The organism is Sphingobium fluminis, assembly GCF_037723805.1.
Lineage (GTDB): Bacteria > Pseudomonadota > Alphaproteobacteria > Sphingomonadales > Sphingomonadaceae > Sphingobium.
On record NZ_JBBJUK010000002.1, the window covers coordinates 1 to 56,373 of the forward strand.

56 protein-coding genes and 1 pseudogene (1 of these 57 only partly in view) are annotated in these 56,373 nt (G+C 63.1%); 25 read left to right on the plus strand and 32 right to left on the minus strand.

Translation table 11 applies throughout. The features are described from left to right. Positions 1–574: 574 nt before the first annotated feature. From WG907_RS06120 to WG907_RS06140, 5 genes are read right to left on the minus strand one after another with little or no spacing between them, the layout of a single operon-like run. Positions 575–823, minus strand: coding sequence for a pilus assembly protein HicB (locus WG907_RS06120; protein WP_340231855.1), 249 nt, complete (start codon positions 821–823; stop codon positions 575–577). Further along, positions 820–1,284, minus strand: a complete 465-nt coding sequence (locus WG907_RS06125; protein WP_340231856.1) for a putative toxin-antitoxin system toxin component, PIN family — start codon at positions 1,282–1,284, stop codon at positions 820–822. The genes WG907_RS06120 and WG907_RS06125 overlap by 4 nt, the downstream gene beginning before the upstream one ends. 57 nt (positions 1,285–1,341) lie before the next feature. Next, positions 1,342–2,232, minus strand: a complete 891-nt coding sequence (locus tag WG907_RS06130; RefSeq protein WP_340231857.1) for a plasmid partitioning protein RepB C-terminal domain-containing protein — start codon at positions 2,230–2,232, stop codon at positions 1,342–1,344. Between the two features lie 2 nt (positions 2,233–2,234). Further along, complete coding sequence (locus WG907_RS06135; RefSeq protein ID WP_340231858.1) at positions 2,235–3,113, minus strand: ParB/RepB/Spo0J family partition protein; 879 nt, start codon at positions 3,111–3,113, stop codon at positions 2,235–2,237. Then, positions 3,110–4,660: a recombinase family protein gene (locus tag WG907_RS06140; protein ID WP_340231859.1), complete on the minus strand. Its 1,551-nt coding sequence runs from the start codon at positions 4,658–4,660 to the stop codon at positions 3,110–3,112. Before WG907_RS06140 ends, WG907_RS06135 begins: the two co-directional genes overlap by 4 nt. A 65-nt stretch (positions 4,661–4,725) precedes the next feature. Between WG907_RS06140 and WG907_RS06145 the strand changes: the two genes are divergently transcribed. Together WG907_RS06145 and WG907_RS06150 are read left to right on the plus strand one after the other, a co-directional pair. Then, on the plus strand, positions 4,726–5,091 hold the full coding sequence (locus WG907_RS06145) for a hypothetical protein (protein ID WP_340231860.1): 366 nt from the start codon (positions 4,726–4,728) through the stop codon (positions 5,089–5,091). Positions 5,092–5,450: 359 nt separating this feature from the next. Further along, positions 5,451–5,801, plus strand: a complete 351-nt coding sequence (locus WG907_RS06150) for a hypothetical protein (RefSeq protein ID WP_340231862.1) — start codon at positions 5,451–5,453, stop codon at positions 5,799–5,801. A gap of 82 nt (positions 5,802–5,883) precedes the next feature. Here WG907_RS06150 and WG907_RS06155 read toward each other — a convergent pair whose 3' ends face one another. Further along, positions 5,884–6,864 carry a DUF2493 domain-containing protein gene (locus tag WG907_RS06155; protein WP_340231863.1) on the minus strand — a complete coding sequence of 327 codons (981 nt, stop codon included), beginning with the start codon at positions 6,862–6,864 and terminating at the stop codon, positions 5,884–5,886. Between the two features lie 449 nt (positions 6,865–7,313). Between WG907_RS06155 and WG907_RS06160 the strand changes: the two genes are divergently transcribed. After that, a complete protein-coding gene (locus WG907_RS06160; RefSeq protein WP_340231864.1) occupies positions 7,314–7,793 on the plus strand; it encodes an SRPBCC domain-containing protein in 480 nt (159 codons plus the stop codon). Positions 7,794–7,816: 23 nt separating this feature from the next. Here WG907_RS06160 and WG907_RS06165 read toward each other — a convergent pair whose 3' ends face one another. The 5 genes from WG907_RS06165 to WG907_RS06185 form a co-directional block, all read right to left on the minus strand. Further along, complete coding sequence (locus WG907_RS06165; protein ID WP_340231865.1) at positions 7,817–8,158, minus strand: DUF5983 family protein; 342 nt, start codon at positions 8,156–8,158, stop codon at positions 7,817–7,819. Further along, positions 8,142–8,357, minus strand: coding sequence for a DUF6117 family protein (locus tag WG907_RS06170; protein WP_340231866.1), 216 nt, complete (start codon positions 8,355–8,357; stop codon positions 8,142–8,144). Before WG907_RS06170 ends, WG907_RS06165 begins: the two co-directional genes overlap by 17 nt. Continuing rightward, the gene (locus WG907_RS06175; protein ID WP_340231867.1) at positions 8,357–9,361 is read right to left on the minus strand and encodes a DUF2493 domain-containing protein; all 1,005 of its coding nucleotides are present in this window, start codon (positions 9,359–9,361) and stop codon (positions 8,357–8,359) included. Before WG907_RS06175 ends, WG907_RS06170 begins: the two co-directional genes overlap by 1 nt. An 85-nt stretch (positions 9,362–9,446) precedes the next feature. Further along, positions 9,447–9,911: a DUF736 domain-containing protein gene (locus tag WG907_RS06180; protein WP_340231868.1), complete on the minus strand. Its 465-nt coding sequence runs from the start codon at positions 9,909–9,911 to the stop codon at positions 9,447–9,449. Positions 9,912–10,780: 869 nt separating this feature from the next. After that, entirely contained in the window at positions 10,781–11,224 is a 444-nt protein-coding gene (locus tag WG907_RS06185; protein ID WP_340231869.1) for a hypothetical protein, read from the minus strand. Here WG907_RS06185 and WG907_RS06190 point away from each other — a divergent pair. Next, the gene (locus WG907_RS06190; RefSeq protein ID WP_340231870.1) at positions 11,223–11,690 is read left to right on the plus strand and encodes a hypothetical protein; all 468 of its coding nucleotides are present in this window, start codon (positions 11,223–11,225) and stop codon (positions 11,688–11,690) included. The two genes, WG907_RS06185 and WG907_RS06190, sit on opposite strands and share 2 nt — an antisense overlap. A 73-nt stretch (positions 11,691–11,763) precedes the next feature. On the opposite strand, the gene WG907_RS06195 is transcribed toward WG907_RS06190, so the two are convergent. From WG907_RS06195 to WG907_RS06225, 7 genes are all read right to left on the minus strand, one after another. Next, positions 11,764–12,474, minus strand: coding sequence for an RES family NAD+ phosphorylase (locus WG907_RS06195; RefSeq protein WP_340231871.1), 711 nt, complete (start codon positions 12,472–12,474; stop codon positions 11,764–11,766). Further along, on the minus strand, positions 12,461–12,898 hold the full coding sequence (locus WG907_RS06200) for an antitoxin Xre-like helix-turn-helix domain-containing protein (RefSeq protein WP_340231873.1): 438 nt from the start codon (positions 12,896–12,898) through the stop codon (positions 12,461–12,463). The genes WG907_RS06195 and WG907_RS06200 overlap by 14 nt, the downstream gene beginning before the upstream one ends. A 75-nt stretch (positions 12,899–12,973) precedes the next feature. Continuing rightward, complete coding sequence (locus WG907_RS06205) at positions 12,974–13,207, minus strand: hypothetical protein (RefSeq protein ID WP_340231874.1); 234 nt, start codon at positions 13,205–13,207, stop codon at positions 12,974–12,976. Between the two features lie 59 nt (positions 13,208–13,266). Next, positions 13,267–14,457 carry a DUF932 domain-containing protein gene (locus WG907_RS06210; protein ID WP_340231875.1) on the minus strand — a complete coding sequence of 397 codons (1,191 nt, stop codon included), beginning with the start codon at positions 14,455–14,457 and terminating at the stop codon, positions 13,267–13,269. A 182-nt stretch (positions 14,458–14,639) separates the two neighbouring features. Beyond that, a complete protein-coding gene (locus WG907_RS06215; RefSeq protein WP_340231877.1) occupies positions 14,640–18,962 on the minus strand; it encodes a strawberry notch-like NTP hydrolase domain-containing protein in 4,323 nt (1,440 codons plus the stop codon). A 148-nt stretch (positions 18,963–19,110) separates the two neighbouring features. After that, positions 19,111–21,159, minus strand: a complete 2,049-nt coding sequence (locus WG907_RS06220) for a ParB/RepB/Spo0J family partition protein (protein WP_340231878.1) — start codon at positions 21,157–21,159, stop codon at positions 19,111–19,113. A 34-nt stretch (positions 21,160–21,193) separates the two neighbouring features. Beyond that, entirely contained in the window at positions 21,194–22,093 is a 900-nt protein-coding gene (locus tag WG907_RS06225) for a DUF7146 domain-containing protein (protein ID WP_340231879.1), read from the minus strand. A gap of 218 nt (positions 22,094–22,311) precedes the next feature. Between WG907_RS06225 and WG907_RS06230 the strand changes: the two genes are divergently transcribed. From WG907_RS06230 to WG907_RS06240, 3 genes are read left to right on the plus strand one after another with little or no spacing between them, the layout of a single operon-like run. Then, positions 22,312–22,455, plus strand: coding sequence for a hypothetical protein (locus WG907_RS06230; RefSeq protein WP_340231880.1), 144 nt, complete (start codon positions 22,312–22,314; stop codon positions 22,453–22,455). Positions 22,456–22,503: 48 nt separating this feature from the next. Then, positions 22,504–23,163, plus strand: a complete 660-nt coding sequence (locus tag WG907_RS06235) for a lasso peptide biosynthesis B2 protein (RefSeq protein ID WP_340231882.1) — start codon at positions 22,504–22,506, stop codon at positions 23,161–23,163. A gap of 1 nt (position 23,164) precedes the next feature. Next, positions 23,165–24,880, plus strand: a complete 1,716-nt coding sequence (locus tag WG907_RS06240) for an asparagine synthase-related protein (RefSeq protein WP_340231884.1) — start codon at positions 23,165–23,167, stop codon at positions 24,878–24,880. A gap of 17 nt (positions 24,881–24,897) precedes the next feature. Here the strand turns inward: WG907_RS06240 and WG907_RS06245 are convergent, their stop codons facing one another. The 8 genes from WG907_RS06245 to WG907_RS06280 form a co-directional block, all read right to left on the minus strand. Continuing rightward, positions 24,898–26,934, minus strand: coding sequence for an Atxe2 family lasso peptide isopeptidase (locus tag WG907_RS06245; RefSeq protein WP_340231885.1), 2,037 nt, complete (start codon positions 26,932–26,934; stop codon positions 24,898–24,900). Positions 26,935–26,936: 2 nt separating this feature from the next. After that, positions 26,937–29,489 carry a TonB-dependent receptor domain-containing protein gene (locus WG907_RS06250; protein ID WP_340231886.1) on the minus strand — a complete coding sequence of 851 codons (2,553 nt, stop codon included), beginning with the start codon at positions 29,487–29,489 and terminating at the stop codon, positions 26,937–26,939. Between the two features lie 94 nt (positions 29,490–29,583). Beyond that, the gene (locus WG907_RS06255; RefSeq protein WP_340231887.1) at positions 29,584–30,624 is read right to left on the minus strand and encodes a FecR family protein; all 1,041 of its coding nucleotides are present in this window, start codon (positions 30,622–30,624) and stop codon (positions 29,584–29,586) included. Continuing rightward, on the minus strand, positions 30,621–31,169 hold the full coding sequence (locus tag WG907_RS06260) for an RNA polymerase sigma factor (protein ID WP_340231888.1): 549 nt from the start codon (positions 31,167–31,169) through the stop codon (positions 30,621–30,623). Before WG907_RS06260 ends, WG907_RS06255 begins: the two co-directional genes overlap by 4 nt. Before the next feature lie 233 nt (positions 31,170–31,402). Beyond that, positions 31,403–33,175, minus strand: coding sequence for an ATP-binding cassette domain-containing protein (locus tag WG907_RS06265; protein ID WP_340231889.1), 1,773 nt, complete (start codon positions 33,173–33,175; stop codon positions 31,403–31,405). A 361-nt stretch (positions 33,176–33,536) separates the two neighbouring features. Beyond that, positions 33,537–34,148 (minus strand): TonB-dependent receptor plug domain-containing protein, encoded by a 612-nt coding sequence (locus tag WG907_RS06270; protein WP_340232462.1) that lies wholly within the window; start codon positions 34,146–34,148, stop codon positions 33,537–33,539. A 280-nt stretch (positions 34,149–34,428) separates the two neighbouring features. Then, positions 34,429–35,067: an alpha-ketoglutarate-dependent dioxygenase AlkB gene (locus WG907_RS06275; protein WP_340231890.1), complete on the minus strand. Its 639-nt coding sequence runs from the start codon at positions 35,065–35,067 to the stop codon at positions 34,429–34,431. Between the two features lie 6 nt (positions 35,068–35,073). Continuing rightward, positions 35,074–35,595 carry an SOS response-associated peptidase family protein gene (locus tag WG907_RS06280; RefSeq protein ID WP_340231891.1) on the minus strand — a complete coding sequence of 174 codons (522 nt, stop codon included), beginning with the start codon at positions 35,593–35,595 and terminating at the stop codon, positions 35,074–35,076. Positions 35,596–35,651: 56 nt separating this feature from the next. Here WG907_RS06280 and WG907_RS06285 point away from each other — a divergent pair, with 56 nt between their 5' ends. From WG907_RS06285 to WG907_RS06315, 7 genes are all read left to right on the plus strand, one after another. Then, positions 35,652–36,269, plus strand: a complete 618-nt coding sequence (locus WG907_RS06285; protein ID WP_340231892.1) for an SOS response-associated peptidase family protein — start codon at positions 35,652–35,654, stop codon at positions 36,267–36,269. Next, positions 36,266–36,697, plus strand: a complete 432-nt coding sequence (locus WG907_RS06290; RefSeq protein ID WP_340231893.1) for a DUF1810 domain-containing protein — start codon at positions 36,266–36,268, stop codon at positions 36,695–36,697. The genes WG907_RS06285 and WG907_RS06290 overlap by 4 nt, the downstream gene beginning before the upstream one ends. A 224-nt stretch (positions 36,698–36,921) precedes the next feature. Next, positions 36,922–37,698 (plus strand): ImuA family protein, encoded by a 777-nt coding sequence (locus WG907_RS06295; protein WP_340231894.1) that lies wholly within the window; start codon positions 36,922–36,924, stop codon positions 37,696–37,698. Further along, positions 37,616–39,427, plus strand: coding sequence for a DUF6504 family protein (locus WG907_RS06300; RefSeq protein WP_340231895.1), 1,812 nt, complete (start codon positions 37,616–37,618; stop codon positions 39,425–39,427). Before WG907_RS06295 ends, WG907_RS06300 begins: the two co-directional genes overlap by 83 nt. Then, on the plus strand, positions 39,427–42,711 hold the full coding sequence (locus tag WG907_RS06305) for an error-prone DNA polymerase (protein ID WP_340231896.1): 3,285 nt from the start codon (positions 39,427–39,429) through the stop codon (positions 42,709–42,711). Before WG907_RS06300 ends, WG907_RS06305 begins: the two co-directional genes overlap by 1 nt. Beyond that, a complete protein-coding gene (locus WG907_RS06310) occupies positions 42,698–42,994 on the plus strand; it encodes a hypothetical protein (protein ID WP_340231897.1) in 297 nt (98 codons plus the stop codon). The genes WG907_RS06305 and WG907_RS06310 overlap by 14 nt, the downstream gene beginning before the upstream one ends. Positions 42,995–43,055: 61 nt before the next feature. Continuing rightward, positions 43,056–43,319, plus strand: a complete 264-nt coding sequence (locus WG907_RS06315; RefSeq protein WP_340232463.1) for a DksA/TraR family C4-type zinc finger protein — start codon at positions 43,056–43,058, stop codon at positions 43,317–43,319. Between the two features lie 33 nt (positions 43,320–43,352). On the opposite strand, the gene WG907_RS06320 is transcribed toward WG907_RS06315, so the two are convergent. Further along, positions 43,353–43,814 carry a pyridoxamine 5'-phosphate oxidase family protein gene (locus WG907_RS06320; protein ID WP_340231898.1) on the minus strand — a complete coding sequence of 154 codons (462 nt, stop codon included), beginning with the start codon at positions 43,812–43,814 and terminating at the stop codon, positions 43,353–43,355. Positions 43,815–43,891: 77 nt separating this feature from the next. Beyond that, positions 43,892–44,098, minus strand: a complete 207-nt coding sequence (locus tag WG907_RS06325; protein WP_340231899.1) for a hypothetical protein — start codon at positions 44,096–44,098, stop codon at positions 43,892–43,894. Positions 44,099–44,315: 217 nt separating this feature from the next. Between WG907_RS06325 and WG907_RS06330 the strand changes: the two genes are divergently transcribed. Then, a complete protein-coding gene (locus WG907_RS06330; RefSeq protein WP_340231901.1) occupies positions 44,316–44,807 on the plus strand; it encodes a transcriptional regulator in 492 nt (163 codons plus the stop codon). Beyond that, positions 44,800–45,165, plus strand: coding sequence for a hypothetical protein (locus WG907_RS06335; RefSeq protein ID WP_340231902.1), 366 nt, complete (start codon positions 44,800–44,802; stop codon positions 45,163–45,165). Before WG907_RS06330 ends, WG907_RS06335 begins: the two co-directional genes overlap by 8 nt. A 54-nt stretch (positions 45,166–45,219) precedes the next feature. Here the strand turns inward: WG907_RS06335 and WG907_RS06340 are convergent, their stop codons facing one another. From WG907_RS06340 to WG907_RS06350, 3 genes are read right to left on the minus strand one after another with little or no spacing between them, the layout of a single operon-like run. Continuing rightward, positions 45,220–45,372 (minus strand): hypothetical protein, encoded by a 153-nt coding sequence (locus WG907_RS06340; protein ID WP_340231903.1) that lies wholly within the window; start codon positions 45,370–45,372, stop codon positions 45,220–45,222. A gap of 15 nt (positions 45,373–45,387) precedes the next feature. Then, the gene (locus WG907_RS06345; protein WP_340231904.1) at positions 45,388–45,720 is read right to left on the minus strand and encodes a hypothetical protein; all 333 of its coding nucleotides are present in this window, start codon (positions 45,718–45,720) and stop codon (positions 45,388–45,390) included. 18 nt (positions 45,721–45,738) lie between these two features. After that, complete coding sequence (locus WG907_RS06350) at positions 45,739–46,032, minus strand: exonuclease/endonuclease/phosphatase family protein (protein ID WP_340231905.1); 294 nt, start codon at positions 46,030–46,032, stop codon at positions 45,739–45,741. Between the two features lie 125 nt (positions 46,033–46,157). Between WG907_RS06350 and WG907_RS06355 the strand changes: the two are divergent. The 7 genes and pseudogenes from WG907_RS06355 to WG907_RS06385 form a co-directional block, all read left to right on the plus strand. Next, positions 46,158–46,806: pseudogene (locus WG907_RS06355) on the plus strand (transposase); the annotation flags it as partial. 333 nt (positions 46,807–47,139) lie between these two features. Continuing rightward, entirely contained in the window at positions 47,140–47,883 is a 744-nt protein-coding gene (locus tag WG907_RS06360) for a ferritin-like domain-containing protein (protein ID WP_340231906.1), read from the plus strand. Then, positions 47,880–48,344, plus strand: a complete 465-nt coding sequence (locus WG907_RS06365; RefSeq protein WP_340231907.1) for a GtrA family protein — start codon at positions 47,880–47,882, stop codon at positions 48,342–48,344. The genes WG907_RS06360 and WG907_RS06365 overlap by 4 nt, the downstream gene beginning before the upstream one ends. Before the next feature lie 3 nt (positions 48,345–48,347). Then, positions 48,348–49,475, plus strand: coding sequence for a glycosyltransferase family 4 protein (locus tag WG907_RS06370; protein WP_340231908.1), 1,128 nt, complete (start codon positions 48,348–48,350; stop codon positions 49,473–49,475). A gap of 174 nt (positions 49,476–49,649) precedes the next feature. After that, positions 49,650–50,177 carry an RNA polymerase sigma factor gene (locus WG907_RS06375; RefSeq protein ID WP_340231909.1) on the plus strand — a complete coding sequence of 176 codons (528 nt, stop codon included), beginning with the start codon at positions 49,650–49,652 and terminating at the stop codon, positions 50,175–50,177. A 58-nt stretch (positions 50,178–50,235) separates the two neighbouring features. Continuing rightward, positions 50,236–51,183, plus strand: coding sequence for a FecR family protein (locus WG907_RS06380; RefSeq protein WP_340231910.1), 948 nt, complete (start codon positions 50,236–50,238; stop codon positions 51,181–51,183). After that, positions 51,158–53,482 carry a TonB-dependent receptor gene (locus WG907_RS06385; RefSeq protein ID WP_340231911.1) on the plus strand — a complete coding sequence of 775 codons (2,325 nt, stop codon included), beginning with the start codon at positions 51,158–51,160 and terminating at the stop codon, positions 53,480–53,482. Before WG907_RS06380 ends, WG907_RS06385 begins: the two co-directional genes overlap by 26 nt. Here the strand turns inward: WG907_RS06385 and WG907_RS06390 are convergent. After that, positions 53,430–54,518, minus strand: coding sequence for an endonuclease/exonuclease/phosphatase family protein (locus WG907_RS06390; RefSeq protein WP_340231912.1), 1,089 nt, complete (start codon positions 54,516–54,518; stop codon positions 53,430–53,432). The two genes, WG907_RS06385 and WG907_RS06390, sit on opposite strands and share 53 nt — an antisense overlap. Before the next feature lie 303 nt (positions 54,519–54,821). Between WG907_RS06390 and WG907_RS06395 the strand changes: the two genes are divergently transcribed. Next, the gene (locus WG907_RS06395; protein WP_340231913.1) at positions 54,822–55,598 is read left to right on the plus strand and encodes a DUF2334 domain-containing protein; all 777 of its coding nucleotides are present in this window, start codon (positions 54,822–54,824) and stop codon (positions 55,596–55,598) included. After that, positions 55,522–56,373: the 5' portion of a glycosyltransferase gene (locus tag WG907_RS06400; RefSeq protein ID WP_340231914.1), read on the plus strand. Its footprint extends 363 nt past the window's final position; only the first 852 of its 1,215 coding nucleotides appear in the window; its start codon is at positions 55,522–55,524; the stop codon falls past the right edge of the window. Before WG907_RS06395 ends, WG907_RS06400 begins: the two co-directional genes overlap by 77 nt.

Consider the following 56,373-nt stretch of genomic DNA (forward strand, 5'->3'; position numbering starts at 1 on the left):
GTACGATAGACATCTCTCAGCGCATCAACAAACTTCACAGCGACGTCTGCGCCAGCCTCGCCCGCATAATAATCGACTGCGTTCTCAATGTCCCGCCGCGCGAGCGCGCGGGGGATAACAGGTTTGGCAGTCAATCCGCTTCACGCGATCGCGCGCGGTCCCGCAGCTTTGCGAAATACTCCTCGTCAGCGGCTTCTGTCGGCGCTGTCGCCGCGCCCTCCAACAAGAGCCGACGTAGATTTTGCCGATCCTGATCCTTTCGGATCAGTTCACGGACGTACTCGCTGCTAGTGCCAAAGCCCCTCCCCGACACTTGCTGATCGACGAAGGCTTTGAGTGTTTCGGGCAATGATATATTCATCGTGCTCATAGCTCGCCGTATATGAAGTTTGGCAAAATTTGGCAAGAATGACTTGACGAATAACTCCCCAGGGCTCAAAATGTGCCCTGGAACAACAGGGGAGACATTTGTAAGTTATTGATTTTACGCCATTTATTGGCAGCATTGATGCGTACGGTGAATTGCCTGTGCGCATAGTGCATTACCGCCCCCTTTTAGGGGGCGGCCACTCATTCAATGCATCTCGGGCAACTCGTCACCGGCCAGCGGAGTTCGATCTGGCACCTGCGCCAGGATTGCAAGCGCCGCATCTGGGTTAGCGCGCTCGGCACGAAGCCGAATGTCTGCCGTTGCCCTTAATTCCCCTACCCGCTCCGCGATCAGCGATGACAGGAATTGGTTGAGCGAGGTGCCGTTCAGCTCCGCGAGATGCCTGGCTTCTGCCATGACATGATCCGGCAACCGCAAAGGGTAATTGCTCATTCCATCTCTCCTCGCTCGAGGCGCAAAAACAACTCACCGGGCTTGATCACGTCTATTCGGTATAATTCCCGTGCCGGCAGAAAGTCGCGCACGTTCATGGTGACGATGGCATCCGCCCCGGCCTGAACCGCGCACTCCAGAACCATATCGTCCGCCGGATCGCTCAGCGTCGGACGAAGCTTGGTCCTGATCGGCATTATCCGCTGCGCCTGTCCGACGACGGCATCTAACACTTGGTCCAACTCCTCCTTCGATGCCCAACTCGCCTCGCGCATCGCCGCGCGATTGAGCACAGCCTCATATTCCAACACCAGTGCGACCGATACAGCGTATGGAAGTTCGCCTTTCAATGCGCCCTGAATGATCCGATACGATGCGCCTGACCGTGACCAGAGCGCAGCGACAAGGATGTTCGTATCGAGCACATACATGACGTCATATATAACGTCACTCGTGCCCACGTGCAATATACTGATGGCAAGGCCATGGCCGTTTGAAGCGCGTCAGCAAGGCCCGCGTTAATGGGACGACTGCTCCAGAGATGTGTTCGATATAATAGCCTGGAACTCAGCGCTGATCTCGGGATGGCGGCGTTCGAGATAAGCCGTGATGCGCTCATTCGCCAGTAATTTGCCAAGATAGCGGGATGCGACGACGAGATGCAGAACATCATCGCCAAGGCCATCTTCTACCGCCTTCATATCACGGCTTAGGTTCTCCATCTCCCGCTCCATCCGTGCCATTTGCTCAGGTGTCAAACCTCCGACGCGCCGCTTGCGATTGGGCTTCGTCAGATCGTCCTCGTTCGTCGCCGCCAGCAACGCCTTGGCATAGGAATGGGAGAAATTGTTGACCGAAACCATCAGCTCAGCGGCCTCGAACTGCCGGGGTGCGGTCATCTTTTTCAGCACCTCGAAAGTCTGGATGCTGATGTTCCTCTCCGCAAATAGGTTAGCGACCTCGGCCGTGATGCCCGTCAACAGGTTTCGCCGTCGTCGCACGACATTGACATCTACGCCAAAGGCGCGCGCAATCTTCTCTTCGGAAGCCCCACGCCTGACCGCGCGGTCAATCATGTAGTGCTCCTGCACGGTCGCCAGCCGGTTCACGCGCTTATTGTAGGTGAACGCCTCATCATCGTCTGCGACAATGCACTTCACCTTCTTATCCCCGCGCTTCAGAAGGGCATAATAGCGAAGGTGGCCGTCTACCAACAGGTAGGGATCGCCGCGCTTCTGCTTGGCAACGACAAGCGGCTCGGCAAGGCCCACGGTATTGATTGAGGCAATGATCCGCCCGAAGCGTTTCGACACCTCAATCTGAGGCGTCAGCTGCCGAAGTGGCAGGATGTCGGATAATTCCAGTTCAATCACTCGGGATTCGAAAGCGATTTTGACCTTTTCTGTCATTATCAGGCCTCCGAAATGCCGATGCGTTCCGCCAAAGGAAGCGGGATTGTGCCCATCGATTCCGCGCGAAGGAGGGTGACGAAATGTTCCTCCGTCAGCAGTTTCTTCAGCGCATTGACCACGAACAGTAGCCGACTTTGCGCGAGGCTGGCCTTCTTCACCAGCAGCTTTTGGCGTTGGACCTCCTTCTGATAGACGCGCACCAAAGATGCAGCAGTCGGCTTGAGACCGTTACGAGCGGCACCCTTGGACGACTTCATTGATTTGCCGATCTGCGAACGCTCATCCAGAACTCTGCGGATCGTCACTATCTGCGAAATTGAAACCAGGCCCTTTTCGTAGGCCTCCGTCAGCGCACCCTGCGTATTTGTATCCGTGGCCATTACAATCGCATATGCAACCGAATGCGGAATTACTCCGCGTTCGACCGCATTGAGAAGACGCTCCTCTCCTCGATCCAGCATAGTGCAGATTGTCGAGACATATTCGTTGCTGAAGCCTATCTTATCAGCCACTTGCTGGACGGTGTATCCACGGTCCCGAAGCGCACCGACTTCTCGGATAAGTTCAAGCGGGCTATGATTTCGCCGGGCCATATTCTCCACAAGGCTGAGAATGTAGCTATCTTCCTGAGATGCTTCGATCACGATGGCTGGAATCCGATCCTGTTCCAGTTCGATGAATGCCTCAAGCCGACCTTGACCGCACACTAGCGAGAACCTGCCCTCAGGCGCTGCGGTTACGGTTATCGGCTTTTTGAGGCCCACCTTCGAAATGCTATCGACCAGCTCGTCAAAGATGCGCTTGTTCCGTTTGCGGGGATTGAGAATGTCGATCCTGTCAGTGGGGATCATCTCGATTTTTTCCGGCGACTGGCTCATGCGACATCTCGGAGCTGAAATCGTCGGGACAGGTGATAGAGGGGTGAAAGATTATCCGCCCGATATGCGTCCATAGCGATGCCGTTATGCTCCGCGAGCCTGAGCGCCTCGCAGCCACCGACATCGATCCACGGCAGCAGGTAATAATCCTGAGGTCGCTCATTTCCCGGTGCCATCCGCACGGCAACGGTAATGTCCGGTTCCAGGCCGGTATCGAGACGGATTTTCCAGCGATGTGAGCCACCGGCGGACTCAGAGCATCGGGACAGGACGAGAGAAACCGTGAATTCGCCGTTCACCCGCAACAGATCAGTCGCCGGGTCGATCACGACGGCTCCCCCGACCCTTTCGATCTCGGACACGGTATCGGCGACAATCTGAGGATGCAAAAGCCGCAGCGTGCGATTGGTCTCCAGATATCGATAATCACGCCCGGAATCGTAGCCAATCAGGGAGTAAGCCTTCACCAGACTTCCAAATCGGTAACGGTATGCGGATGACGATGGCATGTCCTCGTCCTCATCGATCACAAAGCCAGAAAGCACACCCTTCCGAACCCGGAAATCCTGAAGCATCGCGAGCAACTGCTCATCGGTAAATCGGCGCGAACGCTCGGCAATGATATGCTGCGCGGCCTCAAAAAAGTCGGTCTCGACAATCGGCTGGAACGCGCCGTCACCTCGTACCCACATATCCGGCGGATTGGCGACCCGAACCTTCTTCAATTTGAATGAAACCCGATTGTAGACGTTGTTCCCGATATATTTTTCGTTGGTCAGTATCTGATGGATAATGCCGCGCGTCCAACCGCGATCCAGACCAGTGGCGACGCCCTCCTCGTTCAGAATCAGTGCAATCTCGCGTTCTGATCGCCTTTGCAGCACGAACATCCGGTAGATGCGCCGCACGGTCTCTTGTTCGTTCTCTGGCCCCGGCATCAAGATCACACGATCGGTCTGCAAGCTCTTGTGCTGTCCCTTTTCAAGTGGCGCTTTCAACGCGCCATGTTCGTCCACAAGGTGCCGTCGCAATCCGTATCCGGCAGGGCCACCTTGCCGGTAGCCAAGGGTGATGAGGCGACATTGCCCGGCAAAGACCTTGGTTGATAACTCCCGGCTATATTCGCCTGCCATGACGCGCTTCACGCTCTTGATCAGGGTAGCGCTAAGGCTGCCGTCATTTTCGAATTGCTCCGCGCAATAGTGGACGGTAATCCCGCCCTGGCGGCAAATGAACTCGTAGTACGCGCTTTCATCCGCATCCTGAAACCGGCCCCAGCGGCTGATGTCGTAGACGAGGATGACGTCAAAATCGGCGGCTCCGGATCGAACGTCGTCGATCATCCTTCGAAGCGAATCTCTCCCCGCGATGTTAAGGCCACTTCGACCTTCATCGGCATAGGTTCGGACGATATCCATATCTCGCCGTGCAGCATATGCCGCGATCACCTCGGCTTGATTTTCGGTCGAGTATTTTTGAAGATCGGTAGACATGCGCACATATTGCGCAGCCCGATATCGTTTCTTCGAACTATCTTCCGGTTTCATCTTACTGACCCCAATCCGCAATCAATCCGAGCTATCGCGCGCTGGATACGATGGAGGACTGCGGCATGTCGCTGTCAGGAATGGACCGAAAACTTCCACACCCAGCGTCGCCCACGGAGCGCGATCTTGCATCGGAAATTGCCGCTGCCCTGCGTCGCGAATATGGCGACCTTCCAGCGACTGTGAAGCAGATTGCCCGCCTCGCGAATGCCAAGGAGCGAACGGTCAAAAACTGGCTGGCAGCGAACAACGGCCCGAGTGGCGACAAACTTGTCGCGCTGATGCGGCACTCGGATCAGGTGCTGGAGGTCGTGCTCCGAATGAGTGGTCGCCAAGAGTTGCTCAGGTCATCAGCAGTGGGAGATGTGTTCGCCAAGATGCAGGCTTCGCTTCGCACGATGGAAGAGCTTTTCAACCAAAATGCGGGCTGAATTTGCATCAATGAATGGCAGAGAAATAGCGAATCACCTCTTGACGACTCGGTGAAAATGACTCAAAAATTAGTCCTGAGAGGCAAAACGATAAACTCACAACCTCTTGATTTTACGTCATTTATTGGCAGCTTGCAAGCGTACGGTGCATTACAAATACGCTCTTCGGAGCGTGCGTCGTTGCTTCGCAGCGCCCTTGCGCGCTGCGTCCTCTTACCCGGGCACGGGTGGCCCTTCCCCGGCAAGGGCTTTTCCTGTTCTTCGCCGGCGCCAGCTGGCCTTCAATCGGGATTGCGATCGGCGCACCGATGGGGAATAGTATCGAGCGGCGGGCAGGCCTCCTGTTAAAGGAGACATATATGCCCAAGATGAACGATCGCGAGCGACTGGCGAAGCTCGAAATCGATCAGCATAAGCTCGCGCAAGAGGCAGAAGCGGTGCGCCGTGCGCTTCGCGCGCACTATGGCGCGCTGACGGCCGATATCGCTGTGGAGCAACTCACCGAGCGCGAGTTTCGCGAGATTGTGACCCAAGCAATCCTGATCGGAGGAAGCCCCGCCATCTCAGCCCTCAAGGCGCATTTGCCCGCCCCTGCTTCATCGAAAGACGCGCCGGAACGGCGTCCCAGAGACGAGCACGGCGGAGCCGCGCGCAAGAGGCCGGCGCCCTCAGAGGGCGCCGCATCGCCGGGCGACGGGGCCAGCCAATAGGCTGGCTCCCTGAGCCCGGCGACCTTTTCCCTTTCAACAGAAAAAGCCGGCGGGGGAGACGCTCCCTCGCCGGCTTGCCCATTCAGCGCCTGATATTCTGCCCGGCCTTGACGAAGAAGTGCCGCGGCACGGCGGCGTCGCGGACGAGACGCGCCAGATGGGACTGTAGCCCGTTGCCCTCGCAGATGATTGCTTCGACCGGTTTCAGGCCGATCAACGCTTCGTTGCGCGCGAACCCGGCCCGTTTGCCGAGCTTGCGCCATTTGCCAAGATCGAAGGGCACCAGCGTCACCTTGCGTGAGGCGGCCCAGGATGCGGCGATGGCGTCGCATCCCTTTTCCTGCGCTGTCGTCGCCAGCACCATCGCTGGTATCCTTGCCCGCACCATGTCGAGCTGAGCCCAGAGCTGCGCATGGTCCTCCCATTCCTGTCCGCCAGAAAAGAGCACCACGGGTCCCGTCGGGGCTTGGGCCTCGATGCGTCGCTGCCGGCGGGCGGCAAGGAAGTCGGTCGCGGCCACCACCGAGGCGGTGCGCTTGCCCGACACCAGCGTCGACCGCGGCGCCGACCAGGGCCGACCGGTCTCGGTATGGAACATTGCGGCGGCATGATCGCGCATGCACGCCACGGCGTCGCGCGCCTCGTCGAGGCCATGGCATAGCGTCTGCGCCTCCTCCAGTTCACGCGCCGCGATCTCGCTCCCGTCCTGTTCGCGGATAAGGCGGCCCACCTGCTGCGCCGCCCGGTCGGCCTCGCCGTCGAGTTGATCGGCCACCTTATGGAAACTGTGGACGATCCCCCAGGCGAGACGCTCAGCCAAGGGTTCCAGCCGGCTGTTCCGCAGCATGTCGAAGAGCGTCGTCACCAGCAATTCGACGCCCAGCTCTGCCTGCAACGGATCGGGCATGTCTGCGCCCGACGCCTCGTCGGCCGGTGCGAGACGGACTTGGTCCGTGGTTTCGGCAAAGGCGACGGCGTAACTGTCGGTCGGCCTGCGCGTCTCGTCGAGGAAGAAGCCGGCAACGTCGGTGAAGCGGGTGGGCGTGTCGATATAGTCGGTCATCGGTAACCTCCTTGTTGAAAGAGGTTATCTCCCCTGCACGGGCTCCGAGCGGCGGGGTCAAGGATCGCGCAGCGACCGCGATGCGGCGGTGGGGGTCACGATTTTCTTTGGCGGCCGCCCGCGCTTCGAAGACGCACGGACGCCTGACCCGCCAAAGAAAATGGTGGGGCCCCGCCGTCCTTGAGGCCGACGCGGTCCCGTGCCACACTTAGAAGAGTTGAGAGAGAGGAAGAGCTGCCCTGCGGGGGCTCGATGCCCCTCGCAGGGCAAAGTGGGAGGCACGGCGTTTCCGTCAGACACCCACCCTGTCTCTCTTGTTTCGATATCGGGAGAAACGCTGATCCGGTCGGATTACCGTTGCGCCCGGATGCTTGGCTGGTGCAGGCAAGACTTATCGGGAACACAGGCCCGGCGCGGGCAACGGCAAGCAAAAATGGGATCGATCAGCATTGGGTGAAGAGCGGAATGAGCGGCGGATCGACCGGGCCTCGCGCGTCATCCTGGCGAGCGCCAGGACCTTGTATCGTGCGTTTCTAGACGCCGAGATCATGACCGGCTGGCGCGCGCCCGACGGCATGGACGCGCAGATACGGGACTTTTTGCCACAGGTCGGCGGTGGCTATCGCATGCGGCTTCGATACCGCGGCGACGATGCCGCGCGTCAAGGCAAGACCAGGCCCGGCGAAGACGAGGTGGAGGTCGTGTTCGCTGAACTGATCGCCGAGGAACGGGTCGTCGAGAAGGTCCGCTTCCTCAGCGACAATCCGATGCTGGGAGGCGTCATGACGCTCATCACGACCTTCGAAAAGGACCGGGACGGCACCAAGGTCATCGTCTGCGCCCATGACGTTCCGCATGGGATCGATCCGAATGATCATGCCAAAGGCATGGCGTCTAGCCTGCGCAATCTCGCCCGCCTGACGGAATAGACCGACCCGATCCGATTGCGTCCTTACCAACTAAATGTCGGAAGATCCGCGACTACGTCTCCGTCGCAGTCGAGAAGGATATACTGACAGCCAAGCGATCGAGCAAAGCTTTGGATCGCCACGATCTCGACCGGAACAGCCTGCGCCGCTTCCCCCTCGACCTCGAAGCTTGAGATGAACCAGCCATAACAGGTGGAGGCAATGATGATGGGTTGCAACTCGGGCGGCGAAGCCGCCCAACTGTTGAGGCGTTCCGAACTCTTGAGCGTTATATGGGCGGTGCTGAGCACCAGATATGTGCCGATCTCCAGGGGAGACCGGCGCGGCGGAACCGGCTCTGCCGGCGGTTCAGGCAGGCGGGACATAGGCCTCGAACGGATTGCCGTCGTGCAGATGCCCGAAGGGCGTCATCACATAGGCGTCCGCCTCGCGCCCGACCGCGCAGATGACGTAGCGCGGCTTCCCGGTCACGGCGTCCGCGCATTCGAGCAGGGCAAGATCGCCCTGGCCTGCAGCGCGCAGCAGTGTCTCGAAGTTACGCTTGAAAGGCTCGGGAATGGCCATCACGCCCTCCCTCTCGGCAAGCTATGCCGCAGCCCGACATCGGGCGCCTGATCGCCCTTGCGAAACGCATGGATCGGCACCCCCTCTTGCCGCAGCGCCTGGTAAAGGTTCGCCTGGATGCCCGAGCCTTCGCACAGCACCGCCTCGACGGGTCGAAGCTCCAACAGCTTGCGATTGCGGTCGAACGCCTTCTTTGCTCCCGATCCGTAGAGCCGGAAGGAGACCAGCGGCACCTTGATGCCGGGCCGGCTGGCCCATCCGGCGGCGATCGCATCGGCGCCCGTCCGCTGGCCCGTGGTGACCAATGTCATGTGCGGCACGCGGGCCCGGATCTCGTCGAGCTTGGCGAAGAGGATGTCGGTATCGTGCCACTGGGCGGGCCCTGAGAAGACCACGATGGGTCCCTGCGGCAGGTGCCGCTCACGCGCCGCCAACTGGCGTGCGCGCAGGAAGTCGAGGGCGTCGACCTGTGATGCCGCGCGGTTCGATGTCCGGCTCCCGCGCGCTGACGACCAGGGCATGCCCGACAAGGCGCGATACATGTCGGCAGCAAAGTCGCACATGACCTCCAGTGCCTCGCGCTGCTCGGCCATGCTCTGGCAGAGCAGCTGCTTCTCCTCCAGTTCGCGCATATAGACCTCGCTCACGTCGGGCACGCGCGCCATCTCGCCCAGTTCCTGAGCGAGCGCATCCTCTCGCCGGGCAAGCTTTCCTGCGACGAAATGGAAGGAATTCACAAATCCCCAGGCGATTTCGGGACCAAGCGCCTCGAGCCTGGTATCGTTGAGGAGGTCGAACAGGCAGGCTATCACGCCACCGCAATCGGCCTGGACGGCGAGAGGATCGGGCATGTCGAGTTCCGTGGGCACCTCGCCAGGGCTGGAGATGGTGAGCCCCGGGGGCTCGCCGAACACGGCCTGAAATTCCGGGGTGGCGGTCATCTCGGCATAGAGTTGGCTCAAGTCGGCAAAGCGGTGAACACTTTGGGAAAGGGTTCGGGTCATGGCCCTGGGTTCCTTCGATCGGAAGCAAAAAGCCCGGAGGAATAATGTGCTTCCCCCGGGCCCGGTTCAGTGACGGCTCAGCGCGTCAGTCGGGGAACTCGTCCTCGAACTGCCCGCCCGCGCCCACCAGCGCGCCATCGGCACCCGCGGTGCTGTCGCCGAAGCCGCCTTCGTTGCCCATGGTCTCGGTTCGCGAGTCGCCGCGGCTCACCGGCGCGAACATGTCGCGCGGCTGCTGACGCCGCCAGGCGACGCGGAAGCCTTGGCTATCATCGCCGAACAGGGCGATGGGCAGCGGCTCGGGCAGGCTCGGATCGTCGATCGACCCCTGGAGAAAGGCTTCGCCGGTGGTGTTCTTGGCGAAAGCTTCCCAGAGCGCACCGACCTGCACCCAGCGATTGCCGACATTGAGCGCGAGGATCTCGAAGACGGGAGCCCGTTCATTGCTGCTCTCGACCTTGCGCAGGCCGAGCCGCGGCAGATCCATATTGCGGGTTGCGATCCAGCCCAGCAGACGGCCGTTGACTTGCTTGAATTCACCGATGTTCATAAGACTTTCCTTTGACGAATATCGCTTTGGACCATTCCAAGTGGACACCCCCAAAGGTCCCTCTCTCCTCTGCTACGCGGCGCTCGGCGCGCGCGCGACCTGGCCTAAGATCAGAGCATCGCACCACCAGCAAAGGCCCCTGCGCACCGGACGGGAAGGCGACTCCACCCACCATGCCCGCGTCACACCTACCAGCTGCAACCAACAGATCGCGCTATCCCATGCCCGCGCCGTCCTCCGGCAGCGGATCGTTACCCGTCAAGGCCCAGATCCGGCGCAGCCGGAGCTCGGTCGGAGCGCAGCGGAGATAGAGCCGTGGTGCCCGCGCCAGCGGGCAGCCGCCGCCCAATTTCTGTCTTCCCCAACCCCAGCGCTTTGCCCTGGTGCCAGATGCCTTCGACACATTGACTGCAAGCAATGGCAATCCGCACTTCCAGATCAAAGCGGGAACATATAAGCTGGCCAATGTCCGTCATATCGCGAGAATTGCCAGCGCCCAGGAATTGGCAGGAATTTGAGAATCTGGCGTTCGATATCTAACGGAGGCTGTGGAGGACGACCGACGCAGAGCTGCATGGCCGCCAGGGACAGCCGCAGGCGGGCGTCGATATCTTCGGTACCGACCGGGTCGAGGAGAATATACTGGCGTCCAGTGCAAGGGGAAGGATGGCGACCTGCGCGCGGCGGTCAGCGAGACCGAGTCGCGGGACGAGGTCGCAAAGGCGCGGACATTCCAGCCGCCGCTCGACGTCTTCATCCTTGCGACCACCGCGCCAAACGATCAGGCGATCCAGGGGATCGCGCGGCAGATCAGCCTTGAGCATCACCGGCTCGGCTTGTTCGAAGTGCGCGTCACGGGCTGGACGACGTTACGCAGCTTCGTCGCCGACGATCCTGATGTCCTGCTCAAATATTATCGGGATCTCGCGCCCGTCGATGTGATCGGCCAGATCGCCGACGGCGCTGAGCAGAATGCCGCGGGCTTCGCCCAGATGCAGATGCTGATATGGAGCGCCACGCGGATACTCACGGAATCGCGCGATCCGACCGGCGCTGACGATCCCCTGGCCGCGCAGGTCGCGGAGATCGGCAAGCTCATCAGCGACGGATCGCCGCGCGCCGCCATCCGGGCGCTCGAACGGATACAGGCGGAGCAGGAAGCGACGGCCAGCCCGCTTGCGCGCTATCGTCTGCTCGCAAGCCTTGGTAACGCTTATTATGCGTTGGACGAGCAAGACCGCGCGATCCCGTTGTTCCATGCGGCCTTCGAGGCGCACCCGGATTTTCCGAACGCCCCGGGCGACCAAGGCCATGGCGCTCCTCTTGGAGGGAAAGCGCGAGGAGGCAGAACCGATAGCCAGCGCCGCCTTCCAGGACGACCGGACATCCGCCCGCAATGCGGGCATCTGGATCGACACGATGCCGCTCGATCGGCCCATGGCCGAAATCCAAGCGGCGCTGCCGCCCGCACTTCTCGAATCGCTCGACATTCAGCTGCACCTGGCGCTGCGGTCGGGCGGGATCGGCGATGCCGACCGCCACCTGGCTCATGCGCAGGCGGCTCTTGCAATCGCGCCGGAGGATTGGCGCGTCGTGGCGACACTGGCTGAAGCGCTGGTCCAACCACTCTCCCCGCTCGAAGGCCTGGAGATCACCCATGAAGTGCCTGCGCATCTCCAGGCAGATGTCGAGCGCGCGATCGGCCTCCTGAAGGCAGCGTGGAAGGCGTTCTGGACCAAGACTCCAGTATCCAGGGCCGGCATGTGTCGGCCAACTTGATCAGCCTTCTCGGCATCATCGGGCGCTTGAAAACAATTGCATGACGGCCGTGACCCGCGTGGCTTCGCATCGCTTAGGTGATGCGCTCTGCTACAAATTCCGCTGTGCCACTCCAGATCAGCCGATGAAGCTCGCCCTGAACCACAGACTGGACGACATTGGGCCATAACGCCGCGACGCAAAGCCCGCCGATGTGACGCACAGAAGGATAGATGATGCCGTTATAACCCATGACGCGCGCGCCCGCGGCAAGAGCGTTTCCTGCAGGATAACCGATGGCAGGGTCGGGATCGAGTCCAGGATGATTTGGCATGCCGCGCAGGTCGACGAAAACACCCGACATGCTTGCCAGCATCTCCCCATATTCGACCACGGCGTTGAAGTCTCCGGCATCGGCAAGAGCTTTGGTAAGGTGGTGACCGACCTCGGCAATGCAGGTCTCGACCGCCATCGCCGCATACCAGGCACCCCGGTCGGCCGGGTTGAAGCGGTTGGGCTCGCGCGGCTTGGCATAGGCGAAGCTTGCATTGATGAACCGAGCGTGCGGAACACCGTGCACGAGTTCCGCCGCGCTCAAAGCGGCGGTCCCTCGCTCCTGCGCAATCCGGCGGCTGCTCGTCGCGCCCTCGATTTCGGCTAGGGCGTCGAGCTCGTCGTCGCTGTCGGCAAGCGAGGCCATGACCGCGGTTCGCAATCGTGCGCTCGAGACGAGGCGTACCGTGCGCGGAAAGGCCTCCCGAACCAGTGGCACGCCATCAAGCGCGCCTTCCTCAGAGACCGCCACGCAGAGCGTCTACATAAAGCCGGGTTTCCAGCATGCGCGGTATGCCGCCTGCGATCATCGCCTGAACAGGGGTCAACCGGTCGAAAACAGGGCCGCGATTGGGAAGCTTGGGCCATCGGTCCGCCATGCTGTCGGCGAACAGGAGATGCAGACCCTTGAAGAGGCCGATAAGCGCCGACGCCCGCGTCAGCTGATCTTGACTGAGGATGCCCTCCCAGCGACCCGCCTTCATGCGATCCCAGGTGCTCTCCGACACGCCTAGAAGCGCTGCGCCCTCCGCATTACTGCCATCCCAGGCCTCGATGGCGCGCAGAACGGCCTTTATTGCCGGCCCTGTCAGCCTTGCACGATCCGCTTCTGCCGCAAATGTTTGAACCTGATTTGCGTCCGCTGGTGCTTCTCGGAACTGAGCAAGACTGGTCATATTGCGTCTCCTGATGCTACCTTATGCTTCACGTGACGCGATATGTCAAGATTACGGCCACCGGCGTTGGGTAGTTCATGCGTCTTCAGCGCCAAAATCCGCTGGATCGACAGCTATGGATGTAGCCAGGTCGGGAATACGCAGGTCGAAATAGACGCTGTCCTCCGCGCACATATGTGCCAGACGTTCCGCCCCACATTCATCGCTCGCCTCGACCTGGTAAACTTCCCGGGCGTAAGGCCATCCATCGCTCAGGAATTCGACACTGGCGCTGTAGCCACGCGGCTTCGGATGCAGTTGATCGGTCATCGTTCAGTTCCTTATTCTAAAGGGAAGCGGCGCCGGCCTGGGGCCGACGCTCGTTCTGATCAGCCGGACTTCTGGAGAAGGCGCCTGGCTTTGCCTTCAAGCTCGAGGCGGGCGTCCTGATTGGGGCGGCTCCGCGCGAGCGCGGTGACGCCCTGCACAAAGTCATAGATGGAAGCGGGCGGGTGCCCTTCCTCGGCAAGGACAGTGGCGATGATCCTGCTCGTATCGGCCTTCGAAAAGCCCTGACGTCGCAGGAAGTCCTCCCGGTCCTCGTCCTTGCGCGCCACGATCCGGTCCTTAGCCGCGGAAATGCCCCGCACGAAATCTTGTGGAGAGGAGTCTGCGAAATGCGTGAGCGCCGGCGCGGCTTGGGCGGCGAACCTGTTCGCCGCGAACTTCGAATGGCGGATATTGATCTCCTCGAAATTCTCGACGCCCCAGAGGTTGCGGTTCATGCAGACCGCACGCAGATAGAAGGTCGCGATGCCGAGCGCCTTCGAACCCACCTCGCTGTTCCAGCAATAGAAGCCCCTGAAATAGAGGTCCGGATCGCCATTGGGCAGCCGACCGGCCTCGATCGGATGGGTGTCGTCGACCAGGAAAAGGAAGACGTCCCGGTCCGACGCATAGAGCGTCGTCGTTTCGGCGCTGACCTCGACATAGGGGTTGTAAATCATTGAGCCCCAGTCGAGGATGCCGGGCACCTTCCAGCGCGTGTCGCCCACGCCATTGCCGGCAAAGCGCATGACCGCGTCGACCAGCTCGCAATCCCAGATGCGACCATAATCGGGACCGGTGACGGCGCGCAGCTCGGTGCGTCCGTCATGGGTCTCCAGCAGTTTCACATGTTCGGCGCGATGTTCGATGAGCCCATGCTGAAGGTTGATCCCGGCAAGGGCTGCGGGGAGGTCGCGCAGATAGCCCGCCGGCGCGCCGACCAGGCTGCAGAGCTGGCCAAAGGACCAGTGGGTGGGCGCGACGGGTCCCTCGGCTCCCGGCGCCAGCAGTCTCAGCGACGAGATGTCGTCGGTTCGCGCCTCGACGCGGATGGCCCGGCTCTCGACAACGCGCGTGTTCGCCACGTCCCTGCGCCGAAGGACATGGTCGTACAGCGTCTCGAGCGATAGGAAGCGCTCATCCTCGGGCCGACTGAACCATTCGGACGAGACGCGGCCGACATTCTGGCCGCGGCTGATATCGACCTTGAAACCTCCCGCTGCGGCGCGGGATGCTGGTGCGAGCATGTTCATCGGAAACACTCCTTGGGACCAAGAGGGCAAGATCGGCGGCCGGCGACCTCACGCCCCCCTTCCCCCACCCCTCCTGTCGCCGAATGCCGACGGTCTTCCAGGGCCGTGAAGCCGGAGAACCCTCAAGAGAGACAGCGACACAGTGGGACTGCGCCGAACCGGATTCCTGACGGCACGGCGCATCACGCTGCCAGTCCGCTCCCGTCGGAAAGGGCTTTCTCGATCGCTCCCAATATCTCGGCCGCCCTGTTCGTCGGCACGAAGAGGCGCGTGCGAAACCGGATGATCTCGGTGAAGCAGCCCAAAGCCTTGAGCCGCGCCAGCTTGGGCACGGGAAAGCTCTTGATCTCGAGCCGGGCCTCGTCGTTGACGTGAACGCGGTGCAACCTCGCCCCTTCCATGGCCGGTATGGCGACGCCGTCCGCGCCGCGGGCGGCAAGGACGAGCTCCGCGGGCGAGAGCGCCACCTTCATGTCGACGCCAAAGCCGTTTGCGATTTTTGCAAGGCCAGCGGGCGAGATGATGCGGCCGAGCACCGACTGCCCTTGGCCGTCCGCGATGCGCCAGACCCGCAGATCGTCTTGCGGAAGGCGATTCCACACGGGAAGAAGAAGCCCAGTCGCGATGCTGATGGTTTCGACGTCGATCCGCTCGGCAATCTCTTTCGCCTCGGCGGTCCAGGCGTCCCAAAACGCCTCTTGGGCGACGGGCTCCCATGCGCTTTCGGACAGGCGCGAGGCCCGCATGCGCTCCGAACCTGATGGGCGCGCGAGCTCCCAGACCTCGATCTCTTCGCCGTCATTGTCGAGAATGGACCATGACGGGAGTCGAAGCGCCACCCGGCCCGAACGGGCATTGCGCAGGAAGGCGATACGGCGCGAACTGCCCCACTGCTCGAGCAGATTGCCAAGATCAGCCGGCCGCCGTCGCCGGTGCAGCTCCAGACGCTGGAGCCAGGTTTCCGCGCCCGTGTCGGGATCCCGGCGCAGGCGTTGCTGGTCGACGGGAACGATCTGCTCGACCAGGATAGTCTCGACGCCGACATCAAGCGTGCCGCGCTCGCGCGCCGCGTCGATCCGGGCCTGGATGAGCGCCATATATTCCTCGAATATGGCATTTTGCATGGCGATCCGCAGCGCCAGCAGGCGGTTGAGCCAGCGCTGGATCGGCGGGAGATCATCGAGCAGCGCGCCGCCATCGTCGCTGACGAGCTTGAGCCCGGTCATCTCGACGAACCGTCCCAGGGTCACGCTCTTGAGTTTGCCGCGATAGAGCAGCAAATACCATTGCTGCAGCGCGTCGCGGGCGTGATCGCTCTCCAGATTGTCCATCGGATCGAAGAGATTCTGCCCGCCCGTCTGCCGCTGGCCGCGAGTGAGGGCGCCCAGGCTATCGAGCCGGCGGGCGATCGTGCTGATGAAGCGGCGCTCTCCCCGGCAATCGGTCGTGACCGGCCGGAAGATGGGGGCGGTCATTTGGTTGGTGCGGTTGGTTCGACCCAGGCCCTGGATCGCCGCAGCAGCGCGCCAGCCGGGTTCTAGCAGATAATGGACGCGCCGACGGTCCGCCGACGCGCAGCCGCGGTCGGCATGATAGCTTCGTCCGGTGCCGCCCGCATCCGAGAAGATGAGGACGCTCTTGGCCCCATCCATGAAGGCCTGGGCTTCGGCGATATTGCTCCGCGCCGTGCGTCGATCGAGCCGTTGCCGGCCGGCGCCATCGATCACGATGCGCCGCGTCCGCCCGGTGACCTCCGCTAGCCGGTCGGCGCCGAAATGGGCGACGAGGGCGTCTAGCGCGCTCGGAATCGGCGGCATGGCGCAGAGCTGTTCGACAAGGTCGTCGCGGGCACGCACGGCCTTGGCGCAGTGGACGGCATTGCCGGCCTCGTCCTGCATCGGCTCGGAGCGCAGGTCACCGCCCGGATCCTTGAAGATCCGCATCTGCCGGGTCGGGAAGGCAGCGGTCAGATATTGGATCATGAGCTCGCGCGGGCTGAGTTCGATGTCGAGGTCCGCGCGGTCCTGCGCCGACAGCCCCGCCAGATGACGATCGAGCATCGCCTCGCTGGTCGTGACCAGCTGCACCACGGGATGCCGCCCCTGCGCGATGTCGGCCTCGATCGCCTGGATCACCGTGGGCAGCTTCATGGAGATCAGAAGCTGGGCGAAGAAGCGCTGCTTGGCGCTTTCGAAGCGCGAGAGCGCAGCGCCCTTGGCCTGGGCGTTGAGCGACTTGCCCGTCATGCCATCGACGATGGCGGTAGCGGCAAGCGCCTTGTCGAGATCGCGGTGAATGAGCGCCCAGGCGTCGGCATAGGCGTCGTAGGTCTCGATTTGCTCGGGAGCGAGCACATGTTCGAGCGGCTCATAATCGACACCCTGGAAGGTGAGCGCGCGGGCGGTGTAGAAGCCCATGGCTTTGAGGTCCCGCGCCACGATTTCCATCGCCGCGATGCCGCCGTCGCCGATCGCCGCCATGAACGCCTCGCGCGTCTCGAAGGCGGCGCTGCCCCATAGGCCGAGCCTGGCCGCATAGCAGAGATTGGCAGGATCGGTGGCGCCAGTCGCGCTGTTGTAGAGAATGCGGGCGCGGGGAAGCAGGTTCTGGAGCCGCACGCCGGCAAGACCCTGCTCGGATCCCTTCTGGCCGCCGAACTTGGTAGTCGTTCCCGCCGCGTTCGCCATCTCATGCGCCTCGTCGAAGACGATGAGCCCGTCGAAATCGGCCCCGAGCCAGGCGAGGATCTGCTGCAGGCGCGACTGGCTGTCGTCGCGCTGCGAGCGGAGCGTCGCGAAGGTCAGGAACAGGATCGCGCTGTCCATGGCGATGGGCTTGCCGAGCGGCACTGTGTCGAGCGGCTGGACATCGATGCCGAGGCCGCCGATCGCGGCCCAGTCGCGGCGCGCGTCCTCCAGCAGACTGGCGCTTTTGGAGATCCACACCGCTTTGTGCTGACCGCGGCTCCACTGATCCATGATGCAGGCGGCGATCTGGCGTCCCTTTCCGACGCCTGTGCCGTCGCCGACCATGAAGCCAGCCCGGTAGACCGCGCCCTCGCTGTCCGGATGGAGCAGCGTCGCGGCATCGTTGGGGCGAAAACGCCCCGGCAAATCCCGGTCGAACGCCTGGCCTGCGAAAACGACCGTCTCGAGCTGGGCATCGGACAGGGTCGCGACTGTGCGGTCGGGCAGCATCGGGCGGTAGGCCGGGACGGGCGGCAGGATCGAGGCCATCGCCATCGACTCGACGAGGCAGTCGGGATGGGGCCGCGCGGGCTCGAAGCGCATGCGTGATAGGCGCCAGGGCACATAGATGCCGATGGCGTCGCCAGCAGCGGGCGGCTCGGCCAAAGTCTCATAGCAGAGCAGCGCCGGCTCGTCCGTCGTAGCCGCCACGGCGGGCAATGGCGCTGCGGGCCTGGCACCAGCGAGACCCGGGAAGAGGCGAAGACGCTTGCGTTCGGGCATGCGCGCAGGATTGACTGCGGCGGGAGCGACAGCAGGCTCGGGCGGCAGCGAAGGACTTCCATCGAGACGCGGCGGGACGGTCTCAAGCAGTGCGGACATCTCGGCCAGCCCCGTCGCGGCATGGCGCGTCGTTGGGCCGCCCCATCCCTTGTCGTAGACCAGGATCCGCACCGAGACCGAAGTCCCGTGCTTGGCATAGGGCTTCCCCGCGATTGCGAGTTCCCATCGTGGCAACACGGTGCGGGCGACCATCTCATAGCCATGCGCGCCACTCTCGTCCCGGGCGAAGCTGGGGGGCATGATCGCGACGCAACGGCCCTCATGGCCGAGACGGTGCAGGGCGCTTTCAAGATGACGTGCGCCCGCGTGCCGGTCGATTCCACGGCTTTCCGATCGGGAGAAGGGCGGGTTGATGAGGACGAGGCTTGGCCGTCGCCTGTCCTTGATTAGATCGTCGATAAACTCGGCATCATGGCAACTGACCGGCTGGCCCAGGGCCAGGGTGAGCAGCGCCGCCCGGTCGGGATCGCGTTCATTGAGGAGCAGCTCAGCGCCCCGCGCGAGGGCATGCACGGCGAGCATGCCGGTGCCTGCCGAGGGCTCGAGGATGAGGTCGCGGGCATGGATATCGGCCGCGCAGGCGACCGCCCAGGCAAGCCCGAGCGGCGTCGAGAATTGCTGAAGCGCGATCTGGCGCTCGCTGCGATAATGCTGCGTGGGAAGAAGAGCGCTCAATTCCTCCCGGGCGGCGAAGGCAGCCGCCGGATCGTCCCATTGGACGAGGCCGCTCTGCGGGTCTTGGGCACGCAGGACTTGGGCGATCTCAAGCGCGTCATAGGCCTCGCGCATCGTCCAGTCGCCGCTCGCGTCCGAGCCGCCGACATGCCGGCGCAGCAACGCGCCCAGCAGGCGGCGATCGACGATCCCGCCATGGGAGAGGCGCTCGGCGATCGCCTGCGCGGCGGCAAACAGAGCGAGCGTTTTAGAGCCAGCCGGCTGAGTGCCGGCAGGTTCAGCAAATAGTGGCATGTTCATATGGGTCTCCGGGCTGCGATGGAGGGCTCCCGGCCCTCGCTCACCCCTTCCCCCTCTTCTCCAGCGGGAGCGGAGAGCGGAACGCACGCCCGTAAAAAAGCATGGGGACCGACATGACGCCATGTCGGTCCCCGGCCCTGAGGTCAGATCAGGCAGCCTGGGGAAGGCTCTCATCCGAAGTGGCGGGCGGGACCGCCGCCAGCTTTTCGCCATCGCTATGCGCAGGCGCCTCGGCCGACGCTGCCGCTTCCTCGACGGGCAAGCGCATGGGGTCGGGAAGCCAGGCGAGCGCGCGCGCCTTGACGTCCGCCTCGGCGATCACATCGCCTGCAAACAGCTTCTCTGCTGCATGCGCCAGGTCGAATTTGCGCGTTCCGGCGTAGCGGTTCTTGAGCTCGAGGCCACCAATCTCTTGGAAGAGATCGAGGATCCCAGGCCTGGTCAGCCGATCGAAGAAGTTGCGCGCGGTCGGACGCCACCATGCCGCCACATCGATCGCGAGCGCCTTGCCCAGATGATCGAGGAAGCCGCTGCCGCTCTGGCCTTCGGGAACCGCCATGATCGTTCGCGCGATCGCCCAGCCGAGCCAGGCCGCGCGGGCCTCGTCGCCAAGCGCACAGAAGGCGTCATAGCGCGCCTCGATCGTTGGAAGATCCACCCAGCCGCGGTCGAGCGCCTCGTCGAGCTTCGCCCAGGCCTGCGCCGCGGCCGACTCGCTCGCAAAACCGTGCACCCGGGGGGTCGCGGCCTTGGCCCGAAGCTCGGACGGCATACCGCTCCAGCCTAGGTGGCAGGCGTCGTCGGCCATGATGAAGGTGCCAAGATCGAGCGCGAAGAGCGGATCGCTCGCGATATGCACGGCAAGCAGCTCGGTCTTCATCATGGCGAGTTCGTCGCGCAGCCGCATGCTGTAGGACCGAGGCTCCTCACCCTCATCCGCCTCATCGCCGCGGTCGTCGCCGTCCAAGTCGACATTAACCTCGCCGTCCTCGTCGACGCCGATGGCCTCGTCATCCGCTTCGGGGCGTTCTTCTTCGAGTGCATAAACGCTGGTGTGAAGTTTGGGCGCCCCGGTCTCGTCGATGAGAAGGAAAGCGATGGCGCCGGCCTTCTGCGCCGGCGTGAACGCTCTTTCGGTCGGGACCAGGGCGTCGCGCTCGGCCTCCAGCGTCTCGATCCGGCCGGCCTGTTCGGGCGTATAGTCCTCCTCGCCTTCCGCCTCGCGCTCGATCTCCTCAAGCTCAGCCTCGATCGCGATCTGCCGCGCCAGGACATCGACCGGCAGATCGAGCGGTTCCGGTTCGATTTCGTCGAGCGCGTAGGTCTGCGCCCAGGGAATCATGGTCGACGGGACCACCCGGATCTGCGCAAAGCCTTCGCGATCGCGAATGGCCTCGGCGGCGCTGGCGAGCGCCTGCTCGGCGAGTTCCTCGACCAGGCCGCCGTCCAGCCAGATCTCGGTCGCGGCGCTGGAGAAGAGGTCGACGTCCAGCCTGCCCCCGGCCGCGACATAGGCCTCGCGCCCAACAAGCAACGCCTTGGGATCGGCGCCGCGATAGGAGCCGCTCGCGAGAAGGCGCCGTATCTCATTGACATTGTTCTTCTGATAGCTCGAACCGAGTTGCTCGAAAATACGCGCCTGACGGTCCTGGTCGGCGGTCGAACCATAGGCCTTGGCGACCTCCATGCCGAGCTCGCCGGCGCGCAGCGCGGCGAAGATGGACGGCGCAAGGTTCGCGAGCCGCAGACGGCCGAGCACGAATGTCTCGCTCTTGCCGAAGCGGCGGGCAAGGTCGGCCGGGCTCTTCTTCTCCCGCTCGATGATCGCCTGGAAGGCGCAACATTCGTCGGCCGGGTTCATCGGCAGCTGGAAATAATTTTCAGCGAGACTCATCTCGATCGCGTCGCGGGCATTCTTGGCGATCAGCACGGGGACCATGAAATCCTGGTCGAGCGCGCCGTCCTCGATATTGGCGAGCGTCGCCTCGAGCCGGCGGCCGCCACCATAGATCTCGACCCGGCCCTTGGCGGCGCCCCGGGTGACGCGCACGCCGATGAGATTTTCGAGAAGATAGCCGTTCGCCGCGATATTGGCCTTGAGCTCCGCGTCAGCTGCTGCGTCGCTGTGGGTTCGCACATTGTCGGACGATTTGAAGCAGTCGCGCGCCAGCACATAGTCGATGGTAGGTTTGGTCATCACAATGTCTCCGAAAGGCGGGGCGGCCTGACCGTCAGGCCGCACCCCGCACCCGGCTCCCCACCCCCTCCTCCTTCCTTTTGAGCACGTCGTTCCAGTCGTTGAGGCCCCACCAGGGCCAGATCGTGTCGATTTTCAGAGAAGTGCGCTGATAGGCCTGTCGCGCGAGCTGCTCTGCCCTGCGTCCCGCCGCGTCATTGTCAGGCAGAAGGACGAGCCTCTCGATGGCATCGGGAAGGATGAGTTGATGGAGCCGCTCGCTCCCGAGCGCCGCCCAGACCGGGATGCCCAGCAGGATGGCAGCCGACTCGGCGCTCTCCACGCCCTCCGCGAGGCCCAGGCACGGGCCTGCCGGTCGCAGCCGAACGGCGCCGCCCAAAGGTCGGCCCAGCGTGCGCTTGGGCCTCGCCAGATCGCGGGCCAGGCCAATGCCGGCGGGATCGAGAAACAACCGCTGGACGGCGACGATCCTGCCGCGATCCTCGAGCGCTGCCAGCATAGCGGGCCGGTAGCGAACGGCGCGGCCACGGCCGAGCGGCGTGCGGGGATGCCAGCGCAGACCATCGGGAAGCGTATGGATGCGCCGCGTGCGCAGATAAGTCTCCCCCGGAGAGCCGGCGAGCATGCGCGCGTCATTCCAGAGCGACCTCGCCAGTGCCGCCGTCCGGTCGTCGGGCGGAGCATCGACGCGCGAAGAAGGCGAAGGATCGACCGGGACGGCGAATCGAAGGCGACGGATGGCGCGAAGCACATCCCGGTTGCTGCAGCCCGCGAAGCATTTGAAGAGCAGGCTGCTATGTCCGACCCGGACCGAGAGACTGGGAACCGCATCGTCATGCGCGGGACAGCGGCACATCGCGCCTTGGGGCCTCCAGGCGCCGCCGAGTCGGTTGACGAGCTCGGCCGCGGCCCTCTCGAGCGTTGGAATGTTCATGGGGAAATGATCCTCGATGCCAGTGGCACCCAGTCTCCCCCCTCTCCCTCCATTAGTATAAGCTCACAGAAGCCGGACTCAACATATGGGAAACGCGTCTAAATCTGGAGAATCCTACCCCCTATTGTCCGACATCCGGACCTTCTCCATTTTGCCTGGAAGCGCTCTGGCGCGATGCTTCGAGGGCCGCGATTCGGCGGCTAATCAAGGAGCGACACATGACTCACAAGCATGAGCAGCTGAGCGACGAGCTCATCGACATGGGCGCGGCGACGGCCGTCACCAAGGGCAACAGCATGACAGGCGGCCAGGACGATCCCGGCTCCCTCCGGCAGAAGCCGCCCGCTCTCGACGCGGAGTGAGGGTCGCCGGGCGCGCGCTCGCGCGCGCCCGGTTAGGGGAGAGGGTCGATGGCTTTTCAGCTACGGGCAGGCCTCGTCTATACCGCCTGCCAGGACGACATCATCCTGCTCGACCTGAAGCAGGATCGTTATTTTGCCTTGCCAAGGCCACTGCATTCGCCCTTCCACGCCCTGGTTGAACAGGGCGGCGAAGACGCGCTCGCTCGCGAGCGGCTATCCTTCATCCTCGATCCTGCTGGGCCAGAGCAAGCCGATCGACCGGCAACGCCCCCGCGCGCAAACTTTGCTCCTTTGGGGGGGCAGTTGGCGCCAGCGCCGGGCTCGCCGGGTCTCCCGACATTAGCGAGCGCCTTTCGCTATCGGGCGATATCAGCTCTGTGGCTTCGCGTCGCATCGCTGCATCACATCATTGAGCGGATCGAACGCACGAAGCGATGCCTTGCAGGCAAGGGGACGCGACTCGACGATGCGGCCCTCATTGCGAGCGCCTTCGACCGCGTCGCCCCTCTCTTCCCGATCCGGGACCGGTGCATGTCCATGGCGATCGGCCTCATAATGGCGATGCTGCGCCGGGAGGTGCCGGCAACGCTCGTGATCGGTGTTCGCACCGCGCCTTTTTCGGCGCATTGCTGGGTCGAGGTCGACGGCCTCCTCGTCAATGGCGATCTTGAGACGGTCCGGCCCTTCACCCCGATCCTGATCGTCTGACATGAGCGGTCGCTACCTCTGCTTCATTCGATTCGCGCGCAGCGATGAGGCGCAATCCCGTCCCCAGCCGAGCGCTCCTATGGGGTTCAGGGCCGCCATGGTGACCGAGACCCTCTCGCTGTTCGTCAACGGCCAGCTGGCGTTCGAGCCGGCTGGCGCGGACGGCTATGCAATTCTCGGCGTTGCCTTTCCCTATGACGCGACCCGTGTGCGCCCGGCCGGACCGAGGGCCTTGCTGGAAAGCGTCTGGGGCATGTTCGTCGGGTTGCGAGCCGGGCCCGGCGGCGAGATCAGCATTGTCCGCGACCCTTCCGGACAGTTGCCCTGCTTCTATCGGGCCGATGGGACCGACTGGATCATCGCCTCCGATCTTGATCTTCTGCGGTCGGCCGATCGCCAGACCTTCGACATCGACTGGGATGAGGTCGCCGACGAGCTCCTCTTCCCCAATCACTTCTCGGCCCGTACCGCCCTTGCCGGCGTGCGCGAGCTCCTTGCCGGCGAGATACTGGTCATCAGCGGAAGCCGCCTTCGAACGGAGGTCGCCTGGAGCCCCTGGGACCATGTCGGAGCACCGATCGGGCAGCGCCCGGAATCGGTCGCGCGCCTCCGCCGATCCTTCGCCATGGTCCATGAAGCGATCACGAATCGCTTTCCCCGGCCGCTCATCACCGTGTCGGGAGGCCTCGATTCCTCGATCGTTGCGACGCAGATAAGCCTCCATACAGCCGGCGCGCGTCATCTGACTTTCTATACGCCATCGGACCCGCTCGGCGACGAGCGATCCTATGCGCGGGTGGTCGCCGAAGCCTGCGCGGCGACACTGACGGAGGCGCCCTATGTCGCCGCCGATTTCGCGACCAACTGCCGGTCCGAGATGCCTCTGCCGCGTCCGACGCGCCGCACGATCGCGGGTCTGATGAACGCGAGGATCGCCGATGAGGCCTTCCTTGTCGGTCATGACGCCATATTAGGCGGTTTTGGCGGAGACAATATCTTCCATGCGGGCGCCGCCGCCTACGCGCTGGGCGACCGGATCGACGGCGGTGCTGGCCCGAGGGCCATCCTCGACACGATGCGCGATCTGAGGAAACTGACGTCTGCATCCTATATCGACCTTCTCCGCCATGGCGCAAAAGTCTCGACGCGGCGCTGCCGCAGAGCAAAAGCCGTCCTTTGGCCGCGGCAGCCAGCCTTTCTGCGTCCGGCGATCACCGACAGGAATGAGCCGGGCAACCTCCACCCTTGGCTGACCGCTCCGGCAGGTGCGGCGTCAGGGTCCGCGGCGCATGTCGCGTCGCTCCTCGCCAGCCATGTCTATCTCGAGCGCATGCCGCGCGCATCGGGACCGGCCCATATCTGGCCCCTCCTGCTCGCGCCGATCGTGGAGACCTGCCTTGCCATTCCCAGCTGGCTCTGGTGCGCGGACGGCATGGACCGATCGATCGCGCGCATGGCCGCGACGGAACTGCCGCCGGCGATCGCCGCGCGGCGGAGCAAGGGCTCGCCGATGGCGATGCACAGCCGCTATTTCGAGACGCACCGCGACGAGATTGCGCGCTTTCTCTGCGACGGTATGCTCAGCGAGCGCGGCATCGTCGATGCGGATGCCATTCGCCGCTACTGCGAGCGGCCTCCACCAGTGCGGGACTTGGATTATCTCAGGATCCTGGAGCTCACCGATGCGGAGATCTGGTGTCGATCCCAGGCCGGATAATGGCGCTCGGAGCGCCGCTAGTCGGCCCCCGCCATCGGCCTGATCCATTCGGGCATAGGCCCTTTGCCGTCATGCAGGAGATGATAGTCGAACCAGGCCAGATTTCTGGAATAGGCGGCCTGGCGATGGGCGGGTTGCCACAGATTATGATATTCATCGGGGAAGACGTAGAGGCTGAGCGGCCTGCCGGCCTGTCGAAACGCAGCCTCGACTTCGAGGCTGCGTAAATATTCGCGGTCGCCCACCTGCATCAGGATGGGTACATTTATATGGTCAGCGTTGGCCGCCAGGGAATAGTCGCTTACCCGCTCGCTGCCCCGATCCCGATAGGCAGGATACCCCGCAACGATCATCTGTCGGGCAAGATAGGGACCGATCGATGCGTTGACCATCACCGGGTCGCTACAGCATCCCGCCAGCGCGACGGCTCTGAAGATATCATTGTGGAGGAGCGTGTATGTCCCTTTGTCGACGCCATCGCTAAAGCCGGTCAGTCCGATACGCTTGCGGTCGACGATCCCGTCGCGCACGAGCATCGAGACGGCCGTCATGATGGAGGATGCACCGCTCTTCTTGTCGGCCCAACCTTCAAGATCCAGCCGATCTGACTCCGCCTGGCTCGCAACAGGCGCCAGATTGCCTACCTGTTCCGGCCGCTCATAGACGAGCACGGCAAATCCCCTGGCCGCGAGCGGGAATATCGGAAAGAGGTCGCCCGATCCGCCGCGCAGGAACCCACGCGAACGGTAGCCGACGACGACAAGCGGTAGCCCGACAGCGCGCTGCTTATTTGGAGGCAGAACGAGATCGCCGAATGTCTTGAGGCCTCGGTCATTCTGCCAGAAGAGACGCCGCACGCGACCTAAATCGAGAGCGGCCCATTGCGGGTTGGGATCGAACAGGAGCCTGCGGATACCGGTTGCATAGTCGATGACGAAAAGCCGTCGGGGCGACCGGGAGCCTTCAATCACGCAAACAAGACCAGCGGGCACCGGCCGGCAACCGGCAAGCAGATCGCTTGTCCGCATGAGGAGGCGCTTGCGATCCGTGAGGATGTCCCAGCTCACCAACTCGGTCAGATTATTGCCCCATCCCGCGCGGCGCGCGAAGATCAGATGCCGCTCGTCACGCCACCAGAGGCGCGTCGCCAACGCGCAGCTCGCGTCGCGGCATTCCCGCCTGAGGCCGCTTCGGGTCGAAACCGTGATCCGCTTCGGACCGTTGATGATGCCGCCGCCCAGATAGGCGAGCCTTGCCACATTGCCCGCGGGATCTGATGCCTCGTCGACAGGCACGTCGTCGACAGTTTCGACCGTAGCAGGCCGATCGTCCCGAATGGCGCCTGATCCGATCGCTATCGCGAAATGGCGATCGGGCGACGGCGCTGGAAAAGGCATCGGTCGCCATTCCGGTATCCAGCGCTCGTCGAACCGGAACCCCCTTGCCCCCTCCTCGACCAGAGCCCTGGCTGCAGCAATATCGTCGGGCCTCGAGGAATAATGTATCTCGCTACCGTCCGCGCTCCAGCTGAAGCTCCGGACATCGACCTTCGATTGGGTGACCGCCACGGACGCGCCGCCGGATGCCTTGGCCCGCACTACTTGCATGATCCCGTCGCGGCGCTCCAGATAGGCGAGCCATTGCCCATCTGGCGACCAGCGTGGCAGATTGGTTGCGATCACGCCGCCGCTGAAATCCGGGATAGTCGGCAGATCGAACCGGCTGAGCGCCACCCCGCCGCGCACGACGATTGGGTTACCGACCTTTCCGCTTTTGATGTCGATGACCAGCACGGATTGGCGATAGTCAATTCGATCAGGGTCGGCCTGCCGCAACGGAACGGCGAGCTTCGTCCTGTCCGGCGAGAGAGAAAATGGCGGCTCGTCATCGCCTTGTCCTCCGAGGTCGCGAAGACACATCAGATCAGCGATCGTCGCGTGCCTTCCCCGCTCAGAGGCGCTGGCGGATGCGGAGGCATCGGCGCAGGGGTCGCCTCCGGGGCGGGTTGGAAGAGCGGCTGCCGCAAGCGACAGGCTGAGCAGCATGCCCACCATGCTCAGAAGCCCTTGGTGAACGACAAACTGACATAGCGCCCGATCGAAGGATAGTTGGTCGTATCGAAGGGCGCCTCCAGGCTCGACCCCCGAATACTCGCTGGCTTCGCGTTGAAGATATTGAGGACGGAGAGCTGGACATCGACACCCTTGTCCGCGCTGCCGGCGCGGACCTTGGCGGAGAGATCGATGCTGGTCAGGCCGCGGATCTTTGTCGTCGCGATCCGGCGATTGTCCGTCACGCCGCCGATATAATTCGCGACGCCGTTCACCATGACGCCGTCGAGCGCCCAGCCAACGCCGCCGCGCAGTTTGAGGTGGGGCGGATTGAAGACCTTGCCCGCGAGCACGATCTCGGGAAGGCCATCGATCAGCACGCGCGAAGAGCGCAGGTAGGTGGCGTTCGCATGGAAATTGAACGTACCGGTGCCCTGCGTCTTCACCTGATAGGCCAGCGAGACGTCGACGCCCTTGATCTTGTCCCGTGCCACATTCTGGGTGCGGCTGTCGACGATTGCAAAGACGCTGCCTGGATCGAAGGGATCGCTGGAGCCTGTCTGATTGCTCAGCCCCATCGGCGACATGGCGATGGTCGGGGCGATATCGGCGGCGCTCGGCATGAAGGTCACGAAGTCGGCATAGACCGGATCGATGAGAGCCTTGCTCGTCGAAGGGATCGGCGCGACGACCCGGTTGCGGTAAGTCACCTTGAACAGGCTGATCGCGAGATCGAGCCCGGGGACGGCACGCGGGTGAACGACGAGGCCGGCGGTGAAGCTCTCCGCCTTCTCCGGCCGCAGATCATTCTTGCCGCCCTGCACGCTGATGATGGTCTGGCCTTCCGGGGCTTCGCGTGACCCGTAAAGGTCGCCGGGAAAGAGATAGGCGATGGTAGGATTGAAGCGCTGATAGAGCGTGGGCGCCTTGAACGAACGGCCCCAACCCAGCTTCACGTCTAGATCGGCCGTCGGCGACCAGATGAAGCCGGCCTTGGGTGTCGCGAGCCGCCCCATGCCGGGATAGTCCTCATACCGAATGGCGGCTGACAGCGAGGTGCGGTAAAACGCCGGAAGGGCCTGAACCGGCGAGGTCAGGGGGATGCTGACCTCGGCATATCCGAAATAATTGTCCTGGCGCGCACGCAGCGGATTGCTCGATAGATGATAGACGAATTCGTCGGTCCGAAACCCGCCGCCAAGTGCTAGACCCAGGTCGCCCGCCGGCAACGCGAGAAGCGTGCCTTCAGCTGAGAATTCCGCCGAGATCGTCTCGTTGCCGAGTTTCACCTCCCGGTAAGGGCCAGGATAGCTCTGGTCGCCGCTGGTCAGGTGGCTCGTGCCGTAGGTGCCGATGAGGTCCAACGTCCATCCTGAGACGCGCAGTCTGGCCGAAGGCGCGATGCTGACATTGCGGCTCGCGCTCGTCGACACGAAACCGTCCAACTCCACCGGACCGACATCGGTATAGGGCGTATCGCGTGATGCTTTTCTGGCGGAATAGAGCACATCTATCGCCAAGGTGAGATTGGGCCCGATATCCTGATGGGCGCTGCCGACAATGGCGTGTGAACGCAGCGGCGGATAGAGGGTGAGATAGGGATTGGCGCCAGCGGTGAAGCTGCGGTCGCTCGCGACGATGTCGGTGCTTCGGTCGTAATTGCCCGTAAGCATGAGGCTGCCCGATTGCCAGGCCGTGCCACCGACGAGATTATAGCTCTGGGTGACATAGCCTCCGTCCGTGGCGGCACCGATCACCGCATTGGCGGAAAGCCCGCGAAAATCATTTTTGAGGATGACGTTTGCGACGCCGCCGATCGCGTCGGAGCCATAGAGCGCCGAGGCGCCGTCCGGCATGATCTCGACGCGATCCACGGCGGCAAACGGAATGCTCGAAAAATCGACGGACTGATTGCTCAGATTATAGGCCATGCGATGGCCATTGAGCAGGGTGAGAGTCGAACCGGGCCCAAGGCCGCGCAGGTTTAGCGCCGTCGAGGAGTCGATGTTCGTGCTCCCCGCGCCTTCCGCGCCATAGCCGATCCCCGGGCTCTGGCCTCCGGTGAAATTTTGCGGGATGGCGGCCGCCAGTCCGCGCATATCGGTCACGCCCTGATCGCGCGCCGAGGCGGTGTCGTAGCGGTATACCGGCGATGCCGAGGTGGCGCCTCGGATATGCGAACCCGTAACGATGATGGCGCTTTCGCTCCGCTCGTCCCTTTCTCCGCTCGTGGCACGCGATGGCAACCGGATATAGATCGCGTCGGCGGCGACCTCGACCCTGAAGCCTGTTCCCGCAAGCGCGCGGGCGAGCGCGGCTTCCACATCGAGACGTCCCTCAATCCTAGGCGCCGTGAGCCCGGTCATCGCGTCGCCGGGAAAGATGATCTGCTGCCCCGACAATTGTCCGATGGCTAGCAGCATGCTGGCGAGCGGCTGCGCCGGAAGATTGAAGTGCACGGGCGCGCTGCTGTCCTCGCGCGCATCAGCGCTCGGAAGGGTGTGAACGATCGCGATGGCAAGCAGGCTGCTTGCCACCCAGTTACGGGTGCTAGGCATGAAAGTCCCCCAATCTCTGTCAGGCCCGGTCGTTCCGGGTCTCTGTTGGGGACATCGTAAAAGTCGTGCTCTACCCTAATGCCTTGTTGCAGATTTATTGCGCGGACAGTCCAAGCGTGCCCGGCTCCTCGACGATCCGGAGGGAAAAGGCGTGTGCCAGAACGGTCGCGAGCTTGCGGGTGTCGTTGAGGCGGAGCGTCCCGTGAAAGCGGCGCTCTCCAAGCGCGGCGTCCGCCAGGACGATCTTGGTCACGCCGTAACGATTGGCCTGCCCTATGACCTGCGAGAGCGGCACGCCGTCGAAGGCCATGAGACCGCTCGGCCATGCGTCCGCCGAAAGGTCCTCGCGTGACATTCTAGTGATTGTCATGTGTTCGTCGGGCCCATAGCGCCACCGATGGCCCGCCGTGACCCGCAACGTGCGGGTGCGCCGCAAAGCCCACCATTTGTCGCTTGCCCGAACATCGACCGCGCCCTGCACCGCCGAGACGTTGACAGCGTGATAGGAGGACAAGCCGACATCGAAGATCGTTCCCAAACCGGTGATCGTTCCCAGGCCGGCGGTGACAACAAGCGGTGTCCGGTCACGCGAAACCGCAAATCTGGCCCTGCCTCGCTCGAGCCGCAGGCGCCGGCCGTGACCGTCCGCCGCCACCGTGACCAAGCTGTCGGTATCGAGCGTCACCGTGAGGCCATCATCCAGCCGCACCGATCGAATTTCGCCGAGCGCTGTCTGAAGTTGCCCGGACCCAATCGTCCGGATGAGCGGTTCGCCGATCGCTCTCTCTTGCCGAAGCTGGTGGACAAAGAGGCCGCCTGCAGCGATGGCGACGATGGCCGCGCCAAGCAGCGCCGGCGCGCGCCAATGCGATGAGCGGCCCGACTGATCGTTCGCGGCCACGCTCTCACTCACCCGTTCGATCTTCATGTCGCGCAGGGTCTCGCCGAAGCCGTAGAGTTCGCTGACCTCGCTATAGATCTGGCGGTGCACGCCGCCCAAGGCGAGCCAGGCCTCGAACGCGGCCCTATGCGCCTCGGCACCTTCGCCGTGCATGCGAAGGCACCAAGCGATCGCCTCCTCCAGCAGAGGATTGGCCCCGGCGTCGTCGGGGGGCACGATAGGATCGTCATTCATCGCCCGTAAAATGCCTGATGAAGCTGTGTGAGCGCCCGGCTCATATGATATTCGATCGCCTTGACGGTCAGGTCGAGGCGCGCGGCGATGTCGGCATAGCTCAAGCCCTCGACCCTGTTCAGCAGAAATATCTCCCGGGTACGCGGCGTCAGGGTGTCGAGCACCGCAATATATCGACTCCTGGCGTCATTGGCCTCGATCGCCCATTCCTGTTCGGGAGGAACGGTCACGCTCTCCGCCTCGTCGATGGCGACATGCATCGGGCATCGCAGAGGATCGACGCGGCGGTACCGATTGAAGACAAGGTTACGCGCGATGCGCTGGAGATAGGCTTCCGGCCGTTCGAGCAGGACGTTCGGTCTTGCCGCGGCCAGACGGAGGAACGCTTCCTGCACCAGATCGTGCACCTCCTCCTCCTTGCCGATGCGGCTTCGGACGAAGCGGGCAAGACCGGGCCCTTCCGAACGGAACAGCCTTTCGAGGATATGGGTTCTCGACCCCCTGCTCTGATCTGCCGCGACATCGCGGCGATCACCGGGAGGCATGTGCGAGACCGCCAGGCGCACGAGGAAGAGCGCTGAAACGCTGAAAAACGAACATGAGGCAAACAGCCCGGGCATTAGCAACGGTCCGGCGACAGCCGGACCTGTTCCGATGAACGGTGCCAGGTCTGGAGATGGAGACATCTCGCGGTACCGGCGGGCCTTCCGATGGAAAGCCATGGTGAATGGCACAATTCTTTGCCGGTTCGCATCACGCTGTCAATGCGTCGGTGCGATCATTTGCTTGCCTCGGACGCTTGGGCCGCCGGCCGCCCATCTGCCTTGTCTTGCGAAACGCCCCGCCAGAAACCGCGATAGGCGGCCTCCCGCATCAACACGTGATGCGTTCCCGAGAAGAGAAGCGCGCCATCGGACATGAAGAGGACCTGGTCCGCCCTTTCCGCGATCACGCGACGATGGGTGATGAGAACAAGCGTGCTGTGGGCGCACTCGCGCCGGAGGGTATCGACGAGGATGAGTTCGCTGGCGGGATCCAGAGCCGATGTGGTCTCATCGAGAATGATGACCGGCGCTTCTACCCCGGCCAAACGAGCGAGTTCAAGTTTTTGGGCTTGTCCGCCCGAAAGCCCCCGCCCCTGCCCGCCAGCAGGTCCGTCAAGGTCAGGCACCCGCCCATTGTCGTAGAAGCGGAACGCCAGCAGAAGGCGCAGCAGCCGGGGGCTATCAAGGTTCGTCGGAGGATAAAGACCGTTGTCGCGCAGGGTCCGGTTGAACAGCCCGATCTGCTGGGGGACGTAGAGGACGTACCGGTGGCGTTCGTCGGCACGAACCTGCGCCAGGCACAGGTCGTTGACAAAGACATTGCCGTCGGCCGGATCGAGGAGGCCCGCCATGATGCGCGCAAGCGTTGATTTGCCCGATCCGTTGGCGCCGGCGAGGACGGTGAACCCGCCTGCCCCGATCGAGGCGTTCACGTCGCGAACCACGGGGCGCCCTTGACCATAACCAAAGCCGATATTTGTCAGCCTTAATGTTCCAGGCCCTTGGACCACGGCGCGGGAGGACAGACTGCTGGGCTCGTGCGCTTGCGCGAGGACAAGCAACTCGCTCACCTGCGCGAGTGTGCCCCCCGTCTGCCGAACGAGAAAGCCAAAGCCGCCAAGCGGTAGCGTCAAACGAAGCACATAAGCGTGGAGAAGTACGAAATCCCCAGTCGTGAGCCGCTGCGTAAGAACGTCATTGGCAGCCAGACCGAGGAGCGCTGCCAGGCCAAGCACCAATATTGCCGACTGGATCACGGACATGACGCCAAGCGCCCGGGCGCCCATGGCCACCGCCTGCAGGCGCGCGTTGCCACGCGCCGAGAGGTCGGCCAGTTCGGCAGACACATTGCCGTTGAACACGACCCGGGGCGCATTGCGCAGAATGTCGGCGAGGGCCGCGCTCAGATCAGCGGCGCGCGCGTTGGCGGTCTCCGCCTGCTGCTGGTAGCTATCTGCCCCGATCAGTGACACGGTGAGGTAGAAAAAGAGGATCAGCCCGATCAGCGTCGCATAATGCCATGGCACGACCGCCAGGATGACGCCGAGCGATATGGCCATCTGGATCAAGAGCGGCACGACCTGCCACAAAATGCCGTCGATCAATATCTGCAGATTAGAGGGCAGACGTTCGATCTGGGCGAACAGCGGCCCCCCATCGTCCGCCGTCTGTGCAAGGCCGGGAAGCGCCGAACGCAGTACATCCTGGGTGACCTTGCCCGTGAGAACCTCCACGATCCGCGTGGTGGAATGGTAGCGGATAGCCGCACTGACACCCGTCGCCCCGGTCGCAATCGCAAAGACGAGGAGGAGGAGAATGAGCCCGGCCGGCGGCGGCACGGGCTGCGAGAACTGATCGACGACAAGCTTGAGGAGATAGGGTCCGGCCACCGATAGGAGGATGGCCAAACTCTCCGTCCCGAATCCCACGAGCGAGTCCCGCCGGACGCGCAACGGCGGGTCGAACATCATCCGAACAAGCTGGAAGAGGAGGGAGAACGCGCCCATAACGGCCTCTTTGCAGGAGCATGCGCTCTTTGGCGCTCGGCTCGGTCGTCAAAGACGGTCGCATCGATGGCGCAACAGAACCAGCCGAACAAATCCGGGATCGGGACAATCGCCGAAACTCGCAGCGGATGGCGGCTTTTGTCGCCGCAGCGCAGCGGATCTCGCCGTGGCAAGTTGCCGAAAGAATCCAGATTGAGCGCGCAACCGTCAGTTGCCTGTCGCTCTGGTTTCGCGGGATTGGAATGCCCGGTAAGACTGACCGTCGAGCCGCTGTCCCTTCAAGCCCGGCGACCTATTGGAGTCCCCCCATCTTGCGCGATCGCCCAGTCGTCCTCGAAGGCTTGCTCTTGCGCAAGGAGCGTCAGCTCGTTCTAAAGATGCGCGACGGCGGCTCGTGGCCCTCAATATCTTCTCGTGCCCCGCTCCCTTGGCCGCGCGACCCGCCATAAACATCTGCCTGAACTATGACCCGATCGATCTCACTGGGCGCCCAGTCGACGCGGAAACCACCCTGCGCCCGCCAGCTGTCGTCGTCCGAGAGGCTGCTGGAATCGCGATTGCGGTGACCTTTTGCAAAGACACGGTAGTTGAGGTTGTCGCCGATGCGGCCGCCGTAACGGACCCCGGCGTCGGTCGTCAGGTTTCCAATCACTCCCGTTGCGTACAAGCCTTGGCTGGCCCCGGCCGAGCGCGTGATGATGTTGATCACGCCGTTGACGGCGTTGGCACCCCAGAGCGTGGCGCCCGGCCCGCTGATGACTTCGATGCGATCGATGTCCTCGGGTAACAGATCCTGCATGTCCCAGTACACGCCCGAATAGAGCGGCGTATAGACACTGCGGCCATCAATGAGCACGAGCAGCTTGTTGGAAAAATTCTGTGCGTCCGAATTGCCGCTCAGGCCCCGCGCTGTCACGATCAGGCCGCCCGATCCGCCGCGCATCACCTGAAGATTGGGCGCGAGACGCAGCATCCCCGGCAAGGTGATATTGCCAGAGCGGACGATGTCGTCATGCGTGATGACATATATCGCGCAGGTGCGTCAGCGAGCGGCTCGGCCGATTTGGTGACGGATGAAACATCGAAATTGGCAAGGTCCTGAATGGACATATCGCGCAGTTCTCCCATGCTTTGCGCACAGCTCATTCCGCTCGGCAGTGACGTCACTGCCGAGCAGGCGATTGCTGCCCTGTACCCCGTCCGTCGTTTCATGCGCCCCCAGAATCGGTCTGCGCCGATCATTGCGCTACGGTTCAGTCCAGTATTTGTTCCCTGAGCGCAACGGTTTGCTCAAGTCCCAGCCGCGATCGCGCTAGGCTCCGAAATGTTATCGACCATCGGGTCTCGCTTATCTCAACGATGCTATGTTCCCATGCGTGCCGCGCCGGGCCGGAAAGATGATAAATGGCCCGCGGCGTCAAAAGCGCATTGGAACGCTCGAAAGCACCATCCGCCCGTCGGCGAAACCGCATTGTCGCAGGCATCCCAAGCGAAATGCCCACAACATGCTCGAAAACCGGCCTGTCCTTGTGCCAGCCGATGCCGGCGCCGGGATCATAGCGGATCAACAGTGCCTGCACGAGACTGTCCGGGGCAAGCCCGGCGAAGGTCTCGGCGCGCGCTTTGATCGGCAACAACCAGTCCGGTATCGGATCGGCAGGCGCGAAGCGGCCATTCTTGAAATCATAGCTCCAGCCATAGCTATGGGTAAGCCGCTTTCCCGTCCATTGCTGGAAACGGAAGGGCGAAAGGTCCGTATCGTTGATGCGCGCGATCAGCGCGCGTTCCTCGGCAACCGACAGAAAGGCGTCGGCGCTGGCGAAGCCCGGCAGCACAGGCGCGCCGAACAACTCGGCCTGATCATTGCCGGAAAAGAGCGGAAGCATCGACATGATGGATCAGAGCGCCAGAGAGGTCTGCACCGGCTTGGGATTGATCTCTTCGATCAGGAAGCTCCGAGCAGGAGGCGTTTGCAGTAGGTCGATCTCGAGAACCGTGAAATCCAGCCATTCCATGACCTGCCGGCGATGAATGATGGCGCCCTGCCGTTCCTGATAGCGCATCACTTCCGGATTGGCGTCCACCGTGATGACGCGGTAACTGAGCGGCCACTCGCCGATCGCCGGTTCCCATAAGCCAGCGAGATAGAAGAAATTGCCGCCGTCGAGCGTCACGCGAAATCGGCGGTCATCATTGCGGATATGGAATTCCGAAGCCGGGATCAGGCAACGCTGGGTGGGAAAGCTTCGACCTTCCGCGCGCGCGAACCGATAGGAAACTCCATCGGCGAACTGGGGGTTGGAACCCCATGTCGCCTCCACCATCTCGATTTCGCTTGGATCCTCGGGATTTCGCCGGATGATGGCGCGGCGATCGTCGAGCGGTGCCTCGGTATCGAAGGGGGTGGCTTTCGAGTCCATGACAGGAACATACAAGGAACAAGCGTTTCAGACAAGGGCGCGCAAGGACCACGGATATGTGTAACGACTATCGCCTGCTCATCGATATCGCCTCGATCGTAGAGGACTTCGCGGACCTCAAGATCAAGATCAAGATGCCGGAAGGCACGCCCAATGTAGGGGCGCGCGAGGATGTGAAGATAACCGACATGGGCCCCATCGTCAGGTCGGTCGAGGGGGAGCGCGAAACAGGGGAACTCGTCAGTAGACGTTGGAGCTGGCCCGGCCAGAACGGCCGCCCCGTCTATAATTTCCGTTCCGAAGGTCGAACCTTCGCCTCGCATCGTTGCCTCATCCTTGCCGACGGCTTCTATGAGTTCACCGACCCCGCCGATCCCAAGCAGAAGCGGCTGGATAAATGGCTTTTTACGATGAAGGACCATGACTGGTTCTGCATCGCGGGCATCTGGCGTGCGGACGCGGCCGGCGAGGCCTTCACGATGCTGACGATGGACGCGGGCCCCGATATCTCGCCCTATCATCATCGGCAGATCATCCCGCTGCAACGAGATCAATGGGCCGACTGGCTCGATCCGGCTGTGCCCGCCAAGCAAGTCCTGCAATGGCTGCCCACGGGCAGCCTTCCCGTGACACAGGTGCATGGCGCGCCGCCCGCGCAAGCATCGCTGTTATGATCGTCCAAGAAGAAGGCCTCGATCGTTTCATTGCGGCCCAGGAAGAGTTCTATCCCCGCGCCCTCGCGGAATTGCGCGCCGGGTCGAAGCGATCGCACTGGATGTGGTTCATCTTTCCACAGCTCAAGGCGCTCGGCCGCAGTCCGATCGCCCAATTTTACGGCATCGTCTCGCTCGCCGAAGCACGGGCCTATGACGATCACCCCGTACTCGGTGCGCGCTATTGCGCCTGCGTGGAAGCGCTGCAGGGGCTGTCGACCAGCGATCCCGTGGCGGTGATGGGATTGGTGGACGCCATGAAGCTGCGCTCCTCGCTGACTTTGTTCGAGCAGGCGCGTCCCGCCTCGCTTCTCGCGGCCGCGATCGACCGTTGGTTTGGGGGCGAGCGTGACGACTCTACGCTGAAGCTCCTCGAACAAGAGCGTTAAAGGGCCCAAATCGAACAGCAAAAAGGCCTCGCCGGCTAAGCCGACGAGGCCTCTATGGGAGCCGGCGCGACGAGCGGGGGGTGTCGCGTCCAGCAGGGTTTGAACCAGCCAAACCAAGGCTGGTTCCACAGGTCTTGCCCCGCTCGCCAAAATAACCCGAGACCCCACTTGACCCCAAGCGATACGAGGTAGAACATAAAGGGAACATTTGAGTCGTCCCCTTCATGTCTATTGCCCATCCCTCCGCCACGCCGCCATCCTCGGCCGACCTGTCCGCGCTGCGCGCGGATCTGGCGCTTAAGAGGGCTGCGCGTGGGCCAGCGTTGGACTTTGGCCTGCCCCAGATGGACGCACGACTCGCCGATGGCGGACTCGACGGAACCGGCCTTCATGAGATCGCCGCTGCCTCGGCGACGTTGAGCGACGACGCGGCCGCCACCCTGTTCGCGGCCGGCATTGCGGCGCGTTTTGCCGCCAAGGCGACGAGCGACGTTTTCTGGGCCATGACGGCGTTCGATCTCTATGCTCCTGGTCTGGAGCAGGTGGGGCTTGATCCAACCCAGATATTCTATGCGCAAGGTCACAAGGACAGCGTCGTGCTGGCGATGGCCGAGGATGCGCTGCGCTATGGCGCCATGGCCTGCGTCGTCGCGGAGGTGAAGGCCGCCGACATGACCGCGACGCGGCGGCTGCAGCTCGCGGCGTCCGACGGACAGACACCGATGCTGCTGTATCGGCGGCATCGATCGCGCGAGCGCTGTCCGCTCTCCTTGCCCTCCTCGGCCATGACGCGCTGGCGGATCGGCTGCCTTGCGTCGCAACGCCTGTCCTGGCCCGGCGTCGGGCGGCCGCGCTGGCAGGTCGAGCTTGTCCGGCAGCGGAACGGCGATCCTTTTTCCCTCGAGCTGGAGGCCTGCGATGCAAAGGGTCGCCTCGCTCTTCCTGCCGCAATTGCCGATCGAGCGACTGCGCGGGAACGAGCGGCCAGCCACGCTGCCTGAGGCGCCGCCGGCAAACGCGCCGCGCTTTCCAGAGCCGATCGACGATGATCCGGGCGCCTGCTCCGTCCCGCGCGCTGGCGGCTGGCGTCCTGGCGCGCGCTGGGCGCGGGACGGCGCGCTGGGGCGTCGGCCATCGCAGTCCGACATCGATGCCTTGCCGGCCCATCAACGGCCGACGATGCGCGAGATGGGCCGGCGCAGCGAGCATGCAGAACCTCCCTTCAAAGCGATGCGATCAGACGACGGGCATAGCGGAGCATTTGCCGCCGCGCCGAGCTGGGCGGGATGGTGGGGCACGCCGACCGTGCTCGTCACCCGGAGCGGTCAGAAGGATATCATCACGGCCGCCTGCCCGCGCGCGCTGGAACTTGGCCTGCTGCCCGGCATGGCTGCCGCCCATGCCCGCGCGCTGGTCGCCGATCTCGAGGTCCGCGACGCCGAGCCCGACGCCGATCGCGCCTGGCTCGACCGGCTTGCCCTTCACGCGGCGCGACAGTGGACGCCGACGGCGAGCGTGTCGGGGCTCGACGGGCTGTGGTTCGATCTCAGCGGCACGACGCACCTGTTCGGGGGCGAGGATCATTTCTGCCGACGGCTGCTCGCTTTCTTGAAGCGCCTGGGATTCACCGCCCGGATCGCTGTCGCGGGGGCACCCGGCGCCGCACATGCGCTGTCCCGGTTCGGCGGTGACGCGATCACCTTGCTGGCGCGCGGCGAAGAAACCCAGGCGATCGCCGACCTTCCGCTCGCCGCGCTTCGGCTTGAGCCCGAAGCCTTGGTCGCGGCGGCCCGCTTCGGGCTGGAGCGCGTCGCCGACCTCTATCCCATGCCGCGCGGCCCGCTCGCGCGCCGGCTTGGTCTTGCGACGGTCGATCGCCTTGACCAGGCGAGGGGCAGTCTCGCCGAGCCGATCGTCCCGGTCGTACCGACCGAGGCGCCGCGCGTGACGCGCCATCTGCTCGAACCCATCAGTACGCCCGAAAGCATCGCTCAGGTGATCGGCGATCTTGTCGACGATCTCGTGATCCTGCTCCGCACGCGCGGTCTCGGGGCACGCGCGGTTCTGCTCATCGCCGACCGGGTCGACGGCGAAGCGCAACGCCTTGGCATCGGCGCCTCCCGGGCGACGCGCGACGAGCGGCATTTGAAGCGCATGTTCGCGCTCAAGACGAGCGAACTCGATCCGGGTCTTGGCATCGAGGCGATGCACCTGGCTGTCCCTCATCATGAGCCGCTCGGCGCCCAGGTCACAGGCGCGCTTCTCGAGAGCTTGGCCAAGATCCGCGACATAGCGCCGCTCGTCGATCAGCTCGGCACGCGCGCGGGCGCGTCGGCGTTGTTCCGCCTCTCCTCGCGCGAAAGCGACGTGCCCGAACGGGCGATGCGGCGCGTGCCGCCGCTCGCCACGCCCAAGGGATGGCCGGGCTGGAAACGCCCGGTGCGGTTGCTCAAGCGCCCCGAGCCGCTTGCCAATGTCGTTGCGCTTCTGCCCGACCATCCGCCGCGCCGCTTTGTCTGGCGCGGTCAAAGCTACCGTGTCGTCGCCGGCGACGGGCCCGAGCGCATCCATGGCGAGTGGTGGCGATCGCCTCAGGAGATGTGGGCGGTGCGCGATTATTTCCGGGTGGAGGCGGAAGGCGGCGCGCGCTTCTGGCTGTTCCGCCGCGGCGACGGCGTCGAGGCTGAGACCGGGGACCTCAGTTGGTATATGCACGGGATGTTTGGCTGATGGCGACCGCAAAAGCCATCCCAACGGCCACCTATGTCGAGCTGCAGGTGACGAGCCATTTCTCGTTCCTGCGCGGCGCGTCCTCGCCCGAGGAGCTTTTCGCCGCTGCGGCGCTCCTAGGACATTCCGCCATGGGCTTGGCGGATTGGGGAACGGTCGCGGGCGCCGTGCGCGGATGGGATGGCCAGAAAGCGACCGGCGTCCGGATGATCGCGGGCACCCGGATCGATCTGGTCGATGGCCGCAGCTTGCTCCTCTATCCCCGATCGCGTCCGGCCTGGTCGCGGCTGACGCGGCTCCTCTCGATCGGCAAGAAGCGCGGCGGCAAGGGCAAATGCCTGCTCGAATGGGCGGACGTCGCCGCCCATGCCGACGATATGATCGGCATCCTGGTGCCCGACATGCCCGGCGACATCACGGGCGGCCATCTTCGCGAACTGCGCGATATATTCGGCCAGCGTGGCTTCTGCGCGCTGTCGCTACGCCGCCGTCCGGAAGACGCCGAGAGGCTGCATCGGCTCGATGCCCTGGCGCGCGCAAGCGGCGTCCAGTCGGTTGCGACCGGCGACGTCCTCTATCACAGCGCCGCACGGCGTCCGCTGCAGGATGTGGTGAGCGCGATCCGAGAGAAATGCACCATCGACGAGCTGGGTTTCCGGCGCGAGCGGTTCATGGATCGTGACCTGAAATCTCCGGTGGAGATGGAACGCCGTTTCGTGGATTTCCCCGACGCGATCGCAGCCAGCGCCGCCATCGCGGCGCAATGCACCTTCGACCTGGGCGAGATCCAATATCAATATCCCTATGAGGAAGTGATGGAAGGCCGGACCGCGCAGCAGGCTCTCACCGCGCTCACGAGACAGGCGGCAGCGGTCAAATTCCCCGATGGCGTCCCCAAGCGCTATCGCGACCAGATCGACCATGAGCTCGGCCTTATCGAACGGCTCGGCTATGCGCCCTATTTCCTCACCGTCAATGCGATCGTCGCCGAGAGCCGGCGGCGCGGCATCCTATGCCAGGGGCGCGGATCGGCGGCCAATAGCTGCGTCTGCTATCTGCTCGGCGTCACATCGATCGACCCCATCCAACATGAGCTGCTGTTCGAGCGGTTCGTCTCGGGCGAGCGGCGCGAGCCGCCCGATATCGACGTCGATTTCGAGCATGAGCGCCGCGAGGAGATCATCCAGTGGATCTACGAGACCTATGGCCGCGACCGCTCGGCCCTGACCGCCGTCGTCACGCGCTATCGCACGCGCGGCGCCGTCGCCGAGGTCGGCAAGGCGCTCGGGCTGCCGCGCGACTTGACCAAGATGCTGACTGGCCTCGTCTGGGGCTGGAGCATGGACGGCATTCCGCCAGAGCAGATTGAAAGCCTCAATCTCAACGCCGAGGATCATCGCCTGAAGCTCACCCTGGACCTGGCGCGCCAGCTGATCGGCACGCCACGCCATCTCTCGCAGCATCCCGGCGGTTTCGTCCTCACTCAGGATCGGCTCGACGATCTCGTTCCAATCGAGCCCGCGCGAATGGAAGACCGGCAGATCATCGAATGGGACAAGGACGATATCGACGCCTTGAAGTTCATGAAGGTCGATGTGCTGGGACTAGGCATGCTCGGCTGCATGAACCGGGCGTTTAATCTTCTGGAACAGGACAAGGGCATCCGCGTCACGATGGCGGACCTCCAGGACGATGACCCCGACGTTTACGCCATGATCCAGAAGGCCGACACGCTCGGCACCTTCCAGATCGAGAGTCGCGCGCAGATGTCGATGCTGCCGCGCATGAAGCCGCGGGAATTTTACGATCTCGTGATCGAGGTCGCGATCGTGCGCCCCGGGCCGATCCAGGGCGACATGGTTCATCCCTATCTTCGCCGACGCGAGGGGAAGGAAAATCCCGAATATCCCAAGCCGGAACTGCGCGCCGTGCTCGAAAAGACGCTGGGCGTGCCGCTGTTCCAGGAGCAAGCGATGAAGGTCGCGATCGTGGGCGCGGGGTTCAGCCCGCAGGAGGCCGACCAGCTTCGTCGCGCCATGGCGACCTTCAAGCTCACCGGCGGCGTCAGCCATTTCTACGACAAGCTCGTTGGTGGAATGGTCGCGCGGGGATATCCCAAGGACTTTGCCGAGCGCACCTTCAAGCAGATCGAGGGCTTTGGCTCCTACGGCTTTCCCGAAAGCCACGCGGCTTCCTTCGCCAAGATCGCCTATGCGTCCTGCTGGATGAAATATCATCATCCCGACGTCTTCTGCGCCGCGCTTCTGAACGCTCAGCCCATGGGCTTCTATGCGCCCGCGCAGATCGTGCGCGATGCCCGCAACCATGGCGTCGAAGTCAGGCCGGTCTCGATCAACCACAGCCATTGGGACTGCACGCTCGAGGAGACCAGAGGTCGATACAAGGCAGTCCGCCTCGGCTTCGGGCAGGTACGCGGCCTTGCAAACATCCATGGCGCGGCGATCGTCGCGGCGCGTGGCCCCACTCCCTATGAGAGCATCGAGGAGGTGTGGCGCCGGGCCGGCGTGCCCCGCGCCGCGATCGAGCGCCTGGCAGAGGCCGATGCTTTCCAATGCCTCGCTGAGGAACGGCGCCAGGGGCTTTGGAAGGTCAAAGGCTTGGGCGAAGCGCCGCTGCCGCTGTTCGCTGCAGCCGACGCGCGGGAGGAACGCTTCTCGCCCGAAGGCCTGGAACCGGACGTGGCGCTCGCCAAGATGACGGCGGGCCGCGAGGTGGTCGAGGATTATCGGGCCTTGCAGCTCTCGCTGCGCGGCCATCCGTTGCAGTTCCTGCGCGCCCGGCTCGACGAGATGCGCATCGTCAGATGCGCGGATCTCACGAACATGCGCGAGGGCCGCAATGTCGAGGTGGCCGGCGTGATCCTTGTCCGCCAGCGGCCGGGCTCGGCGAAGGGCGTGCTGTTCGTGACGATCGAGGATGAGACGGGCGTCGCGCAAGGCATCCTCTGGCCCGACCGCTTCGAGATCTACCGCCGCCAGGTCATGTCTGCCTCCATGATCGCGATGCGGGGTCGCCTCCAGAAGGAAGGCGAGGTCATCCACATCATTTGCGATCGCATCACCGACCATGACGATATGCTGCGCTCGATCGGACGCATGGATTTCAGCGTCATGCCGGGACGCGGCGACGGCGCGACCCATGGGGGCGGACCCGACCCCCGCGATCCGGGCATTCCGCGCGGACGGACATTGGCGCCGGCGCCTTTCGGTACGGCCGCCGAACGAGAAGAGATCGTGCGTATCCGTAGCCATGACTTCCACTGACGCGAACGCGCGGACCGGCGGCACGGTCGAACGCGCGCTCAACGTGCTGCGCGAGGCGGCGGCGGACAAGCGTAAGGCGCAAACCCGCGGCGTTGCCCTAGCTCTCTGGGTACTGCGCGGCCGATGCGCCGACGAATGGCTGGTGACATTCTGGGAGTGTGCGGGGTCGGACGACGAGATCGGCCGAAGCCAGGGACTGCATGCCTCCTATAACGGGATCGTTCGCCAGATCAGGACCAAGGGCGGTATGGCGGGCGTGCCCCGCCCTGACGGCACCCGATGAAATGAGAGTGCCCGGGCCCTATATCGGCGTTGAGCAGGAATTTTTCGCGAGAGTTGCAAACATGGCCAATGGCTGGGCGCCCGACGGCGCGGTACAGGACCAGATCGACGATAGCGTGAAGGACGCGCTGGCGAGCGCAAGGGCGCGCCTGCCGTCTGGGCCGGGTCTCGACGAGTGCGAGGATTGTGGCGAGCCCATTCCGCAAGCGCGCCGCCGCGCCCTGCCCGACGCGCGAACCTGCGTCGCTTATCAGGCCGCACGCGACAAACGGCCCACCTATTCGGGCATCAATCGCCGCTGCAGCAAGGACAGCCAGTCACGGTAATGTCTCGACCACGAACACCGTGGGCATGATAGATCAGGGTCCGCCGACGAACGCGCCGCGTTCGATCAGAACTTCGCCTTCCTCCTCGCCATCCCAATAATGGGCGCTTGTGGCATGGACCTTGATTAGCACAAGACCTGGCGTTTCGGCGCCCTGCTTGAACCAGCGATCGAGATCCTTGGTCCAGTGCGCCTCGAAGCTGTCCTTGTCGCGGATGAGCTCCGCCTGGCCTTCTATGGCGATGAAGAAGGGGCGAAGCCCGAACATACCGGCTTTCCCCTGGAAGCTCAGGCCGACCTTGGGATCGCTGGCAATGTCCGCCACCATCTGCGTATCGTCGGTCGTGAAGAACCAGCTGTCACCGTCATAGTCGACATCGCGGTTGTTGCTCATCGGTCGCGATCCGATGGTGCCGCCCGGACTGTGGGTCGAGAGCATCCCGAAGTCGATATCCTTCATCTTCTCGGCAAGGTCGCTCACTGTTCTTTCGGCCATATCCGGCTCCTCAAATATGCAATTGTTGAAATCAATCGGTGCGCCAGCAGCCTGTTTCCGCCAGCTCTGACGGTCGTTTAGCTGCCGGGTTCGACATTGATATCGGGCGCCAGATCACTCTCGTCGTCATCCTCTTCGATATTGTCTTCCGCCTCGATCTCTTTGTCCAATTCCTCCAGTTCGAGGTCGCTGGGCAGTGGCGAGCCTTTCTCCGGCTCGGGCGGATCGCCCTCGCCAGTCTCAGGGATGGGAAATGGGCGATCATTATCGTCTTGGGGGGCCATGACAGTCTCCTTCGACCGTCTAACGCGCCATGCCGCTATCAGCTTCGTGCCCGCGCGAAATCATTTGGCGTACCCTCGCCACACGTCTGCCAGGACACCTAAATCCAAGGCTGCGGAACGTGCTGGCCCGCGTGGTGGTTTTGCGACGATGATCGTATTTCTCGACTTCGAAGCCTCTTCGCTTGGCAAACACAGCTATCCGGTCGAGGTCGCCTGAGTGTTCGAGAATGGGCGCACCACATCCTATCTCATCAAACCGGCCGTAAGCTGGTCTGACTGGGACGAAAGCGCGCAAGCGATCCACGGCATCGAACGGGAGACGCTTCTCGCCAAGGGCACGAGCCACGAGGTCGTCGCCCAGACGATGCTGGCCGCGCTCAGCGGTCACGCGCTCTATGCAAGCGCACCGTCCTGGGATGGCAAATGGCTGAGCGCCCTGCTCCGCGCCGCCGATCTGCCACGCCACGCGCTGCGGCTTCAGGATAGCGACGACCTGCTCCATGAGACCGCGCGTGAAATCGTTGCCCCTCACCGTCCCGACGAGGCCATCGAACGCGAAGTCGCCAACATTCTGGCGTTGACCGAAGTGCGCGACGATCATCTGCCGGCACATCGGGCCCTGCCGGATGCCGTGGCTGAACGCCATCGCTGGCTCGCGGTTCGCGCAGCCGCTCAGGCTTCTCTCGCTTCAAATATCCCGCATGGCTGATCCGGCCAGACGCGAGGGCCACCATGCCCTTACGCCGGACGGGCGCTATTTCGTCGTACGCGGGCGGCTCTGGCGCATGTCCAGCCCGGATCTCGGCGAGGACAGCCGCGCGACCTTCGTCCGCGCGCTCATGGCGGCACGGCGAAAGGTGGGCGCAGCCAAGCGCTCGGGGGACGAAGAGGCGGAAGATGCCGCGCACGCTGGAGTGGATGAGGCGAAACGGGCGCTAGGCGAGCGAGGACCGATCTGGTGGACGGATGGCGCGCCCGACCTCAATCGTCATATGGTCCGCACGACGCCCTATGCCTACTGGTATGCGGCGCTCGACAGCGATCAAAGCGACACGAAACAAGGTTGACGGGCACCAGAGCTCAGACGCTAAGCCCGCGGTTCCTCGGGTCGTCTATCGGCATCAGCGCGGCCATGCGGTCGTCATCGGCCCCTCCCCGCCCCTGACCGGATCGCGCTCGGGAACCTCGAGCGCGGCGATACGATGTCGCGCCGCCTCGTCCGGCGCGGCGCGACAAATGTCCCAGTCCTGCCCGTCGGGATAGGCGCCCACCACGAGAACGTCCTTGCTTTAGCTGATGCGGCGGTGACCGGTGCCGGCCGGAAGGAGCAACGCGTCTCCAATCGCGACATCGACCTGTCGGCCGCCAGGCCCTCCCAGTTCAAGGGTCGCATTTCCGGCGGCGATCTCCAGCGCCTCATGCGGCGTTGAATGATAATAGTGATAGTCGAAGATCGTATCGCGCCATTTTGGCGGCCAGCCATTAAGGTCTAACCGGTCCTCGAATGCCTTGGCAAGGGTATCGCACGACCCCTTCTCGACACCGAGATACAGGATGAGCGGCAGCCGCGCATTGTTCGGAACCCAGTCATTCTCGCCAAGCAGGAAGGTCTCGATCTGCATTACGTTTCCCTCTTAGGCCTACGTCCGCTTGGGCTTGTCGGCGAGTTCGATCCACACGGGCGCATGATCGCTGGTCTTCTCCCAGGCGCGGGGACGCCGATCGACCTCCGCCGCCACCAATCCCGCCGCCGCGGGTTTGTTGAGCAGGAGGTGATCGATCCGCAGGCCCGCATCGCGCTGAAAGGAGTCCCGCCAATATTTCCAGAATGTGTAGATGGGCTCGCCGGGATGCAGCGCACGCAGCGCGTCGGTCCAGCCTTGCTCCAGGAGCCGCGCAAGAGGCGGCTTTGACCTCCGACGCGAACAAGGCATCGTCGCGCCAGCGTGCGGGCGCATAGACGTCGAGATCGGTCGGCATGACATTGAAGTCGCCGGCGATGACGACCGGCGCGTCCAGCCCGACCAGCTCGGAAAGATGGTCGTGCAGACGATCGAAGGTATGCCGCCGGCACGGGATTAGCGGGGCGACTTTCTACAAGTACAAGGCGAAGTTCGGCGGTTTGGGGGTATCCAAGGCGCGGCGTCTGAGGGCGCTGGAGGACGAGAACGCGAAGCTGAAGAAGCTGCTGGCGGAGGCGATGCTCGACAACGTGGTGCTGAAGGATCTGGCCTCAAAAAATGGTGACGCCGGCGCTAAGCGGGAAGCCGTCGCCCATGCCCGTGATCATCACGGCCTGAGCGAGCGTCGGGCGTGGAGTATTGTCGGCGTGAGCCGCCGGGTGATCCGGTATCAGCCGGTGCGGGTTGATGATGCGCCCTGGCGGGCGCGTTTGCGTGAACGGGCGGCAGAGCGCCGCCGGTTCGGGTATCGCCGTCTGGGCTATCCGCTGGCGCGCGAGGGGATGACGCCCAACCACAAGAAGCTGCGGCGGATTTACCGCGAGGAGAATCTGCGGGTTCGTCGCCGCGGCGGTCGCAAGCGTGCACTTGGAATGCGGGCACCGATGCTGCTACCGGAAGGGCCGAACCAGCGCTGGTCGCTCGACTTCGTATCGGACTCGTTGGCCTGCGGCCGGCGGTTCCGGATGCTCAACGTGATCGACGATTACAGCCCAAGAATGCCTGGCGCTGGTGGCCGACACGTCGCAACGAAACGCTGTTCAAGTCACTGGCCCAGCCCGGTTCGTACTCGATGCCGGCGGCACGATTACAACATGTCAGGCCACACTCGAAACTGGGCGGGAAGACCCCGCCGAGATCGCCGGCCAACATGTCCCCAACCAACCATCATGAAGGAGCCGGACTCTACCTCTGAGTGGTAACAATCAGGGGCGCACGTCAGTCCGTTGTCCCTCACCCGGACCCGTTTTCAAAACCCTTATGGGGGACAGATATCCCACCCGCCTACTCTTGAGACACGCGCAGCCATGACCTGGCGCGGCGGCGTCGCCGTCACATAGCGTGATCGAACCAAACGCCATGACGCACGTTTCCGATGCTGCTAAAGACATCTTTGTGACAGCGCCGTCGGAGAAAATTATGCGCGCCTGGTTCGAACGGCGATATCTCAATGTGCTGGGCAGCATCTACATTTATAATGAGCATCGAGGATATACTGCGATCGACAGAGTGATCGAGTCGGTAAAGAGACGGTCCCCGAACGATCGGCTTTTTATCGCGCGGCTCGAGAGGCACCGGGCGGATGAGCGAAAGCATTACCTCATGTTCCGCCGCTGGTTTGGGCGCCGGGGCGTCATGCCGTTTATGGTTGACCGAACTTTTGGGCATATAGATCGCTTCGTCGAGATCATGTTTCGTACCCCAATTGCGCGGCTCCGGACGCAACAGGTGGTGGAAAGTGACGAATTATTTGCTCGCTTGTGCCGGGTCATCGCCCTCACCGAACGTCGCGGATATCGTCAGGTGCAATCCCTGTTGTCTAACCCAATCGTCCAATCCGACCCGGTACTGACACGGATTTTCACCATCATCCGCAAGGATGAGCCAGGTCATTGGGCACCTTATGAGGAGTGGCTCAGTGCTCATGAACAGCGAAGTGCTCGATGGTGGGAGCGCTGCATAGATTATTTCGTGCACGCCGAACTGCTACTGTTCAAATTGCCATTTCTCTTCCTAAATCCCTTCGTCAAACCGTGCACCGTGTGGGCCGATGAGGCGGATCGGAAGGTCGATTTCGCGCATTCGGCTTCAGCAACAGGATGAGCGTGGGCACCAAACGCCATCTGGATGGGCTCACGCCGCAGCGGCCTTCCAACTCCAATATTCTGGTGCGGATCTTTTCCCGTCGTGTCGGCGCAATGCTTTTGCGTAACACTCTCGTCAGTTGCTCGGTTTTCATGATCGGCCTCCTCGTCCTGTGGATGTTGGTGACGCTCGGGTCGGGCAAGGTGGTAGCTGCGGGCATCGGTTTCATCATCGCCAATACTTTGCATTACATTCTCGGACGAAGCTGGATTTTTCGCGGGACGGATCGGGGTGTCGGCACCGGCTATATATTGTTCCTTGCGAATTCCACTGTCGGCCTGTTGATCACCACAGGGCTCTACGCATTGCTTCTGCATTTGACGGCACTGAATTATCTTGTGGCCCGCGCCATCGTTTCGCTTTTTGCCGGACTGATCGTGTTTTTATTGAATGCGCTTCTGAACTTCAGGCAAGCCTGAAAGATGCGGATTGCTCTTTTTTCCGGCAATTACAATTATCTCCGTGAAGGCGCAAATCAGGCGCTGAACATTCTGGTGCGGTATTTGCAGGACGCGTGCGGCTTTTCGGTTCGCGTCTATTCACCGGTTACCGACACGCCAGCATTCGAGCCTGCCGGGACGTTGGTGGCGGTTCCGTCCATCATGCTGCCTGTCCGGAACGAGTTCCGCCTAGCGCTTCGCCTTCCCAACGGCATCCGGGATGACATCAGGCGCTTTTCACCTGATCTGGTGCATGTCTCGACGCCGGATATTCTGGGGTTGCGAGCCCAGACATTTGCGATGAAGCTGGGTATTCCTGTTGTCGCCAGCATGCACACACGTTTCGAGACATATCTGCGCTATTATGGTCTGGATTGGGCACGACCAGCACTCGATGCTCATCTGCGGCGTTTTTATCGGCGCAGCGATCACGTACTCGCCCCCACAGAATCTCTCGTGAGCGAATTGCGCGCTTTACGAGGGGACGATCGCGTCAGCTTATGGAGCAGGGGCGTCGATACTACACTCTTCAACCCCGATAAGCGTGATGCACAATGGCGCCGGGACATCGGCATAGGAGATGGAGATGTCGCCATCCTTTTCTTTGGACGGGTCGTCGTGGAAAAAGGCGTTGATATTTTTGTGAAGGTGGCCAACGATCTCCAGGCGAAATTTCACAATGTCAGAATACTCGTGGTCGGAACGGGCCCCGCGGCGGGACTTTTCGAAACGCTTCCCGGTACGGTATTCACAGGGCATCTGGCGGGTGAAGATTTGGCACGCGCGATTGCAAGCGCCGATATCATGCTTACTCCGAGCACAACCGAGACGTTCGGTAACGTGCTGCTGGAAGCCATGGCATCTGGAGTGGCGGTCGTAAGTGCTGATGCGCAAAACGCGCGAACCATTCTCACTAGCGGTCAGGATGGCTTTATATGCCCGCCCACGGACTGCGGTCGCTATGTTTCTGTCCTAACGGAACTCATCGAAAGTGAGAATTTGCGGAAATCGATCGGCTTGGCTGGGCTCCGCAACAGCCGGCAATATTCTTGGGAAAGGGCTTCGGGAAGCGTGGCGAACGTTTACCGCTCAATAGCCGCAGCCGGCTGACACGAAAGTAAGCGCCGTGCTCCGGCGATGGTGATCGCTTCAAAGTGACCCGGGAAGCGCATAAATTTGCATCAGGAGTGCGCGATGTTGGACCCAACCTGGCTGGCATGAGCGAGGCGGACCGATTCGCATCATCCGGCTTGTCTTCTGCGCCACAGTCTCCAAACAGGAGGAATGAGTTTGGCGGATCATGATGGCCTGGAAATTGCCTATGGGGTGTATAGGACCGAGCTGTTACGCTTGCTTCTGGCCCGCGCCGGTGACCCCGCCGAGGCTGAAGACCTGCTGCAGGAACTTTGGGTGAAAGTAAGTCAGCAGCCTGCCGGACCAGTCGCCAACGGCAAGGCCTATCTGTTTCGCATGGCCCAAAATCTAGTCATTGACCGCCTTCGCGAGCGCCAGAGGCGGATGGCGCGCGAACGGCGATGGTCTGACGCTGCCACCGATTTCGCCTCGTCGGGCGTGGAACCCGCCGATCAGCGCAAGACAGCGGAAGAGCAGATTCTCGACCGCGAGGAAATCGCTACGCTGACATCTGCGATCGCGAACTTGCCCGAAGGGGCACGCCGCGCGTTTGAGCTGCACAAGATCGAAGGACTTGGCCATGCCGAGGTCGCAGCGCGACTGGGCATCAGCAAGAGCGGCGTGGAAAAACACATAGCCGTCGCGATGAAATATCTCAGACGCGCGCTGATCGACTGAGGTATGACAATATCATGACGTCTATCCATTTGCACAGGGAACAGGGAAAGGGTTCGCCATGACGGCGAAGTCGGAAATCGATGAAAGGATGCTGGACCAGGCTTTGGCCTGGCAGGCGGCGCTGGAACAGGACGATGCGGACTGGGACGGCTATATGGCGTGGCTGGAGGCCGACCCGTGTCATCGCGAAGCGTTCGACTCCGTCGCCCTGGTTACGGCAGCGGTTGACGATCATCGCGCCGAGATCGGCCATTTGCTGGCGGCACAGGTCCCCGCGCAAGACCCACGCAAGCGGTTTTCGCGTGTCTTTGCTTATGCAGGCGGCGGACTTGCCGCGGCGATCGCTCTCATGGTGGCAGTGCCGATGCTGTGGACGCAGCAGGTGGGGAAGACATATAGCGCCGAAGCCGGAGCGAGCCGGACGGTCGCTCTGGCGAACGGCATCACCGTCACCCTATCGCCCGCGAGCAGCATTGTCGTGCACGGCAAGGACGGCCGGCAGATCGACCTTGCCGGCGGCGAAGCCCATTTCGACGTGAGGCACAACCCCTCCCGGTCGCTCACCGTGTCGGCGGTCGGCTATACTATCTCCGACATCGGTACGCGCTTTTCAGTTACCATCGGCGGTAATGTCTTCCGCGTGGGTGTCTCGGATGGCAACATTTCGGTCGCATCGCCGGATGCGAGCGAAGCGGTGCAGGTGTCCGCCGGGCATCAGTTGATTGCCGGTGGCGGTGACCTGACGCTCTCACCCGTGCTGGCCTCCGATGTCGGAAGCTGGCGTTCGGGACGACTCTCCTATAGCAGTGCGCCGCTTTCTCTCGTCGCTGCGGACATTTCCCGCTATTCGCGCAAAAGCGTCAAGATCGACCCATCGCTGGAGGCATCGCATTTTTCGGGGACGCTGGTTATCGGAGACGGCACGAGACTCCTTCCGGATCTGGCCGGCGTCATGGGGGTTCGCATCGTTGCTGAAGGGAATGGCGCTCGCATCGCTGCTCGCTGAGCCAAGCTTTGTGCCGTCCGCATTGGCCCGCGAGACCGACTATCGGATCGACATTCCCGCAGGACCACTGAGCGCCAGCCTTGCCCGCTTTTCCCAACTCACAGGCATTTCCATTGGTTTGCCGGGCGACATGCCGCCTGTTCGGACGCACGCGGTGGCGGGACGGATGTCGCCGGATGCGGCATTGCAGATCATGCTGGACGGCAGCGGGCTACACGCCCGACGGATGGGGGATGTTTACAGGATCGAGTTGATGCAAAGAACCAGCGTCCCGCGCCTGCCAGCGCCGCCTTCCTTACGAGCTGCGACCTTAGCCAATCGCTCAGCCGACATCATCGTGACCGCGCAGAAGCGCCCCCAGATGCTGGCGTCGATCCCCCTGTCTGTGGCGATCGTATCGCTTGACGACATGACGCACGGCTCAACCTCCACTTCCAGCCGCGACATCACGCTCAGCACCGAAGGTCTGGCGATGACCAACCTCGGGCCGGGGCGGAATCGCCAGTTCATCCGCGGCGTCGCTGACAGCCCGTTTAACGGGCAGAGTCAATCTACGGTCACGGTCCAGGTGGACAATGCCAGAGTCATCTTCGACGCACCCGATCCGGACCTCCGGCTGGCCGACGTTGAGCGGGTCGAGATATTAAAGGGTCCGCAGGGCCCTCTCTACGGATCGGGAGCGATAGGCGGCATCTATCATATCGTCACGCGCCGACCCGAACTCGACAAAATATCTATTGCTACCGAGCTTTCCACCGGCAGCGTTCAGCATGGCGGGATTGGGACCGGGATCGAAGGCGTTGTCAATCTGCCCATCCTTACCGACAGGCTAGCTGTGCGGTCCGTGGGATACCGGATCGTGAACGCCGGCTGGATCGACAATGCCGATGGCCGCGAAAATAGTAATTCGGTCGAGACGGTCGGCCTCAGGCTGGGCATACGCTGGCAGGCGGCCGATGACTGGAGGGTCGATGCAGGCGTCATCCAGCAGGATATCAACGTCCGCGACAGTCAATATGTCGTCGCCGGCATGCGGAGCCTGAAACGAACCAACGGCATAGCCGAGCCGACCGACAATGATTTCAAGCTGGCCCATGTCACGATAGAAGGCAGGCTCGGCGCGCTGCAGCTGGTTTCGGCGACCAGCTATGTCGATCATGGTTTGACCTATGCTCTCGACGCCAGCGAGGCCGCAGGGGATTTTAGCCTGACCGGGCCCGCCCGCTTTACCGACAGCCGCGCCTATACGCTGTTCAATCAGGAATTGCGCCTGTCGTCGGAAGGCGTGGACCACTGGCTGATGGGTGCGTCTTTCCTCCGGGCGACGACCAGCGGCGCATCCAGTGTTGCGGATGATAGCGATGAGATCCAGATCGTCGAGCGGATTGACCGCAAGACGAGTGAATATGCGGTGTTCGGCGAAGCGACCTGGCGGCTTTTCAGCAGGATCGACGCCACCGTGGGCGCGCGGCTATCCCATTCTTTCTCGGAGGACGAGGCGGCGGAAGGGGTCGGATCGCGTATATTGAAGGGCGGCAAGACGATCCTGTCGCCAAGCGCTGCCCTGTCGCTACCGCTCGGCGGCCGGGGCATCGTCTATTTGCGCTTTTCCCGCGCCATGCGGCCGGGTGGCCTGACGGCCACCGGACAGGCCGCGTCCGGGCGCTTCGATGCCGACGAGCTCGACACGCTCGACCTCGGCATTCGCCGCTCCTCGAGAGATGGCCGGCTCGCCCTGTCGGCCAGCGCCTATGCTACGCAATGGAATGACATTCAGTCGGACTATCTGCTGGACAATGGCCTGATATCGACACGCAACGCCGGACGCGGCCGGATTTTGGGATTCGAAGCATCTCTGGACTGGCATATCGGCGGCGGCTTCAGCCTGTCAGGAGGTGGGACCGCGCAGAGCGCCCGATTGACGCATGCCCAGAATGGGATCGAACTGGACGACCTGCGCCTTCCGATCACACCAAGCGTCAGCGGCAGGCTGTCGATCGCCAAGACCTTCGCTTTGGCCCGGTGGCGCGGACTTGCAACGGTACAGGCCAATTATATCGGCAGCGCGCGACTGAGTTTCGACAGCGATCTCGATCGCGAGATGGGAGAATATTCAGTCTTTAGCGCGCACAGCGAAATGTCGCGCGGTCCCTGGACGCTCGGCTTCAGGCTAGACAATCTGCTGGACGTGAAGGGGGACAGTTTCGCGTTCGGCAATCCCTTTTCCATCCGCGCGGGTCAGCAGTTCACGCCGGTGCGGCCCCGGTCGCTGTCGCTGTCGATCGCGCGAAGCTGGTAGCGGGGACCGAGCGGCGAGATAGCCGGAACCTGACGGTGTACCCAATGTGATCAGACAACATGCTGCCGTCGGCGGCATGACCGAACGGAACGTCGATGCCAGTCAGATCGACGCCGGTCACGGCTACTGAAGCATAAAATTGCCAGTCTCGCGCACGCCGGCGAGAGAAGACAGCGTCAGCAGATATGGGCAAGCCCGCACGCACAGCGCTGTCATAGGCATTGCGCACCGGCGTCCCCGAAGATGACCATCCGCTTCGTATGTCTCCTAGCAGGATAGCCCGCCGCGCACGCGCATTGCCTACATTGAAATCGCCGGCGACGATCAGCGCGCGGGCCGGATCATGCGCCTTGTGAATGAAGTCCGTGAGCAAGGCCAGCTGTATCCGATAGGCCTCCAGCGACCGGTCGTCGGACACTTTGGACGCATGTCGGCTGTTGAGATGTGTGGTCACGATGTCGATCGGGTCCGGGCGGTCGGGGAGCTTGATGCTGGCCAGCAGCGCGCCCTTGTTGGCGAGGCAGTCATAGCCCCCGCAGGCGAAAGCGGGAAAGGTCATGCGGCGGATGCCGGTGATCGGATAGTCCGACAGGATTTGCAGCCCGCTGCCGACATATTTGCCGATGCCTTCCCCTTTTAGCCAGGACGGGTTACGGGCAAGATCGCTATCGCTTCCCGATGCCATGATGGCCCCGGTCGTGACTGCAGATGGCCCCGTGACGACATAGTGATAGCCTGCCGTCCGGCCAATGCTTTGTGCTTCCTGCGTGAAGGCCTCCTGCAGCGCCACGATATGCGGATTGCGTCCGGCCTCGCGTAATGCGCGCAGCCTGCTTGCGATGCGCGCCAGCTCGGCGGCTCTGCCCCAGGCGACGGGCCAGGGAAGTCCATGGATATTATATGTCATAACCGACAGATCGCCGTAAAAAGGCGGCGGCCTTGCCCGCGGCAGGGAGGTCGGCAATATGGTCGGCCGCGAAGCACCCATGGTCAGAACGATCGCCAGCAGCAACATGGCCGCTCTTGTCTTGCGCACTGTTCATCTCCCGCTCGATGCGAGCAAGACGGCGGCGCGGGCAGCGCACCCCAGTTACGCAACCCCGAAAATTTCCGCCGTCCGGCCAACTGCGGTTTTGCGGCGGGCCGGCGTCTTGCAAGCAGAGGGGGAGTTTTCGTCATGTACAAACGGGCGATCTTGGCCAGAGGCAGGCCGCTGGAAGGGAAAAATGCGGACCTCACGGGCAAGTCCGTCGCCATCGATAACGGCGTATGGCGAAGACCGTCCCTTCAAATAGATGGTGGCGCGTGATGGCTGCATTCGCGCGAAAATTATAGCATCGTGCGGCACCTGCTCCTTTCCATCCACGATGTCGGTCCGCGTTTCGAGAGAGAGGTCGATCTTCTGCTGGAGCGTGTAACCCGCCACGTCGCGCCTGATCGCCTGGCAATGCTGGTCGTGCCCGATCATTGGGGCCTGTATCCGCTGACTCCCGGGACCCCCTTCGCCGCCCGACTGCGGCAATGGTCGGATATGGGGATCAGCCTATTCGCGCACGGCTGGTTCCACAAGGACATGGCCGCACATCAGGGCATGCTGGCCCGGTTTAAGGCCAGACACATGACGGCCGGTGAAGGAGAGTTTCTGGGGCTGGACGAGTCGACGGCGCTGATGCGAATGATAGCCAGCAGGGACCTGATCCAGAATATTAGCGGGCGTGCCGTTTCCGGCTTCGTCGCTCCAGCCTGGCTCTATGGCGCAGGCGCGATGGCAGCGCTGTCGCGATCCGGTTTTGCGCTGGCGGAGGATCATATGAAAGTCTGGCATCCGGCATCCGGTCGAGTGCTGGCGCGTGGCCCGGTGATCACCTGGGCCAGCCGCAGCCCGGCGCGCATTGCCTCTTCGCTCATCGCCGCGCGGATCTTGCCGATGCTCTTGCGTTACGCGCCCGTCGTGCGCGTGGCGGTGCATCCGGGCGATGTCACCATGTCCGACCTGCTAATCAGCATCGACGACACGCTGCGGCTTTTGTGCCGGACACATGTCCCAGCGCGCTACGACGATCTTCAACTCGACGAGACAATGGTTGCGCATCCTCACTTTCCTGCACAGTTTTGAACCTGGCGGCGTCGAGCGCATCGCACTGCGCCTGATCCGTCAGTGGCGGGATCGGGGCATCGATGCACCGCTGTTTATGGGGCGACCGACCGGCGCGATGCGCGACGAATTAGCCCAGGACCTGGTCTATGGCTTGCCGCGCCCGTCACGCGTCCCGATCGCCTGGTGCGAAACGCTGTGGATGATCGTGACGCTGCCGCGCTTCATCGGGCGGACAAAACCGGATGTGCTGTTCTGCGCCGGCAACAGCTATACGATCGTGGCGGTCGCCATGAAACTGATCCTCGGCCGCGCTTGCCCGCCTATACTGGCTAAGATCAGCAACGACCTCGACCGCAAGGACATTATCTGGCCCGCGCGCATGGCGTACCGATTGTGGCTGCGCATCCAGGGTCGCTTCATCGACGGGTTCGTCGGCATGGAGCAGCCAATGGCGGCGGAAATCGCCGCCGCCATCCGACCGAGGCGTGGCGGGATCGCGATCATTCCGGACCCAGCGCTGTCGCACAGCCAGATAGACAATATGCGTGCCGCCCTGCGCCCGACTGCCGAGCGATCCCGCGATGTCCGCTTCGTGGCCGTCGGGCGTCTGGCACCGCAAAAGAATTTCGCGCTGATGCTTCGGGCCTTTGCCGCGGCCGCGCAGCTGGGCGACACATTAGTGATTTATGGCGATGGACCGGAACGCGGGAAACTTTCCACACTGATAGACCGGCTGAAAATGCGTGATTATATCACCCTGGCTGGTCATGTACCTGACCCGGCGCGCCACCTG

Coding starts and splice junctions, on each gene's coding strand:
- WG907_RS06120 (WP_340231855.1), bottom strand. CDS start 823: ATGAGCAATTACCCTTTGCGGTTGCCGGATCATGTCATGGCAGAAGCC.
- WG907_RS06130 (WP_340231857.1), bottom strand. CDS start 2,232: ATGACAGAAAAGGTCAAAATCGCTTTCGAATCCCGAGTGATTGAACTG.
- WG907_RS06135 (WP_340231858.1), bottom strand. CDS start 3,113: ATGAGCCAGTCGCCGGAAAAAATCGAGATGATCCCCACTGACAGGATC.
- WG907_RS06140 (WP_340231859.1), bottom strand. CDS start 4,660: ATGAAACCGGAAGATAGTTCGAAGAAACGATATCGGGCTGCGCAATAT.
- WG907_RS06145 (WP_340231860.1), top strand. CDS start 4,726: ATGTCGCTGTCAGGAATGGACCGAAAACTTCCACACCCAGCGTCGCCC.
- WG907_RS06150 (WP_340231862.1), top strand. CDS start 5,451: ATGCCCAAGATGAACGATCGCGAGCGACTGGCGAAGCTCGAAATCGAT.
- WG907_RS06155 (WP_340231863.1), bottom strand. CDS start 6,864: ATGACCGACTATATCGACACGCCCACCCGCTTCACCGACGTTGCCGGC.
- WG907_RS06165 (WP_340231865.1), bottom strand. CDS start 8,158: ATGTCCCGCCTGCCTGAACCGCCGGCAGAGCCGGTTCCGCCGCGCCGG.
- WG907_RS06170 (WP_340231866.1), bottom strand. CDS start 8,357: ATGGCCATTCCCGAGCCTTTCAAGCGTAACTTCGAGACACTGCTGCGC.
- WG907_RS06175 (WP_340231867.1), bottom strand. CDS start 9,361: ATGACCCGAACCCTTTCCCAAAGTGTTCACCGCTTTGCCGACTTGAGC.
- WG907_RS06180 (WP_340231868.1), bottom strand. CDS start 9,911: ATGAACATCGGTGAATTCAAGCAAGTCAACGGCCGTCTGCTGGGCTGG.
- WG907_RS06190 (WP_340231870.1), top strand. CDS start 11,223: ATGGCGCTCCTCTTGGAGGGAAAGCGCGAGGAGGCAGAACCGATAGCC.
- WG907_RS06185 (WP_340231869.1), bottom strand. CDS start 11,224: ATGGCCTTGGTCGCCCGGGGCGTTCGGAAAATCCGGGTGCGCCTCGAA.
- WG907_RS06200 (WP_340231873.1), bottom strand. CDS start 12,898: ATGACCAGTCTTGCTCAGTTCCGAGAAGCACCAGCGGACGCAAATCAG.
- WG907_RS06205 (WP_340231874.1), bottom strand. CDS start 13,207: ATGACCGATCAACTGCATCCGAAGCCGCGTGGCTACAGCGCCAGTGTC.
- WG907_RS06210 (WP_340231875.1), bottom strand. CDS start 14,457: ATGAACATGCTCGCACCAGCATCCCGCGCCGCAGCGGGAGGTTTCAAG.
- WG907_RS06215 (WP_340231877.1), bottom strand. CDS start 18,962: ATGAACATGCCACTATTTGCTGAACCTGCCGGCACTCAGCCGGCTGGC.
- WG907_RS06220 (WP_340231878.1), bottom strand. CDS start 21,159: ATGACCAAACCTACCATCGACTATGTGCTGGCGCGCGACTGCTTCAAA.
- WG907_RS06225 (WP_340231879.1), bottom strand. CDS start 22,093: ATGAACATTCCAACGCTCGAGAGGGCCGCGGCCGAGCTCGTCAACCGA.
- WG907_RS06230 (WP_340231880.1), top strand. CDS start 22,312: ATGACTCACAAGCATGAGCAGCTGAGCGACGAGCTCATCGACATGGGC.
- WG907_RS06235 (WP_340231882.1), top strand. CDS start 22,504: ATGGCTTTTCAGCTACGGGCAGGCCTCGTCTATACCGCCTGCCAGGAC.
- WG907_RS06240 (WP_340231884.1), top strand. CDS start 23,165: ATGAGCGGTCGCTACCTCTGCTTCATTCGATTCGCGCGCAGCGATGAG.
- WG907_RS06245 (WP_340231885.1), bottom strand. CDS start 26,934: ATGGTGGGCATGCTGCTCAGCCTGTCGCTTGCGGCAGCCGCTCTTCCA.
- WG907_RS06250 (WP_340231886.1), bottom strand. CDS start 29,489: ATGCCTAGCACCCGTAACTGGGTGGCAAGCAGCCTGCTTGCCATCGCG.
- WG907_RS06255 (WP_340231887.1), bottom strand. CDS start 30,624: ATGAATGACGATCCTATCGTGCCCCCCGACGACGCCGGGGCCAATCCT.
- WG907_RS06260 (WP_340231888.1), bottom strand. CDS start 31,169: ATGCCTCCCGGTGATCGCCGCGATGTCGCGGCAGATCAGAGCAGGGGG.
- WG907_RS06265 (WP_340231889.1), bottom strand. CDS start 33,175: ATGGGCGCGTTCTCCCTCCTCTTCCAGCTTGTTCGGATGATGTTCGAC.
- WG907_RS06270 (WP_340232462.1), bottom strand. CDS start 34,148: ATGCTGCGTCTCGCGCCCAATCTTCAGGTGATGCGCGGCGGATCGGGC.
- WG907_RS06275 (WP_340231890.1), bottom strand. CDS start 35,067: ATGTCGATGCTTCCGCTCTTTTCCGGCAATGATCAGGCCGAGTTGTTC.
- WG907_RS06280 (WP_340231891.1), bottom strand. CDS start 35,595: ATGGACTCGAAAGCCACCCCCTTCGATACCGAGGCACCGCTCGACGAT.
- WG907_RS06285 (WP_340231892.1), top strand. CDS start 35,652: ATGTGTAACGACTATCGCCTGCTCATCGATATCGCCTCGATCGTAGAG.
- WG907_RS06290 (WP_340231893.1), top strand. CDS start 36,266: ATGATCGTCCAAGAAGAAGGCCTCGATCGTTTCATTGCGGCCCAGGAA.
- WG907_RS06295 (WP_340231894.1), top strand. CDS start 36,922: ATGTCTATTGCCCATCCCTCCGCCACGCCGCCATCCTCGGCCGACCTG.
- WG907_RS06300 (WP_340231895.1), top strand. CDS start 37,616: ATGCAAAGGGTCGCCTCGCTCTTCCTGCCGCAATTGCCGATCGAGCGA.
- WG907_RS06305 (WP_340231896.1), top strand. CDS start 39,427: ATGGCGACCGCAAAAGCCATCCCAACGGCCACCTATGTCGAGCTGCAG.
- WG907_RS06310 (WP_340231897.1), top strand. CDS start 42,698: ATGACTTCCACTGACGCGAACGCGCGGACCGGCGGCACGGTCGAACGC.
- WG907_RS06315 (WP_340232463.1), top strand. CDS start 43,056: ATGGCCAATGGCTGGGCGCCCGACGGCGCGGTACAGGACCAGATCGAC.
- WG907_RS06320 (WP_340231898.1), bottom strand. CDS start 43,814: ATGGCCGAAAGAACAGTGAGCGACCTTGCCGAGAAGATGAAGGATATC.
- WG907_RS06325 (WP_340231899.1), bottom strand. CDS start 44,098: ATGGCCCCCCAAGACGATAATGATCGCCCATTTCCCATCCCTGAGACT.
- WG907_RS06335 (WP_340231902.1), top strand. CDS start 44,800: ATGGCTGATCCGGCCAGACGCGAGGGCCACCATGCCCTTACGCCGGAC.
- WG907_RS06345 (WP_340231904.1), bottom strand. CDS start 45,720: ATGCAGATCGAGACCTTCCTGCTTGGCGAGAATGACTGGGTTCCGAAC.
- WG907_RS06350 (WP_340231905.1), bottom strand. CDS start 46,032: ATGCCTTGTTCGCGTCGGAGGTCAAAGCCGCCTCTTGCGCGGCTCCTG.
- WG907_RS06360 (WP_340231906.1), top strand. CDS start 47,140: ATGACGCACGTTTCCGATGCTGCTAAAGACATCTTTGTGACAGCGCCG.
- WG907_RS06365 (WP_340231907.1), top strand. CDS start 47,880: ATGAGCGTGGGCACCAAACGCCATCTGGATGGGCTCACGCCGCAGCGG.
- WG907_RS06370 (WP_340231908.1), top strand. CDS start 48,348: ATGCGGATTGCTCTTTTTTCCGGCAATTACAATTATCTCCGTGAAGGC.
- WG907_RS06375 (WP_340231909.1), top strand. CDS start 49,650: ATGAGTTTGGCGGATCATGATGGCCTGGAAATTGCCTATGGGGTGTAT.
- WG907_RS06380 (WP_340231910.1), top strand. CDS start 50,236: ATGACGGCGAAGTCGGAAATCGATGAAAGGATGCTGGACCAGGCTTTG.
- WG907_RS06385 (WP_340231911.1), top strand. CDS start 51,158: ATGGCGCTCGCATCGCTGCTCGCTGAGCCAAGCTTTGTGCCGTCCGCA.